This window comes from Spirillospora sp. NPDC127506, assembly GCF_040302145.1.
In the GTDB taxonomy this organism is placed as follows: Bacteria; Actinomycetota; Actinomycetes; order Streptosporangiales; family Streptosporangiaceae; genus Spirillospora.
The window spans coordinates 57,672-102,957 of the sequence record NZ_JBEORG010000033.1 but is presented as its reverse complement, the minus strand read 5'-3'; the positions used below and the strand labels follow the sequence as shown (position 1 = coordinate 102,957).

General features: G+C 75.1%; 38 protein-coding genes (1 of these 38 running past the window's edge). 18 read left to right on the top strand and 20 right to left on the bottom strand.

All coding sequences use genetic code 11. The features are described 5' to 3' along the window. Nucleotides 1-2,307, top strand: a 2,307-nt coding sequence (locus ABTW95_RS26995; RefSeq protein ID WP_500227752.1) for an SbcC/MukB-like Walker B domain-containing protein, incomplete at its 5' end; no start/stop codon positions are given. 30 nt (nt 2,308-2,337) lie between these two features. On the opposite strand, the gene ABTW95_RS26990 is transcribed toward ABTW95_RS26995, so the two are convergent. After that, on the bottom strand, nt 2,338-2,703 hold the full coding sequence (locus tag ABTW95_RS26990) for a PH domain-containing protein (protein ID WP_396448929.1): 366 nt from the start codon (nt 2,701-2,703) through the stop codon (nt 2,338-2,340). A gap of 411 nt (nt 2,704-3,114) precedes the next feature. On the opposite strand from ABTW95_RS26990, the gene ABTW95_RS26985 reads away from it, so the two are divergent. From ABTW95_RS26985 to ABTW95_RS26975, 3 genes are read left to right on the top strand one after another with little or no spacing between them, the layout of a single operon-like run. Beyond that, nucleotides 3,115-4,188, top strand: a complete 1,074-nt coding sequence (locus tag ABTW95_RS26985) for a multicopper oxidase family protein (protein WP_396448930.1) — start codon at nt 3,115-3,117, stop codon at nt 4,186-4,188. A 56-nt stretch (nt 4,189-4,244) separates the two neighbouring features. Next, on the top strand, nt 4,245-5,717 hold the full coding sequence (locus ABTW95_RS26980; RefSeq protein WP_500227751.1) for a multicopper oxidase domain-containing protein: 1,473 nt from the start codon (nt 4,245-4,247) through the stop codon (nt 5,715-5,717). A 20-nt stretch (nt 5,718-5,737) separates the two neighbouring features. Further along, nucleotides 5,738-6,250 (top strand): hypothetical protein, encoded by a 513-nt coding sequence (locus ABTW95_RS26975; protein ID WP_500227750.1) that lies wholly within the window; start codon nt 5,738-5,740, stop codon nt 6,248-6,250. A gap of 72 nt (nt 6,251-6,322) precedes the next feature. On the opposite strand, the gene ABTW95_RS26970 is transcribed toward ABTW95_RS26975, so the two are convergent. The 7 genes from ABTW95_RS26970 to ABTW95_RS26940 form a co-directional block, all read right to left on the bottom strand. Continuing rightward, nucleotides 6,323-7,087, bottom strand: coding sequence for a helix-turn-helix transcriptional regulator (locus ABTW95_RS26970; protein ID WP_396448933.1), 765 nt, complete (start codon nt 7,085-7,087; stop codon nt 6,323-6,325). Between the two features lie 70 nt (nt 7,088-7,157). Further along, complete coding sequence (locus tag ABTW95_RS26965; protein ID WP_089326083.1) at nt 7,158-7,478, bottom strand: GroES family chaperonin; 321 nt, start codon at nt 7,476-7,478, stop codon at nt 7,158-7,160. A 10-nt stretch (nt 7,479-7,488) separates the two neighbouring features. After that, nucleotides 7,489-8,397, bottom strand: coding sequence for an NAD-dependent epimerase/dehydratase family protein (locus ABTW95_RS26960; protein ID WP_500227749.1), 909 nt, complete (start codon nt 8,395-8,397; stop codon nt 7,489-7,491). Nucleotides 8,398-8,439: 42 nt separating this feature from the next. Beyond that, nucleotides 8,440-9,216: a serine protease gene (locus ABTW95_RS26955; RefSeq protein WP_396448935.1), complete on the bottom strand. Its 777-nt coding sequence runs from the start codon at nt 9,214-9,216 to the stop codon at nt 8,440-8,442. Then, nucleotides 9,186-10,196: a DMT family transporter gene (locus ABTW95_RS26950; protein ID WP_396448936.1), complete on the bottom strand. Its 1,011-nt coding sequence runs from the start codon at nt 10,194-10,196 to the stop codon at nt 9,186-9,188. Before ABTW95_RS26950 ends, ABTW95_RS26955 begins: the two co-directional genes overlap by 31 nt. A 119-nt stretch (nt 10,197-10,315) precedes the next feature. Continuing rightward, nucleotides 10,316-11,083, bottom strand: coding sequence for an SDR family NAD(P)-dependent oxidoreductase (locus ABTW95_RS26945; protein ID WP_396448937.1), 768 nt, complete (start codon nt 11,081-11,083; stop codon nt 10,316-10,318). A 10-nt stretch (nt 11,084-11,093) separates the two neighbouring features. Beyond that, a complete protein-coding gene (locus ABTW95_RS26940) occupies nt 11,094-12,545 on the bottom strand; it encodes a flavin-containing monooxygenase (protein ID WP_396448938.1) in 1,452 nt (483 codons plus the stop codon). 184 nt (nt 12,546-12,729) lie between these two features. Here ABTW95_RS26940 and ABTW95_RS26935 point away from each other — a divergent pair, with 184 nt between their 5' ends. Continuing rightward, complete coding sequence (locus ABTW95_RS26935; RefSeq protein ID WP_396448939.1) at nt 12,730-14,370, top strand: DUF4132 domain-containing protein; 1,641 nt, start codon at nt 12,730-12,732, stop codon at nt 14,368-14,370. Between the two features lie 114 nt (nt 14,371-14,484). Further along, entirely contained in the window at nt 14,485-15,114 is a 630-nt protein-coding gene (locus tag ABTW95_RS26930) for a PadR family transcriptional regulator (protein ID WP_500227748.1), read from the top strand. Nucleotides 15,115-15,118: 4 nt separating this feature from the next. Here ABTW95_RS26930 and ABTW95_RS26925 read toward each other — a convergent pair whose 3' ends face one another. After that, nucleotides 15,119-16,141 (bottom strand): diacylglycerol/lipid kinase family protein, encoded by a 1,023-nt coding sequence (locus tag ABTW95_RS26925; RefSeq protein ID WP_500227747.1) that lies wholly within the window; start codon nt 16,139-16,141, stop codon nt 15,119-15,121. Nucleotides 16,142-16,277: 136 nt separating this feature from the next. On the opposite strand from ABTW95_RS26925, the gene ABTW95_RS26920 reads away from it, so the two are divergent. The 4 genes from ABTW95_RS26920 to ABTW95_RS26905 all read left to right on the top strand — a co-directional run bounded on the left by ABTW95_RS26920 (nt 16,278) and on the right by ABTW95_RS26905 (nt 21,757). Next, nucleotides 16,278-17,186, top strand: a complete 909-nt coding sequence (locus ABTW95_RS26920; RefSeq protein WP_396448942.1) for an alpha/beta hydrolase — start codon at nt 16,278-16,280, stop codon at nt 17,184-17,186. A gap of 20 nt (nt 17,187-17,206) precedes the next feature. Beyond that, a complete protein-coding gene (locus ABTW95_RS26915; RefSeq protein WP_396448943.1) occupies nt 17,207-18,091 on the top strand; it encodes an amidohydrolase family protein in 885 nt (294 codons plus the stop codon). Nucleotides 18,092-18,243: 152 nt separating this feature from the next. Then, on the top strand, nt 18,244-19,767 hold the full coding sequence (locus tag ABTW95_RS26910; protein ID WP_500227746.1) for a cellulase family glycosylhydrolase: 1,524 nt from the start codon (nt 18,244-18,246) through the stop codon (nt 19,765-19,767). A gap of 1 nt (nt 19,768) precedes the next feature. Beyond that, entirely contained in the window at nt 19,769-21,757 is a 1,989-nt protein-coding gene (locus ABTW95_RS26905) for a glycoside hydrolase family 44 protein (protein WP_500227745.1), read from the top strand. A gap of 68 nt (nt 21,758-21,825) precedes the next feature. On the opposite strand, the gene ABTW95_RS26900 is transcribed toward ABTW95_RS26905, so the two are convergent. The 3 genes from ABTW95_RS26900 to ABTW95_RS26890 are packed head-to-tail and all read right to left on the bottom strand — an operon-like array spanning nt 21,826 to nt 24,335. Further along, entirely contained in the window at nt 21,826-22,854 is a 1,029-nt protein-coding gene (locus ABTW95_RS26900; RefSeq protein WP_500227744.1) for a cation diffusion facilitator family transporter, read from the bottom strand. Beyond that, a complete protein-coding gene (locus ABTW95_RS26895; RefSeq protein WP_396448947.1) occupies nt 22,851-23,240 on the bottom strand; it encodes an ArsR/SmtB family transcription factor in 390 nt (129 codons plus the stop codon). Before ABTW95_RS26895 ends, ABTW95_RS26900 begins: the two co-directional genes overlap by 4 nt. 27 nt (nt 23,241-23,267) lie before the next feature. Beyond that, nucleotides 23,268-24,335: a DUF6777 domain-containing protein gene (locus ABTW95_RS26890; protein ID WP_500227743.1), complete on the bottom strand. Its 1,068-nt coding sequence runs from the start codon at nt 24,333-24,335 to the stop codon at nt 23,268-23,270. Nucleotides 24,336-24,437: 102 nt separating this feature from the next. On the opposite strand from ABTW95_RS26890, the gene ABTW95_RS26885 reads away from it, so the two are divergent. Continuing rightward, complete coding sequence (locus ABTW95_RS26885; RefSeq protein WP_500227742.1) at nt 24,438-26,060, top strand: serine/threonine-protein kinase; 1,623 nt, start codon at nt 24,438-24,440, stop codon at nt 26,058-26,060. Here ABTW95_RS26885 and ABTW95_RS26880 read toward each other — a convergent pair. From ABTW95_RS26880 to ABTW95_RS26855, 6 genes are all read right to left on the bottom strand, one after another. Then, a complete protein-coding gene (locus tag ABTW95_RS26880) occupies nt 26,049-27,224 on the bottom strand; it encodes a VWA domain-containing protein (RefSeq protein WP_500227741.1) in 1,176 nt (391 codons plus the stop codon). The two genes, ABTW95_RS26885 and ABTW95_RS26880, sit on opposite strands and share 12 nt — an antisense overlap. 91 nt (nt 27,225-27,315) lie before the next feature. Next, nucleotides 27,316-29,574 (bottom strand): DUF5682 family protein, encoded by a 2,259-nt coding sequence (locus ABTW95_RS26875; RefSeq protein WP_500227740.1) that lies wholly within the window; start codon nt 29,572-29,574, stop codon nt 27,316-27,318. Continuing rightward, nucleotides 29,535-30,620 (bottom strand): ATP-binding protein, encoded by a 1,086-nt coding sequence (locus ABTW95_RS26870; protein WP_396448952.1) that lies wholly within the window; start codon nt 30,618-30,620, stop codon nt 29,535-29,537. Before ABTW95_RS26870 ends, ABTW95_RS26875 begins: the two co-directional genes overlap by 40 nt. Then, nucleotides 30,617-32,173: a DUF5691 domain-containing protein gene (locus ABTW95_RS26865; protein WP_500227739.1), complete on the bottom strand. Its 1,557-nt coding sequence runs from the start codon at nt 32,171-32,173 to the stop codon at nt 30,617-30,619. The genes ABTW95_RS26870 and ABTW95_RS26865 overlap by 4 nt, the downstream gene beginning before the upstream one ends. After that, nucleotides 32,170-33,468, bottom strand: a complete 1,299-nt coding sequence (locus ABTW95_RS26860; protein ID WP_396454259.1) for an SWIM zinc finger family protein — start codon at nt 33,466-33,468, stop codon at nt 32,170-32,172. The genes ABTW95_RS26865 and ABTW95_RS26860 overlap by 4 nt, the downstream gene beginning before the upstream one ends. 127 nt (nt 33,469-33,595) lie before the next feature. Next, complete coding sequence (locus ABTW95_RS26855) at nt 33,596-34,321, bottom strand: M50 family metallopeptidase (protein ID WP_396448963.1); 726 nt, start codon at nt 34,319-34,321, stop codon at nt 33,596-33,598. Nucleotides 34,322-34,511: 190 nt separating this feature from the next. Here ABTW95_RS26855 and ABTW95_RS26850 point away from each other — a divergent pair, with 190 nt between their 5' ends. Genes ABTW95_RS26850 through ABTW95_RS26840 form a run of 3 tightly spaced genes read left to right on the top strand, consistent with a single transcriptional unit; the run spans nt 34,512 to nt 38,811 of the window. Then, entirely contained in the window at nt 34,512-35,495 is a 984-nt protein-coding gene (locus ABTW95_RS26850; protein WP_500227738.1) for an AAA family ATPase, read from the top strand. Between the two features lie 14 nt (nt 35,496-35,509). Further along, nucleotides 35,510-36,631 (top strand): DUF58 domain-containing protein, encoded by a 1,122-nt coding sequence (locus tag ABTW95_RS26845; protein ID WP_396448956.1) that lies wholly within the window; start codon nt 35,510-35,512, stop codon nt 36,629-36,631. Then, complete coding sequence (locus ABTW95_RS26840; protein WP_500227737.1) at nt 36,628-38,811, top strand: transglutaminase TgpA family protein; 2,184 nt, start codon at nt 36,628-36,630, stop codon at nt 38,809-38,811. The genes ABTW95_RS26845 and ABTW95_RS26840 overlap by 4 nt, the downstream gene beginning before the upstream one ends. Nucleotides 38,812-38,845: 34 nt before the next feature. Here ABTW95_RS26840 and ABTW95_RS26835 read toward each other — a convergent pair whose 3' ends face one another. Beyond that, nucleotides 38,846-39,484 (bottom strand): hypothetical protein, encoded by a 639-nt coding sequence (locus ABTW95_RS26835; protein WP_396448958.1) that lies wholly within the window; start codon nt 39,482-39,484, stop codon nt 38,846-38,848. A gap of 18 nt (nt 39,485-39,502) precedes the next feature. On the opposite strand from ABTW95_RS26835, the gene ABTW95_RS26830 reads away from it, so the two are divergent. From ABTW95_RS26830 to ABTW95_RS26820, 3 genes are all read left to right on the top strand, one after another. Beyond that, nucleotides 39,503-39,694: a hypothetical protein gene (locus tag ABTW95_RS26830; protein WP_396448959.1), complete on the top strand. Its 192-nt coding sequence runs from the start codon at nt 39,503-39,505 to the stop codon at nt 39,692-39,694. Next, the gene (locus ABTW95_RS26825) at nt 39,691-40,626 is read left to right on the top strand and encodes a threonine ammonia-lyase (protein WP_396448960.1); all 936 of its coding nucleotides are present in this window, start codon (nt 39,691-39,693) and stop codon (nt 40,624-40,626) included. Before ABTW95_RS26830 ends, ABTW95_RS26825 begins: the two co-directional genes overlap by 4 nt. A gap of 119 nt (nt 40,627-40,745) precedes the next feature. Then, the gene (locus ABTW95_RS26820; protein WP_500227736.1) at nt 40,746-42,791 is read left to right on the top strand and encodes a fibronectin type III domain-containing protein; all 2,046 of its coding nucleotides are present in this window, start codon (nt 40,746-40,748) and stop codon (nt 42,789-42,791) included. Between the two features lie 6 nt (nt 42,792-42,797). On the opposite strand, the gene ABTW95_RS26815 is transcribed toward ABTW95_RS26820, so the two are convergent. Further along, nucleotides 42,798-44,348: a protein kinase domain-containing protein gene (locus ABTW95_RS26815; protein ID WP_500227735.1), complete on the bottom strand. Its 1,551-nt coding sequence runs from the start codon at nt 44,346-44,348 to the stop codon at nt 42,798-42,800. 380 nt (nt 44,349-44,728) lie between these two features. Between ABTW95_RS26815 and ABTW95_RS26810 the strand changes: the two genes are divergently transcribed. After that, nucleotides 44,729-45,286, top strand: partial view of a hypothetical protein gene (locus ABTW95_RS26810; protein ID WP_500227734.1) — the 5' portion only. Its footprint extends 927 nt past the window's final position; the window shows 558 of its 1,485 coding nt (coding positions 1-558); its start codon is at nt 44,729-44,731; its stop codon lies off the right edge, out of view.

Sequence of the window (45,286 nt, the reverse complement as noted above, 5' to 3'; positions counted from 1 at the left end):
GAACCGGCCGCCGAGCCGCTCGCCGAGGTCGATGTGCTGCCCGCGTGGGCGGCCGAGCTGGCGGCCGGGCACGCCGATGTCCGCGCCGCCGTCGAGCGCCTGCGGGACGAGGCCGCGGCGGCGCTCCGCGCGGCCCGCGCGGCGCTGGAGGACGGCGAGGACCTCGCCCGGCGGCGGCGGGCGCACGCCGAGGCCCTCGCCCGGCGCGACGCGCTGGCCGAGCACGCCGAGGAGAGGTCCCGTACGGCGTCGCGGCTGGACGCCGCCGCCCGCGCCGACCGGGTCGTCCCCTGGGTGAAGGACGTGCGCGACCGGCACGGCCGGGCGGTGCAGGCCCGCCGCTGGGCCGAGGAGACCAGGTCCCGGGTCGCCGCGCTGCTGCCGCCGAAGGCGCCGGAGGACGTCCTCGCCAAGGCCGAGCGCGACCGCCGCGACGAGGCCGCCGCGCTGGAGGGCGTGCGCGGGAAGGCCGCCCGGCTCCGCGAGATCGAGCGTGACCGGCGGTCCCTGGCCGAGGAGCTGCGCGGCCTGGAGCAGCAGGAGGCGCGGGCGGCCGCGGCGCTGGAGGAGCTGCCCGGCATCGTGGCGGCCCGCCGCGCCGAGCTGGAGGAGGCCAGGCTCGCGGCGGCGGGCCGCGCCGGCGCGGAGGCCGCCGTCCGGGACGCCGAGCGCAGGCTCGACGCCGCGCACCGCCGCGACCGGGTCGAGGGCCTGCTCGCCGCCGCCGAGGAGGCGCAGCGCGCCGCGGTCGACGCCGCGCAGCGGGCCCGCGACCGCGTCCAGGAGCTCCGGCAGGCACGCCTGGACGGCATGGCCGCCGCGCTCGCCGCCGAGCTGCGCGACGGCGAGCCCTGCCGGGTCTGCGGCTCCACGGAGCACCCCGCGCCCGTCGCGTCCCTCGCCGTCGTCCCGACCGAGGGCGAGATCGAGCGCGCCCAGGCCGCCTACGACGAGGCGCAGGACCTGCGCGAGAGGCGGACCGGCGAGGTCGAGTCGCGGCGCTCCGAACTCGACCAGCTGATCGAGGCGGCCGGCGACGCGCCCGCCGCCGCGCTCGCCGCCGAGTTGGCCGAGGCGCGGGAGGAGTTCGAGGCCGCCATGGCGCGGGCCGCGGAGGCGGAGCGGCTGGAGGCCGTGCTCCACCGCCACGAGCGGGAACTCGACCTGGCCCGCGACGAGCACGACCGGGTCTCCCGGCGGCTCGCCGAGACCCGCGCCCGCGACGAGAACCTGGCCGCCGAGCGGGCCCGCCTCGCCGCGGAGCTGGACGAGGCGCGCGGTGACGACCCGACCCTGGAGGAGCGCATCGCCCGCCTCACCCGCGAGGCCGGCGCGCTGGGCGAGGCGGCCGAGGCGGCGCGCGACCGCGGCCGCGCCGAGGAGGAGCTGGCCGCCGCCCGCGCGAAGGCGCGGCAGGAGGCCGAGGAGCAGGGGTTCGGGACGCCCGACGAGGTCCTCGAAGCCGCGCTGCCCGACGAGGAGCAGGGCGCCCTCCGGGACAGGCTCCGCCAGTGGGACGTCGAGGAGGCCCAGGTCCGCGCCCTGCTCAAGGACCCCGAGCTCATCGCGGCCGCCGCCGAGCCCGCGCCCGACCTGCCCGCCCTCCGCGCGGCCGTCCGCGCGGCGGAGGACGCGCACACCGAGGCCGTGAGCGCCGCCGACCGCGCCCGGTACCGCTGCGAACGCCTCGCCGAGCTGCGCGGCCGGCTCGCCGGCGCCGTCGCCGCATGGCGGCCCGCCGCCGAACGCCACGAGGTCGCCGAGCGGCTCGCCGGGCTCGCGTCCGGCAAGCACCCCGCGAACCGGCACGCCATGTCGCTGTCGGCGTACGTGCTCGCCGCGCGCCTCGAACAGGTCGTCGCCGCCGCGAACGAGCGGCTGTCGCGCATGTCCGGGGGCCGCTACGCCCTCGCCCACACCACCGACCGGACGGCCGGCGACCGCGCGAAGGGCGCGGGCGGCCTCGGCCTCCGCGTCGCCGACGCCTGGACGGGCCTGACGCGCGACCCGGCCACCCTGTCCGGCGGCGAGTCGTTCATCACCTCGCTGGCCCTCGCGCTCGGCCTCGCCGACGTCGTCACCGCCGAGGCCGGCGGCACCGAGATCGGCACGCTGTTCGTCGACGAGGGCTTCGGCACCCTCGACGAGGAGACGCTCGACGAGGTCATGGACGTCCTGGACGGCCTGCGCGACGGCGGCCGGGCGGTCGGCATCGTCAGCCACGTCGCCGAGCTGCGCGCCCGCATCCCCGCGCAGCTCCGCGTCACCAAGGACCGCACCGGCTCCACCGTGAAGGTCGTCGTCTGACCTGCGCCTCCTCCGGCGGCCGGCCGCGCGTCAGGAGATGTGCTGCAAGATCACGTTGTGGACGTGGTGGCTCTTGTCGCTGCCGCGGAACTCGACCTCGTAGGTCTGGTGGCCGACGTGGATCGCGATCGACCCGGTGGAGAAGTACGACCCGGCCCACGACTTGTTGCTGACCACGCTCACCGAGGTGATCTTCGAGTACGGCACGCTGGTGATCGCGTACTTCTTGCCGGCGAAGCTCCGGTCCTGGATGATCACCCGCCGGTCGGTGAGGCCGATGAACCCGGTGCCCGTCCCGACCGCGTCGTAGACGGCGATGATCTGCTCGCCGGGGAGCAGCCCGCTCTCGATCTGCTTGAGCTGGCTCGACCTGTCGTGTTCGATCCCGTCGCCCATCGGTCCCTCCGGTGCTCGGTGTGCCGGTTCGACGGGCGCGCGGCCCGTCCCGTTCCGCAGGGCAGTGTCTCAGCCCGCCGCGCGGGGATCGCGCCGCTTCGGGGAAGCCGGTCCCTCCGCCGCCCACGGTGCCGCGCGTCACCGACCGCGAGTCCCCGGCCGGGACGCCTCGCCGACCGAAAAGACCAAAAAAAACTAGTGTATTTGGTTGAACCGGGGCCGTGCAGGCGGGGTGCGCGATGGCGGCACAGTCGCGCCCTCCCTCGCAAGTGAACCCCATCTGAACTGCATGAATAAGGCTTCCATCAAATCTGTGCGGCGCTTCACACCCCCCGCCTATAGACCGGGACCGGTGCGAACAATTAAACCTAATGCGCTCGTAAAAATTAGGACCCGGAAGGGGTCGACACGATGGATGGAGCCAGATCGAGGGCGCTGGTCGCCGCGATCGCGTTCGCGCTCGCGCTGACCGTGTCGCTGTGGACGATTCCACGCGGCAGCGGCGCGACCGAGGCGTCGCACGCGGCGGAGTCCGCGCCCGCGGCGGAGGCGGCGGCGCCGTCCGCCGCGGAGGACCACGGAACCTCGCACGACGCGTCCGCCGGCGGTGCGGGCGACTGGAAGGCCATGGACGAGGCCATGGCGAAGCGGGACAAGAGCTTCCCCGCGGCCACCAAGGGCCAGGGCGGGCAGGACCTCGTCCCGAAGGTGCTGGCGGACGGCACCAAGGAGTTCCACATGACGGCCGCGCCCCTGAAGTGGGAGGTGGAACCGGGCAAGGTCGTGGACGCCTGGGGCTTCAACGGCATGGTGCCCGGCCCGACGATCCGCGCGGACGTCGGGGACAAGGTCCGCATCGTGGTCAAGAACGACCTGCCCGAGCCGACCAGCGTCCACTGGCATGGAATCCAGTTGCCCAACAAGATGGACGGCGTCCCCAACGTCACCCAGGACTCGATCAAGCCGGGCAAGTCGTTCGCCTACGAGTTCCCGGTGACCCGGATCGCCGACACCTGGTACCACTCGCACTACAACGGCACCAAGCAGGTGAGCAGCGGGCTGTGGGGCGCGATCCAGTTCGGTGACATCCCCACCCCCCACAAGGAGAAGGTGGCGCAGAAGCAGATCATCCAGATCCAGGACGCCGGCGTGATCGGGATGACGCTCAACGGCAAGTCGTTCCCCGCGACCAAGCCGCTGAAGGCCAAGGTGGGCGACTGGGTGCAGGTCACCTACGTCAACGCCGGGACGATGGCGCATCCGATGCACCTGCACGGCGTGGACCAGGTGATCATCGCCAAGGACGGGTTCCCGCTGGAGCAGACCTACAAGGCCGACACCGTCAACGTCGCGCCGGGCGAGCGCTACACCGTCCTGATCCACGCCGACCAGCCCGGCAAGTGGATCTGGCACTGCCACATCTTCCCGCACGCCGAAGGCTCCCAGGGCATGTTCGGCCTGGTCATGGAGATGCAGATCACCTGAGCGCGGTACCCCCGAACCGCTCGGATCCCCCCCTTTCTCACATCTGGAGTGAGTCAATGTCCACAACCCCCGCGCCGGACGATCCGGCGTCGGGCGGGCCGTCGGCGCCCGCCCGCAGACACTGGACCGCGGCGCTGAACGGGTACCTGCCCGCCATCAGCGCGGCGCTCGCGCTCGGCCTCATCGTCGGGCTGCTCATGGTCGGCTTCGCGCCCGGCGACCAGCACGGCACGCTGGCCGCGTCGGAGGAGGCCGGCTCCTCCTCGTCCTCCTCCGGCGGCGGTGACGCGGCCCTGCCCGGGAAGGGCAAGAAGGTCACCCTCGAATTCGAAGAGGGCGACATGTACATCAAGCCGAACAAGGTCACCGTCCCGGCGGGCGCCGACGTCACGGTGAAGGTCGTCAACAAGGGCAGCATGAACCACACGTTCAGCCTGCTCGGCAAGACGAACAAGGAGCTCGAACCAGGCCAGTCCGAGACGCAGCACTGGGGCGTGCTCACCGAGTCCACCCAGGCGTGGTGCGTCGTCCCCGGCCACAAGGAAGCCGGCATGCTGGTCGACGTCACCGTGACCGGCGGCAAGACCACGTCGGCCGCGGCGGGCGACACCGGCGCGGCGGCGAGCGGCACCGCCGCCGGCGACTCCGCGAACGCCAAGATCGACCCGGCCGCCAAGCCCGCCGCCGGCTGGAAGCCGCACGACCCGACGGCACCCGCCAACGACGGCAAGGACGTCCACGAGGTCACCTTCACCGTCACCGAGAAGGAGATCGAGGTGGCCCCCGGCGTGAAGCAGACCCGGTGGACCTACAACGGCTCCGCGCCCGGCCCGACACTGCGCGGCAGCGTCGGCGACACCTTCCGGATCAAGCTCGTCAACAAGGGCTCGATGGGCCACTCGATCGACTTCCACGCCTCCAAGGTCGCGCCGAACGTCGAGATGAGGACGATCAAGCCCGGTGAGACGCTCGTCTACGAGTTCAAGGCGCAGTTCGCCGGCATCTTCACCTACCACTGCGGCTCCGACCCGATGATCTACCACATCGGCAACGGCATGCACGGCGCCGTGATCGTCGACCCGCCGAAGCTGGACAAGGTCGACAAGGAGCTGGTGCTCGTGCAGTCCGAGCTGTACCTCGGTCCCCAGGGCAAGCCCGGCGACATGGCCAAGATGATGGCCGGCGAGTACGACGCGGTCGTCTTCAACGGCTACCACAACCAGTACGTGCACGCCCCGATCAAGGTGAAGCCCGGCGACCGGGTCCGCGTGTGGGTGGACGACGGCGGCCCCAACGAGAACATCGCCTTCCACGTCGTCGGGACGATCTTCGACACGGTCTGGAAGGACGGCGCCTACCTGGTGCGCAAGGGCAACGCCGACAAGGGCGGCGCCCAGGTCCTCGACCTGCAGCCCACCCAGGGCGGCTTCGTCGAGTTCACCCTTCCCGACGCCGGCACCTACGCGTTCCTCGGCCACAAGATGAGGAACATGGCCGCGGGCGGCGTGGGCGTCTTCCAGGTCGGCTGACCCACCCTCAGGAGGTGACCATGACAACCATCGAGACCAGCGGCACGGCGACCGCCCCGGCGGCCTCGTCCGCGCTCACGGCCGGACGCGTCGCGGCGATCGGGTCGGTCCTCGCCGCGCTCGTCCACTACGCCGTCGTGCCCGAGCACCTGAGCGAATGGTGGGCCTACGGCGTCTTCTTCAGCGCCATCGGCATGTTCCAGCTCGTCTGGGCGGTGCTCGCCTGCACCGGGAGCGAGCGGCCGCTGCTGCTGTCCGGGCTCGCCGTCAACCTCGGCGTCCTCGCGCTGTGGGCGGTGAGCCGTACGGCCGGCCTGCCCTTCGGCCCGGAGGCGGGCGAGGCGGAGGCGGCCGGCGTCCTCGACGTGCTCAGCGGCCTCGCCGAACTGGCACTGGTCGGCGGAATCCTGCTCGCCCTTCGCGGCCCGCGTTCCAAGGCGCGGCAGACCGCGGCGAAGGACTCCGCGGTGAAGGATCCCGTGGCAGAGGGTTCCGCGGACGCCGCGGAGGAACCGGCGGAGCGGAGCGGCTGACGCCTCCCGGCCCGGCCCGTCGGCCCGCGGACGCCCGAAAGGGGTCCGCGGGCCTTCCGCGCGTCCGGGCCGTCAGCCCTCGGCTTCGCCGTCCGCCGGGGCGGTGCCGGCGTCCGCCCGGTCCGCCTCGCCATCGCTCCTCGGGGCGCGGCGCAGGTAAGCCAGGCAGAGGTGCGGCTCCACCAGCGGATCGAGCCGGTCCGCCGCCATCGGCACGTCCAGCTCCTCGAGCGCGCCCTGGATCAGGCCGAGATGCAGCCGGCACACCACGTCCGCGTGCTGTTCGGCGACCGTGCCGAAGGGGCAGTTCCGCACCCGGATGCGGACCTCGTCCGGATCCGTGTGACCGGTGTCGTGCTCGAACTCGGGGCTGAACCCGATGCCGGCCATCAGCCGGTTGAGGCGCTTCAGGGCCTCCGCCGGGTCGAGGCGCTGGAACGGGGCCGGCGCGTCGGCGAGATGGCGGCCCCAGGCGCGGCCCGCCTCCAGCGCGGCCCGCTCCGGATCGGGGAGCAGGCCCGAGACCAGGCTCGCCAGCATCTCGGCGAGCAACCGGTAGCTGTGCCTGCCGTCCGCGGCCTCCGCCCGGTACATCACGCGGGGGCGGCCGGGCCGGTCGCGGTCCTCGGCGACCCGCTCCACCAGGCCGGCCTCGGACAGCCCGTCGAGGTGGAAGCGGGTGGTGTTGGGATGCAGCCCGGCCCGCTCGGCGATCTCGCGCACGCCGAGCGGGGCGGCGCCCGCCTCGCGGACCACCCGCAGGACCCGTGCGCGGCTGCCGCCGAGCCCCGCCTCGGCCGCCGCGGGTTCCGCGTCGACCCATTCGCGGTCGTCCATGCTCCCGAGTTTATGCATATCGACTAGTGAAAACCACGGGCGGGAGCGGGACGCGATCCGGCGGCGCGGTCTAGAGGTAGAGGCCGGTGCCGTGCTCGGGGCGCTCGCTGGCGATGGCGTGCAGGTCGCGCTCGCGCATGACGAGGTAGTTCTCGCCCTGGATCTCGACTTCGTACTGGTCACCCGGGTGGAACAGGACCCGGTCGCCGGGCTTGACGATCCGCACGTGGTGGCCGACCCCGCAGACCTCGCCCCAGACCAGGCGGTTCCCCTGCTCCACGGTCGCGGGGATCACGATGCCGCCGGTGCTGCGGCGCTCGCCGCTGTCCTTCTCGACCTTGATCATGACGCGGTCGTGGAGCATCTGGACTTCGAACTTCGGCTCGGACACGCCGGCGAGTTTATCCGCCCGCGCGGAGCAGGGCGTCCCACGAGCCGGCGATGATCTCCGGCAGCGCGGAGCGCTCCGGCCGCCAGCCGAGCTCGGCCCGGATCGCGGCGGCGTCGCAGACCAGCACCGGCGCCTCCGGCCGGGCCGGGCGGCGGCGCGCGGGCACCGGCCGGCCGGTCACCTGCTCCACGGCGGCGACGACCTCGCGCACGGCCGCCCCGGCGCCGCTGCCGACGTTGTAGACGCGGTCCTCGCCGGGGCGGACGGCCTCCAGCGCCCGGACGTAGGCGGCGGCGAGGTCGTCGACGTGCAGGTACTCGCGGACGGCGAGCCCCTCGCCGTTGAGCTCGATGTGCGGGGCGCGCCCGGCGGCCACGGCGAGGGCCTTCGGGATCAGCCGGGTCTCGTCGGGGTCGGTGCGGCCGTCCACCGATCCCGCGACGTTGAACGTGCGCAGGACGACCGCGCCGGCCGCGCCCGTCCGCGCGTGCCAGCGGACGGCGTGCTCGGCGGCCAGCTTCGACGCCCCGTACGGGCTGGCCGGCGCGGGGGCCTCGCTCTCGGGGATCGGCTGCCGCTCCGGCGCCCCGTACACCGCCGCCGTGGAGCCGAGCACGATCCGGTCCGCCGCGACGGCCTCCAGCAGGTTCACCGTGCCCTGGACGTTGGCCGCGAAGTAGGGCAGCGGCCGCTCGAACGACTCCCGCACGCGGGTGAGCGCCGCCAGGTGGCACACCCCGTCGTACGGGCCGCGCGGGAGCCCGTCCGGGTCGAGCAGGTCGCCGCGCACGGGCCGCACGCCGTCCGGCAGCGCGGCGTCGCGCCGCACCAGCCCGTCCACCTCGTGGCCGGCCGCGACCAGCCGCCGCCCGACCGCGTATCCGATGTATCCCGCCGCCCCCGTCACCAGTACCCGCATGGGGCCAGCATCCAGGCGGGGCCGGGGCGGGGCAATGGCCGGTCAGGGCAGGGAGCCGAGCCTCGCGTACACGCCCGGGTAGCCGGGTTCGGCGCAGCCGCGGCCCCAGGAGGTCAGCGCGGCGACCCGGCCGCGGACGACCAGCGGTCCGCCGCTGTCGAACTGGCACGTGTCGGCCCGGTCCGATCCGGCGCACAGCATGTCGGACGGGTCGAACGAGCCGCCGTAGGCCCGCCGGCACGCCGCGTCGCTCCGCAGCGGGACGTCTGCGGCCCGCAGACGTGTGTTGAGCAGGTCGTTCTCCGACGTGAAGCCCCAGCCGAGGATCCGGCCCGTCCGGGCGGAGCCGGGCGAGCCGAGCGCGGCCACGGGCCGGTGCACGGGCCGCGCCAGCGTGAGGACCGCGATGTCGTGGTGCAGGACGGTCTCGCCCTTGAACGACGTCTCCCGGTAGTCCGGATGGATGCGCAGCGATGCCACGGGGACCGTCTCACCGCCATCGCCGGTCAGGTCGTCCCGGCCGAAAGTGGCCGTGAGCAGCCCCGGCACCGACCGGAACAGCGACACGCAGTGCCCCGCCGTGAGCACCCGGTCCGGCTTGATCAGCGCGCCGCCGCAGAACTGCCCCGACGGCCGGACGAAGAAGATCGGCGATCCGACCGCGGCGAGCCACGGGTACGCCGCGGACGAGGCCGGGGCGCCGCCCACGACGGCGGCTGCGGGGGCGGGCGCCAGCGGCAGCGCCGCCGCGGCACCGGCCAGCGCGAGGGCGGCGCCGAGCGCGGCCGTCAGGAGGGACCGGCGGGAGTGGAGGGCCATCTGGGCAATGTACGAGCATCGAAGGCCGGGTGCACGGTGTTCCGGGCGGCCGGTTCCGGCGCCCGCGCCTCCTCCCCGTACGGCGCCTGCTCCTCGTACCGGGGGAACAGCACGAGCGCGAGCAGCGCCAGCGTGAAGCCGCCCGCCCGCAGCAGGAACGGTCCGGTCTCGCGCGGCCAGTCCTCGCCGAACAGGACGCTGCCGGCGAGGAGCAGGTACGTGCGGCCGATGACGGTGAGCACGACCGCGACGATCGCGATCCGGCAGCGCTGCAGCGCGACCTGCAGCTGGCCGAGCGCGATCGCGGCGAGGCCGATCGTCAGGTACGGGTAGGCGGACTGCATGACCGCCTGGAGGCTCCCGGTCTCCTGGTACACGATCGAGATGCCGCGGATGCCGGCCTCGGCCAGCCCGGCGCACGCCCCGGCGCCGATCCCGTAGGCGACGCCGGCCGGCTTGCGGGCGTGCCGGCCGCTCGCGCGGCGGTCCCCGACCAGCCATACCAGCGCGGCGACGAGCACCGCCGGGGCGCAGACGGCGATCATCGTCCAGGGCCGGGCGAGCGTGCCCGCCGGCGTGGCGCCGGCGTGCAGGCCGCCCTCATCGGAGGCGGACAGCCCGATCAGCATCGCGGCGAGGACGAACAGCGCGACGCTCGCCCACTCGCGGGCGCTGAGCCGCTCGCCGAGGAAGCGCACCGCGTACCCGACGAGCAGCACCAGCGCCACCGCGAAGATCGGCTGGGCGAGGGCGAGCGGCAGCGCGGAGAACGCCACGACCTCGTAGCCGAGGCCGAGGAACAGCAGCAGCCCGCCGCCGAGCCACACCGGGTCGGTCAGCATGAGCCGGGCGACGCGGAACGGGCGGCTGCCGCGCAGCGGCTCCATCCTCCGCGCGGACGCGCGGAAGACCAGGAAGGCGATGTAGTAGACGGCGGTCGCGATCAGTGCGAGGGCGGCATAACCCAGGTCGGTACCCATCGGGAGTGGCCTCTCGGTGGACGGGGGCGGGGCATGTCGTTCGGCGCGCCATCGAATCGACCGGTGCTATCAGGGTGCCCCGCGCGGGCCGCCCTTGCAAGTGCTCGCTTACATGCGGCTCAGCCGTACCGGCGGCCGGTGGTGGACGAGAGGCGGGTGACCAGCCCGCGCGGGACGAACCGGGCGGCGCCGGCGAGCACCTTGTACTGCGCGCCCGGGATGCTGACCTCCGCCCCGCGGCGCAGGTCGCGCAGCGCGGCGTCGACGACGTCGTCCTTGTCCAGCCACATGAAGCCGGGCAGGCCGGACATGTCCATCCGCGCGCGCTCGTGGAACTCGGTGTGCACGAAACCGGGGCACAGCGCCATCACCCGGACGCCGCCGCGCGACCGCTGCCGCAGGTCGGCCGCGATGCCCCGGCTGAAGCTCACCACCCACGCCTTGGACGCCCCGTAGGTGCCGCGCGTCGCGAACGCCGCCATCGACGAGACGTTGAGCACCGCGCCCCGGCCGCGCTCCAGCATCCCCGGCAGCGCGGCGTGGGTGAGCCGCAGGACGGCCTCGCAGTGCACCTTCAGCATGGCCAGCTCGTCGGCCACCGGGACGTCCAGGAACACCCCCTTGTTGCCGAACCCGGCGTTGTTGACCAGCAGGTCGACGTCCTTGCGGACGCGTTCCTCGGCCGCCGCCAGCCCCTCCTCGGCGGACAGGTCGGCGGGCAGCGCCTCGGCGCGGACGGCGTACGCGCCGCGCAGCTCGGCGGCGGTGCGGTCCAGCCGCTCGGCGTCGCGGGCCAGCAGGACGAGGTCGAAGCCGTCGGAGGCGAGGCGGCGGGCGAACGCGGCGCCGAGGCCCGCGGTCGCGCCGGTGATGAAGGCGGTCGGCATGGCTCCGAGCCTAGGCGGCCCGCCTCGCGGTGAAGTGCCGCGGGTCGGGGCGGCGCGTCGCGCGGCGGTAGGCGAACGTGAACCCGGGCCAGTTGTTGACGACCTTGCCGTCGGCGGTCATGTACCAGCTCCGGCAGCCCGCCTCCCACACGGTGGTGCGCATCCGCTCGCGCATCTCCCGGGTGAACGCGTCCTGGACGTCCGGCTTGACGTCGATCCAGGCGAGGCCCGCGCCGCGCAGCGCCTCCACGCAGCCGAGCACGTACCGGATCTGCGACTCCAGCATGTAGATGATCGAGTTGTGCCCGAGGTTGGTGTACGGGCCGTACAGCAGGAACAGGTTCGGGAAGCCGCTGACCGTGATGCCGAGGTGCGCCTGCGCGCCGTCCCGCCACGCCTCGTTCAGCTCCCGGCCGTCCCGCCCGACGATCTTCATGGGGGAGAGGAACTCGGTGGACCGGAACCCCGTCCCGTACACGATGACGTCCACGTCATAGGCGCGGCGCGCCGTCTCGACGCCGGACGGCGTGATCCGCACGATCGGGTCGGTGATGAGGTCGACGTTCGGCCGGGCCAGCGCCGGATAGTAGTCGCTGGAGAGCAGGATCCGCTTGCAGCCCATCGGGTAGCCGGGGATGAGCGCCTCCCGCAGCACCGGGTCCCCGATGGCGTTCCGCAGCGTTTTCTTGAACCGCTTCTCCAGCATCGCCATCAGCTTGGGGTATTTGATGAACCCCAGCGCCCGCGCCTCGTACGCGAGGTAGACGTAGGCGCGGTTCAGCTCCCACAGGCCCGGCACGGCCTTCATGGCGGCCTGCTGCCAGGGCCGGTACACCCGGTCCGGCTTGTCGATCACGTACGGCGCGGACCGCTGGAACAGCCGCAGCTCCGCCGCCTCCTTGGCGATCTCCGGGACGAACTGGATCGCGCTCGCCCCCGTCCCGACCACCGCGATCCGCTTGCCGCGCAGGTCGGCGCCGTGGTCCCAGCGCGCGGAGTGGAAGCTCGTCCCGGCGAACGAGTCGCGCCCCTCGATGTCCGGCAGGACGGGCCGGTTCAGCTGCCCGCACGCCGACACCAGCACCCGCGCCTCCAGGTCGCCGTTCGTCGTGGAGATCCGCCAGAGCGCGGCGTCCTCGTCGAACCGCGCCTCGGTGACCTCGGTACCGAACCGCACCTTCTCCAGCACCCGGTACTTGCGGGCGCAGTGCCACAGGTAGTCGAGGATCTCGGCCTGCGGCGGGAACCGGCGCGACCAGTCGGTCTTGCGCTCGAACGAGAACGAGTACAGGTGGGACGGCACGTCGCACGCGGCGCCCGGATAGGTGTTGTCCCGCCAGGTGCCGCCGAGCCCCTCGGCCTTCTCCAGGACGACCACGTCGTGGACGCCGGCCTCCCGCAGCTTGATCGCCGTCCCGATCCCGCCGAACCCGCTACCGATGATCACCACGCTGTGCGCCATGGCCGTCCGAACCTCGTTCTACTCGGTGTCCACCGAGCCTAGGTGACCACGAGGTCACTGACCAGGTGCCGCAGCCGCCCGGTTTCTGCCGATCCGTACCGCTGATGCCCGTGATCTCCCCCAGAGCAAGCGCTGATCACCGGAAACGCCGGGAACCGTCGGCGGCGTCTGGAAAGATCACCCCATGTCCGACGACCTCCGGGCGCATCTGGACGCGCTCAACGCGCCACGGCCGACGCGCGCGTGGCGCCGCCGCACACTGGAACTCCTGGCCGCCCCCGCCGCGCGCGACGAGGTGCTGCGCAGGGTGCGCTGGTACGCGACGAAGGAGCCGGACCTCGCCGGCGGGCGGCCGTTCTCCGACCCTTCGCTGCGCGCCGAGCCGGGCGCGCGCGGCCGGGTGTGGGCCGCCGCGCTGCTCGGCGACCCCGGCGTGATCCCGCTGCTGGACGTCATCGCGCGCCGCGCCGCCGGGGTGACCCGCGAGTTCCGGCCGTCCGCCAAGCTCGCCGGCGCGGCGATCAACGCGCTCGGCGAGTTCGCCGACCCGCGCGCCCTCGACGTGCTGCGCGGGCTGAGCCGCGACGTCCGCTACCCGGGCCTCGGCCGGCGGATCGCGGCGGCCATCGAGGCGGCGGCGGCCCGCCGCGGCATCACCCCCGCGCAGCTGGTCGAGCGCGGGGTGCCCGCGCACGGCCTCTGCCGGGACGGCTCGCTCGCCCGCGACATCGGCGCCTACCAGGCGGTGCTCGTCATCGAGGACCCGCTGACCGTCCGGCTCACCTTCACCGGCGCGGACGGCCGGCCGCTGCGCACCGTCCCGGGCGCGCTCAAGGTCCCGTTCGCCGCCGAGATCAAGGAGCTGAAGACCCTGGTGAAGCAGGTCCGCGCGACGCTCGCCGCCGAGCGGACCCGCATCGAGGCGCTGATGGCGGTGGAGCGCACCTGGCCGTTCGCCGAGTGGCGCCGCCACTACCGCGACCACCCGGTCACGGGCGTGGTCGCCTGCGGCCTGATCTGGGAGTTCGAGGGACCGGACGGCATCTGGCACGCGGCCACCCCCGGCGAGGGGGTGCTGGTGACGGTGGACGGCCGCGCGCTGCCCGTCCCCGCCGATGACGCCCGGGTGCGGCTGTGGCATCCGGCGCGGGCGTTCCCCGGCGCGGTGCGGGCCTGGCGCGGCTTCGTGACCGCGAACCGGATGACGCAGTCGTTCAAGCAGGCGTTCCGGGAGACCTACCGGCCCGCCCCGGCCGGCGCCGGGCCGGTCCGGCGCCGCGGCGGGTTCGACGGCGAGCTGCGGCGCGTCTTCGCCGAGGGCGCCTGGCGCGTCAGCCACCACGACGGCACCCGGTTCGAGCGGAAGGTCGCCGGCCGCTGGCGGGAGGTCCACCCGGCGGACGTGCCGCCGCTCGTGTACAGCGAGGGCGCGCGGGAGGTCGACCTGTTCCTCCGCGTCACCTCGATCACCGAGGAGGCGCCGTTCGGCGAGCTCTCGGCGAGCGCCGAGATCCGCGGCGACGCGCTGCGCCGCATCCTGCCCGGCACGAAGATCGCCGGCCGGTGCTCGGTCGACGGCAGGTTCCTCGTCGTCCGGGGCGAACTGCGCACCTACAAGATCCACCTGGGGTCGGGGGGCGTGCTGATGGAGCCCGGCAACGCCCGGCTGCGCGCGGAACCGTCCCGCAGGCCGAGCCAGAAGGGCCTGTTCCTGCCGTTCGAGGACGAGCGCCTCACACAGATCCTCGGCACGGCGTTCCTCCTGGCCGCCGACCACCGCATCAGCGACGAGACCGTCCTCGCGCAGATCAAGCGGGGCGCCTGACGCCCCCGCCGCCCGCCTCGCCCCCGCCGGCGGAGACCTCGCCGCGTTGCGGAGCTAGTCCCCGCATCCGCCCGGACCGTCTACCCTGGACAGGTTTTTCGCGCACAGGGGGAGATGATGTCGACGACGCGGCTGCTGGTGCTCGGCGGGGTGCGGCGGTTCGGGCGGGCCCACGGCTACGAGGTGCGGCGCCAGCTGATGTCGTGGGGCTCGGACGAGTGGGCCCACGTGAATCCCGGGTCGATCTACCACGCGCTGAGGCAGCTCGCCAAGGAGGGCCTGCTGCGCGCCCACGAGGTGGAGGAGAGCGAGGCCGGGCCGCCGCACACCGACTACGAGATCACCGACGCGGGGCGGGAGGAGTTCCTGCGGCTGCTGCGCTGCGCCCTGTCGACCGTCGACATCCGGCATCCGGAGATGCTGACCGCCGGGCTCGGGTTCCTCACCGAGCTGCCGCGCGCAGAGGCGGTCGAGCTGCTCCGCCGGCGGCTGGACGGGCTGGCCGCGTGGCGCGCCTCGGTCGCCCCGCACCTGGACGAGCAGGACCCGTCCGACCACCTGCGGGAGCTGCTCGGCTACTGGATGCACTCCGCGGAGTCCGCGACGGCGTGGACGCGCGGGCTGATCGAGCGGCTGGAGTCGGGCGCCTACGTGATGGCAGGCGAGTCGGCAGGCGAGAAGGCCGGCGAGTCGGCAGGCGAGTCGGCAGGCGAGTCGGCAGGCGAGGCGGTCGGCGAGCGGTGACGGGTCACGTGTCGGCGAACGTGCGCGGGACGATCACCCGCAGCGCGTTGCCGCGCAGCCTGATCGACACCGGGGTGCGGCCGCGGATCTCGCCGTCCACGTCCACCTGCATCGGCGGGTCGGTCTCGATCTCGACCTGCGCGGTGGTGAGGAACGCGTCCTCGGCGAGGGACCGCCACTGGCCGGTGAGGACGTGCCGGGCCGTCGCCGAGGCCAGCCGCAGCCGGCGCTCGTCGCCCAGCCGGTAGACGGCGAGCAGCCGGTCGTCCGGGCTGGCGTCGCGGGCGATCCGCTGCCCGCTGTGGTGCGCGCCGTTCGCGATGTTCAGCTGGTGCGTCGCGACCTCGTAGGTCTTGCCGTCGATCGTGATGCGGGCGGTGAACGCCTCGTGCCGGGGCAGCAGCCCCGCCGCCGTCAGCGCGTACGCGGGGCGCCCCACGAACCGCTTCAGCGCGTGCGGGACGTGCTCGGCGACCTGCACCGACAGCCCGAGGCTCACCATGTTCGCGAAGATGTGCTCGCGGTCGGCGCCCGGCCCCTCGCCCTGCGGGTCGCCGGTCGACTCGAACCAGCCGACGTCCACGTCCGCGACCTTCCCGCCGTCCGGGCGGCCCACCGCGAGGGTGCGGACCGCGTCGGCCAGGTCGAGCGGCAGCTCCAGGCTGCGGGCGAAGTTGTTGGTGGTGCCGAGCGGCAGCACGCCGAGCGCGATGTCGCGGTGCGCCAGGTGCCCGACCGCCTCGGCGACCGTCCCGTCCCCGCCGCCGACGACCACGAGGTCGGGCTCCAGGGCGAGGACGTCGGCGAACAGCTCCCGCAGCCGGGTCGGGTCGGTGACCGGGAACACGTGCAGGAACTCCAGGCCGGACTCGCGGAGCAGCCGGCGGGCCGTGCCGAAGAGCCGGCGGCCCCGCCGGGACCTGGAGTTGATCACCAGCACCGCGCGCCCGCCGTCCGCGATGGCCGACTCCAGCTCCGCCTTGCTCCGCATCTCGACGCTCCGCATCCCGACGGGTCGCCCTCCCATCCGCGTCACCCTACAAGGAACGTAGACCGGCACGACCGGTCCGACACTTTATAAACCCATTGCAAAGCGTTGAAACATGGCGCCGAGTGGGGATCCTTACAAAGAACTCGCTGCTGATTGACCCGGGGCGGAAAACATGCGGCTGCGCGACATGGCGGGAGCGGGCGTGGTGGGCGAGCGCCGTCCGCGCCCCCGGGTGCTCGACCTCGCCGTCCGCTCCACGGTCCTGGACGACGTCGCCCGCGTCCGCCTGCTGCTGCCCCGCGGCTGGTCGCGGGACGCCTCCCGCACCTGGCCGGTGCTCTGGCTGCTGCACGGGTCCGGCGCCGGCCGGGACGGCCACACCGCCTGGACCGACCACACCGACGTCGAGGAACTGACCGAGGACGCCGAAGTCATCGTCGTGATGCCGGACGGCGGCCCGTGCGGCAATTACACCGACTGGTGGAATCGCGGCGCGGGCGGCGCGCCGAAGTGGGAGACGTTCCATCTCGCCGAACTGCGGCAGATCCTGGAACGCGGATACCGCGCGGGCGCGGACCGCGCCGTCGCCGGGAACGCGATGGGCGGCCTCGGCGCGCTCGCCTACGCGGCCCGGCACCGCGGGCTGTTCCGGGCGGCGGCGTCGTTCAGCGGGCCGGTGCACACCCTGCACCGCGACCCGGCCGGGCTCGACGTCGCCGACCTCGTCGAGCTGAGCGTCGCGGTCGGCGCACCGTCCCTCGACTGGACGGACGTGTGGGGCGACCCCGACGAGCAGCGCATCGTGTGGCGGCAGCACAACCCCTACGACCTGGCCGGCCGGCTCGCCGGCGTCCGCGTGCACGTCACCGCCGGCGACGGCGCCCCCGGGCCGTACGACGCGGGGTCCGGCCGGGACGCGCTGGAGGCCCTCGCCTGCACCGTGTCCCGGGAGTTCGCCGACAAGCTGGGCAGACTCGGCATCCCGGTCACGACGCACTTCTACCGGGGCACCCACACCTGGCCGTACTGGCGGCGCGAGCTGCGCGCGGCGCTGCCCGACCTGCTCGCCGAGATCATCTGACGAGCGGCTAGGGTCGGGGAGTGGCCGAACCTCGTTCTGATGCAGCCGTCCCCTCGTTCTGGCAGGCGCTCGGGCTCCCGGGCATCATCGACGTCCACGTCCACTTCATGCCGCCGCGGCTGATGAGCGCGGTCTGGGGCTACTTCGACGAGGCCGGCCCGCTGATCGGCACCGAGTGGCCCATCCGGTACCGGGACTCGGAGGAGGAGCGGCTGGCGTTCCTGCGCGGCCTCGGCGTCCGGGCGTTCACGTCGCTGTCCTACCCGCACCGCCCCGGCATGGCCGAGTCGCTGAACGAGTGGACCGCGCAGTTCGCCGCCCGCGTCCCCGAATGCGTGCAGACCGCCACGTTCTTCCCCGAGCCGGGCGTGGAGGACTACGTGGCCCGCGCCCTGGACTCCGGGGCGCGCGTCTTCAAGGTCCACCTCCAGGTCGGCGGCTTCGACCCGCGCGCCAAGGAGCTGGACGCCGTGTGGGGGATGCTCGCCGAGGCCGGGGTGCCCGCGCTCGTCCACGCCGGTTCGGGGCCGGTCGCGAACGGCTACACCGGGCCCGGCCCGTACGGGGAGGTCCTCGCCCGCCATCCGCGGCTGACCACGATCGTCGCGCACCTGGGCGCCCCCGAGTTCGAGGGCTTCTTCGCGCTCGCCGACGCCCACGAGCGCGTCCACCTGGACACCACGATGGTGTTCACCCGGTTCGCCAGCCTGGCCGCGTTCCCGGACGCGCTGCTGCCCCGGCTCCGCGAGCTGGGGCTGGAGGGGCGGATCCTGCTCGGCACCGACTTCCCGAACATCCCCTACGAGTACGCGCACCAGCTGGAGTCGCTGGCCGCCCTCGACCTGGGCGACGACTGGCTGCGGGCGGTCTGCTGGCGGGGCGCCGCCGAGCTGTTCGGGCTGTGATGAGGGGCCGGCCGCCCGTTTCATGGATTTTCACGCCCGGCGGCTGGTCATAACGGGACTCGATCCCCGATCTTGACACCCCCTGCGGCACTCGCGACCTTGGGAGCGCTCCCACACCGTCGAAGGGACCGGGAAAGAGGAGATCGAATCCCATGGCCGGATCCTACGGAACCAAGCGCACTCTCCTGATCATGCTGGCCGCGCTGCTGGCGCTCGTGTTCGTCCCCGCCGCGCCGCCCCGCGCGCTCGCGGCGGCCGGCACCGGGTACTGGCACACCGACGGCCGCCGGCTGCTCGACTCGAACGGGCAGCCGGTGCGGATGACGGGCATCAACTGGTTCGGCGCCGAGACGTCCAACTTCTCCCCGCACGGGCTCTGGACGCGCAACTACAAGGACATGCTCGACCAGATGAAGAGCCTGGACTACAACACGCTCAGGCTCCCCTACACCAACCAGCTGTTCGACTCCGGCAGCGCGCCGAACAGCATCGACTACGCGAAGAACCCCGACCTGCAGGGCCTCAGCGGGCTGCAGATCCTCGACAAGATCATCGACTACGCGGGGCGGATCGGGCTGAAGGTCGTCCTCGACCGGCACCGCCCCGACGCGGGCGGGCAGTCCGCGCTCTGGTACACCGACGCCTACCCCGAGTCGCGCTGGATCTCCGACTGGGAGATGCTCGCCCGGCACTACGCGGGCGACACCACGGTCATCGGCGCGGACCTGCACAACGAGCCGCACTCCCCGGCCTGCTGGGGCTGCGGCGACCAGGCGACGGACTGGCGGCTCGCCGCCGAGCGGGCCGGAAACGCGATCCTCGCCGTCAACTCCAACTGGCTGATCATCGTCGAGGGGGTCAACGACCACCAGGGCGACAACTACTGGTGGGGCGGCAACCTGCAGGGCGCCGCGCAGTACCCGGTGCGGCTGAACGTCCCGAACCGGCTGGTGTACTCGGCGCACGACTACGCCACGTCGGTGTACCCGCAGCCGTGGTTCGACGACCCGGGCTTCCCCGACAACCTCGCCGCGATCTGGGACAAGAACTGGGGCTACCTCTACAAGAACAACGTGGCCCCCGTCCTGCTCGGCGAGTTCGGGACGACGCTGACCGACACGCGCGACCAGGCGTGGCTGCGCACGCTGATGGCCTACCTGGGCACGGGGACCAGCGGGATCTCCTTCACCTTCTGGTCGTGGAACCCCAACTCCGGTGACACGGGCGGCATCCTGAACGGCGACTGGACGACCGTCAACACCGCGAAGCAGTCCTACCTCGACCCCTACCTGCTCGGCGCCTTCGACTCGGACGACCCGGGCGACGGCGATCCGGGCGACGGCGACCCCGGCACCCCGGACGTCTCCTGCACGGTCGACTACACGGTGCAGAACAGCTGGCAGGGCGGCTTCACCGCGCAGATCACCATCACCAACAGCGGCTCGGAGGCGCTGAACGGCTGGACGCTCGGCTTCTCCTTCCCCGGCGACCAGAAGGTCGGCCAGGGCTGGAGCGCGACCTGGTCGCAGTCCGGCGCCGACGTGACCGCGAAGAGCCTGGACTGGAACGGCGCCATCGCGCCCGGCGCGTCGCAGACGATCGGGTTCCAGGGCACCGGCTCCTCGTCCGGCGCGCCCGCCGGGTTCGAGCTCAACGACCAGCCCTGCGAGGCGTGACATGTCCCGCAAGGCACTGCTCGCCGCCGCCCTCGCGGCGGCGCTGCTCCCCTGGGCGGCGCCGGCCGCGCGGGCGGCGGACGGTCCGGCGCTGACCGTCGACCCGTCCGCGTCCCGGCACGCGATCAGCCCGTACATCTACGGCATGAACTTCGCGGACGAGGACCTCGCCGCGGAGCTGGGGCTGCCCGTCCGGCGGTGGGGCGGCAACGCGACCACCCGCTACAACTACCTCTACGACGAGACCAACCGGGGCTCGGACTGGTACTTCGAGAACGTGCCGGGCCCGGCCCCCGACCCGGACGCGCTGCCCGACGGGTCCGAGACCGACCAGTTCACCGAGCAGGACCGGCGGACCGGCACCGACACGATCCTGACCGTCCCGCTGATCGGCTGGACGCCGAAGGGCCGCGACTACAGCTGCGGCTTCAGCATCGAGAAGTACGGGCCGCAGGAGAGGGCCGACACCGAGTGGCGGCCGGACTGCGGCAACGGCGTCAAGACGGACGGCACGAGGGTCACCGGCAACGACCCGTCCGACACCAGCGTCCCGGCCGGGCCCGAGTACGTCACCGACTGGCTGGCGCACCTGACCGGCAAGTACGGCACGGCGAAGAACGGCGGCGTCCGGTTCTACAACCTCGACAACGAGCCCGACCTCTGGCACGAGACGCACCGGGACGTCCACCCGGACGGCGCGGGCTACGACGAGATGCGCGACCAGACGTACGCGATCGCGTCCGCCGTGAAGGCCGCCGACCCGGGCGCGAAGACGCTCGGCCCGGTCGGCTGGGGCTTCCAGTCGCTGACGATGTCGGGCCTGGACAAGCAGACGTGCGACCGCGACGGCGGCGACTGCTGGTCCGACCCGCCGGACCGGGCCGCGCACGGCGGCACGCCCTTCGCCGCCTGGTACCTGCAGCAGATGAAGGCGTACGAGAAGGAGCACGGCACCCGCATCCTCGACTACTTCGACGAGCACCTCTACCCGCAGCAGAGCGGGGTGGCGTTCGGCGAGGCCGGCGACGCGGCCACGCAGGAGCTCAGGCTGCGCTCCACCCGGCAGCTCTGGGATCCCGCCTACACGGATGAGAGCTGGATCAACCAGCCGATCCAGTACATCCCGCGCATGCGCGAGCTGGTGGACCAGAACTATCCGGGCACGAAGCTCGCCATCACCGAGTACAACTGGGGCGCGCTCGACCACATGAACGGCGCGCTCGCGCAGGCCGACGTCCTCGGGATCTTCGGACGCGAGGGCCTGGACCTCGCCACGCTGTGGTCGCCGCCGGGCTCCGCCGACCCGGGCGCGTACGCCTTCCGCATGTACCTGGACTACGACGGCGCCGGGTCCGCGTTCGGCGACACCTCGGTCAGCGCGTCGAGCGCCGACCAGGGCCAGCTCGCCGTGTACGCGGCGGAGCGGTCGTCCGACGGGGCGCTCACCCTGATGATCGTCAACAAGTCGCTGACCGACGACCTGACCAGCACGGTCTCGATCGCCGGGCGGTCGGGGCAGGCGACCGGGCACGTGTACCGGTACAGCGGCGCCGACCTGTCGTCGATCGTCCGGGCGCCGGACGTGCAGGTCGGCGCGGACGGGTTCACCTCGACGTTCCCCGCGTCCTCGATCACGCTGGTCGAGATCCCGGCGGACGGCGGGCCGGCCGCGTCCGCGTGCGAGGTCGGATACCACGTGGTGAGCCAGTGGGGGAGCGGGTTCACCGCCCAGGTCACGGTCGCCAACACCGGGACCTCGCCTGTCTCCGGCTGGACGCTGGGCTTCTCCTTCGCCGCCGGCCAGCGCGTCACCCAGGGCTGGAGCGCGACCTGGGCGCAGGAGGGCGCGGACGTCACCGCGCGCAACCTGTCCTGGAACGCCGGCATCCCGCCGGGCGGCTCGGTCACGATCGGCTTCAACGGGTCGAGCGGCGGGACGAACCCGGCCCCGGCCGCCTTCACCCTGAACGGAGCCCCCTGCAAGACGTGACGCCCGCATGAGGAGCGGCGGGCCGCCCCGGCCGTCCAGCCGGGGCGGCCCGCCGCGCGCCGGACGGGTCAGTGGTCGCAGGGGGAGTTGCCCGCGTGATCGTGGGGTTCGCCGGCCTCCGACATGTGGCGCGGGCCGTGCGCGTCGTCGCAGTGGCCGTTCCCGCTGCCCGGCGGGCCGGCCACGTGGTCGACCTCCAGCGTCGTGTGCGTGATCCCGTACGCGGCGCGCAGCACCTCCTGGAGATCGCGGCGGACGGCGTGGCAGTCGCCCTGCGTGTCGACGAGCACGTGCGCCGACAGCGCCGGGTAGCCGGAGCCGACCTCCCACACGTGCAGGTCGTGGACCTCCTCCACGCAGGGGCGGCGGACCAGCCGGGCGCCGAGCTCGGACGGGTCGATGCCCGCCGGCGCCGCCTCCATGAGCACCCGGCCCGCGTCCCGCAGCAGCCCGTACCCGGCCTTCAGCATCAGCGCCGCCACCACCAGCGAGGCGACCGCGTCGGCGCGGACCAGGTCCGCCGTCCACACCAGGAGGCCGGCGATCGCGGTCGCGATGAACGCGAACAGGTCGTTCAGGATGTGCTGGAACGCGCCCTCGACGTTCAGGCTGCGCCGGTCGGCCCGGCTGATCAGGTAGGTCGCCGCGACGTTGACGGCGATGCCGGCGAGGGCCGTCCAGAACACGAACTGTCCCGCGACGGGCGGCGGGTCGATCAGCCGCCGGACGCCCTCGTAGACGAAGTACGCCGCGAGCAGGATCAGGGTCAGCCCGTTCAGCTGCGCGGACAGGATCTCGGCGCGGCGCAGCCCGAACGTGTACCCGCCCTTCGGCGGGCGCGCGGCGATCCGCATCGCGACCAGCGCGAGCGCGATCGCGAACGCGTCCGTCATCATGTGCGCCGCGTCGGAGATCAGCGCCAGCGACCCGGACAGCAGCCCGATGACCACCTCGCCGGCCATGAAGGCGACGATCAGCGCCAGCGCGCCGGCGAGCAGCCGCCGGTCGGCCCCCGCCGAGATCCCGTGCCCGTGCCCGTGTCCGTGACCTTGGTCGTGCCCGTGTCCGTGCCCGTGCCCGCGGCCGTCCGGGGTCACGGGACGTCCCCGCCGTGGCCGACGTGGGTGAGGGCGAGGTCGAGCAGCATGCGGACGTGCGAGTCGTCCAGCCGGTAGTAGGCCATCCGGCCGGCCCGGCGGACCCGGACGACGCGGTTCGCGCGCAGCAGCCGCAGCGCGTGCGAGACCGCCGACTCCGAGTGCCCGCAGGCCGCGGCGATGTCGCACACGCACATCTCACCGCCTTCGAGCAGCGCGGTGATCACCCGCAGCCGCCCGGGGTCGGCGAGCAGCCCGAACACCTGGGCCAGTTCCCCGATCGTCTCCGCGCCCGGCATCGCGGCGGAGACGATGGCGACCTTCTCGGGGTCGACGACCCGGACGGCGCACGCCTCGGCGGGGAGGACGTCTGACTGACTGCTCATATGAGCAAATGTAGCGCACGTCCCGGATCAGGAGACGACCGGGTCCGGCTCCTCGGACGGCGGCAGCGAGATCGGGCTCTGCGGCTCCTCCCCGGGCGGCGTCATCCCGCCGGTCGCCGTACCCGAGTAGCCGTCCGTCACGCCCGGTGACTCACCCGAGGTCCCCGGGCCGGGCGACTCGGCGCTCGGCGACTGCGGGGCGCCGGGCGACTCCGCGCCGGGAGACTCCGGGCCCGGCGACTCGGGACCGGGCGAGTCGGGGCCGGGCGACTCGACCGGCGGGGAGTCCAGGCCGGAGTCGGACGGCGCCGGAGAGTCGCTCGCGGTGGCCTCCGTCTCCGTGGGCGGCAGCCCGGTCGGCGGCCCGTCCTGCTCGCCCCCGGTCGCGCGGGGCCGCTCGAACCCCATCGTCGCCTCCGGGTCGACGAGGACGAAGGCCGTGATCGTCCCCTTCCGGGAATCCCGCGGCCGGATCCTCGTCACATTCCGCTTCTCGAATCCCGGCCAGGACCGGCCAGTATAGATCGCGTTCCCGGTGGAGATCTTTTGCTCCGGCCGGGTCAGCGGATTACCGCAATTGCACTTCACCACCGGCACGCCGTAACCATTGACCAGAACGCCCATTCCGGCCTGCAGGACGGCGGGCGCGCTCGTCGCCCTCCCGTCGCGGTAGCCGTGGTTGGTCACCAGCGTGTCGGTGCGCAGCAGCACCGGCGTCAGCCGCGACACATAGCGCGGTATGTCGCTCACCGGGATGCCCTGGACCTCCGCCCACGCCCGCCCCTTGTCCGGGTTGGCCTGCAGGAACGCGATCAGCTTCCGCTGGTCGCAGGTCGACGCCTGCCGCGTCCCGCCGTACAGGCCGGGGGAGTCGCCGTCCTTCGTCCCGCCCGCCTGCGGCCGCTCCTTCACGTTCATCTCATCGGTGCCCGCCACCAGCGTGTACGGGTCCGGACCGGGCGACCCCACGGTCAGCCGCGTGATCGTCGCGCCGGCGTCCCCGCAGCCGGCCAGCGTGCCCGCCGTCAGCGCCAGCACCGCGACCGCCCCCGCGACCGCCCTGTGCCGGGCAATTGGCGAATGGATCTCAAGCATGCCTCTACTCCCGCTCCGGGCCAGCCGAACCTATACTCTTTGATGCCGGCCGGAGCGGATTTGTGCGCGGCGGAATGCCGAGTTTTTTCACGGGGGTGCGAAATGGCGGGCCCGGTTCCCCTCGACCCCTCCGACCCGACCCGGCTCGGCGGCTGGGAGCTCCTCGGCCGCCTCGGCACCGGCGGCCAGGGCGCGGTGTACCTGGGCCGCCCCGCCGACCCCGGCGCCGGCCCGTCCCGCGTGGCCGTCAAGCTCCTGCACGCCCAGCTGCTGGGCGACGCGAACGCCCGCGAGCGCTTCGTCCGCGAGCTGGCCCTCCTCCAGCGCGTCGCCGGGTTCTGCACGGCCCAGATGCTCGCCGCCGACATGGCCGGCGACCGCCCCTACATCGTCAGCGAGTACGTCCCGGGCCCGTCCCTCCGCGCCCTCGTCCAGGAGGAGGGCCCCCGCACCGGCGCCGACCTGGACCGCCTGGCGATCAGCTCGGTGACGGCCCTGTCCGCGATCCACCGCGCGAACGTCGTGCACCGCGACTTCAAGCCGCAGAACGTCCTCATGGGCCCGGACGGCCCGCGCGTGATCGACTTCGGCATCGCCCGCGCCTTCGACGCCGGCACCACCCTGACCAGCCAGGTCGTCGGCACCCCCGCCTACATGGCGCCCGAGCAGTTCTCCGGCCGGGCCGGACCCGCCGCCGACCTGTTCGCCTGGGCCGGCACCCTGCTGTTCGCCGCCACCGCCCGCGATCCCTTCGCCGGCGGGCCGCTCCCGGCCGTCATGTACAAGATCATGCACGAGACGCCGGACCTGCGCGTCCTCCCCGGCCCCCTCGCCGAGGTCGCCGCCGCCTGCCTGGCCAAGGACCCGTCCGACCGCCCGACCTCCGAAGAGGTCCTCCTCTGGCTCCTCGGCCGGGGCAGCCCGACCAGGCCGGTCCCCGGCACGGCCCCCGCCCCGGGCACGCCACCGGAAGATGGCCCGAGCCCGGACGCCCCGGCCCCCGGCACCGCCCCCTACACCGGTGCCGGGGGCGGCCCCGGCACGGCGTCCGACCCGCGCGTCCCGCCGGAGCCCGCCTGGAACACGGGCGGCCCCGGCATGCCGGACACGGCCACGGCGTCCGGCCCCGGGGCGGTGTTCGGCCCCTCCGGCGCGTCCGGCCTCGACCCGGCCCCGGACACGGCGCCCTACACGGGCGTTCTGGGCGCGGCGCGGGGGCCGGGCGCGGCGAACGGGCCGCCGGGCACGGACTGGAGCGGGCCTCCGGCCGGACGGGGCACCGAGTCCTGGGGCGATGCCGGTCCCGCCCCGCGACCCGGCGCCGGGACAGGGGGGCCGACGGGTGCGGGGCGGTTGCGGCGCGGGCCCGCCGTGGTCACCGGCCTGGTCCTCGCGGGGCTGCTCGCCGCCCTGGACGTCGCCGCGCTCGCGATCCTGATCGCGCGGCCGTCGCTGACGGAGGGGAACCGCGGGGGCCTGCTGCCCGTGGTGGCGTCCTCCTTCGCCGTCGTCGCCGTGGTCACCCTGGTGGCGGTGATCCTCGCGTGGCGCGGCTCGCGCGCCGCCGCGTGGACGGTGATGGCCGCGCGCGTGGTCCGCGTCGCCATGTGGGGCGCGTGGGGCGCGCTCGTGCACGTCCAGGCGTCCGCGCTGGCCGGGCACGCCGTGCTGACCGCCGTCGTCGTGGTCCTGCTCGCCATGGGCCTGTCGCGGTCATCCCGGTGACCGCCGCTCCGACCACTCCTTGAGGTCGCGGCGCTCGATCGCGGCGGCCATCAGGTCCGGGAACGCGTCCGGGGTGCACGCGAACGCGGGGACGCCCATCGCGGCCAGCGCCGCCGCGTTGTCGTGGTCGTAGGCGGGCGCGCCCTCGTCCGACAGGGCGAGCAGCACCACCACCTGCACGCCCGCCGCCGTCAGCGCCCCGACCCGGCGCAGCATCTCGTCCCGGACGCCGCCCTCGTACAGGTCGCTGATCAGCACCATGATCGTGTCGTTGGGGCGGGTGACGAGGCCCTGGCAGTACGCGATGGCGCGGTTGATGTCGGTGCCGCCGCCGAGCTGCGTGCCGAACAGCACCTCCACCGGGTCGTGCAGCTGGTCCGTCAGGTCCGCGACACCGGTGTCGAACACGACCAGCGACGTGCGCAGCGACCGCATCGAGGCGAGCACCGCCCCGAACACGCTCGCGTACACCACCGACGCCGCCATCGAGCCGCTCTGGTCGATGGCGAGGACCACGTCGCGCTTGACGGCCTGCTGCCGCCGCCCGTACCCGATCAGGCGCTCCGGGACGAGGGTGCCGTGCTCGGGCAGGTAGTGCCGCAGGTTCGCGCGGATCGTCCGCTCCCAGTCGACGTCGGCGAGCCGCCTCGGCCGCGGCACCCGCGCCGACCGGTCCAGCGCCCCGCCGACCGCCGACCGCGTCCGCTGCGCGAGCCGCCGCTCCAGATCGCGGACGACCCTGCGCACCACCGCCCGCGCCGACTCCCGCGCCCGGTCGGGCATCACGCGGTTCAGCGACAGCAGCGTCCCCACGAGGTGAACGTCGGGTTCGACGGCGTCCAGCATCTCCGGCTCCAGCAGCAGCCGGGTGAGGTCGAGCCGCTCGATCGCGTCCTTCTGCATCACCTGCACGACGCTGGACGGGAAGTACTCGCGGATGTCGCCGAGCCACCGCGCCACCGAGGGCGCGGAGTCCCCGAGCCCGGCGCTGCGCCGCCCCGGCCGCGACCGGCCCCCGCCGGCCCCGCCGCCGTAGAGCTTCTCCAGCGCCCCGTCGATCCGGACGTCGTCGCCGGTGAGCGACACCCCCGTCCCGTCGGCGCTCTCGCCCCCGAGCACGAGCCGCCACCGCCGCAGCCGGTCGTCCACGCCGTCACCGCTCACACCGGCCCCTTTCCCATGCCTCGTCCGTCCCGCGGACCCTCATCAGGGCGCGCACCCGGCGCACCCCGCCGCTTCGCTTCCGCCGCCCGCGTCATGTGCGCCAGCCGAGGATCTGGAGGGCCGCGGCGGCGGCCGGGGCGGCGCGTTCGTCGTCGATCTCCTCTTCGGGCGGAGGCGGGGAGGCCGTGCCGGGGGCCGTGCGGCGGCGGAGGCGGTCGCCGATGGCGCGGCGCTCGGCGGCCGGGTAGGCGCCGAAGGTGCGGCGGAGGAGGGGGAGGACGCCGGTGAACGAGCCGGCGGGCAGGCCCGCGATCCAGGCGTCGACGAGGCGGAGGAGCGGCTCGTCGTGCAGCAGGAGCAGCGCGCCGCCGGACAGGAAGCCCTCGATCCAGGCGGCGGCGCGGTCGGGGGGCGTGCCGGCCGAGACGGCGCGCGCCATCCGGGCGGGGACGTCGTGGAGCCGGCCCGCGTCGAGGAGCAGGCGGGTGAGGCGGCCCTCGATGAGGCCGTGCAGGGCGTCCGGGCGGGCGAGGACGCCCTCCAGGGTGCGCCGCCAGCGTTCGAGGCGGCCCTCGTCGCCCAGCAGGGACAGCGCGCCGTGGACGGCGTCGACGTGCGCGAGGAACTCGCGGGCGGCGTCGTCGTCGAGCCCGGTGATCGCGGGCGGGAGGCCGACGCAGACGCGGACGACCAGGCCGTCGACGACGGTGCGCAGCGGGCCGGTGGACGTGCCGCGGACGTCGCCGTAGCGGAGGGCGCGCACCAGCGCCGGCATCGCCGCCATCAGGTGCGCGACGTCGGTGTCGACGGCGGCGCGGTCGGCGAGGGCCCGCATGACGGCGGGCAGCGCGTCGCCGAGGTCGGCGAGGAGGCAGCGCTCGGCCACCGAGGTGAGGTCGGAGAGCGCGGCGGCGTCCTCGGCCACCGCGCGGGCGCGGGCCGTGGCCGCGCCGCGGACGGTGGTGCCCCACGCGCCGGCCTCGATCAGCTCGACGTCGAACTCGGGCCGCCAGGCCAGCGTCCAGGTCTCGCGGAACGTGCCCTTGGAGCGGCCGGTGCCGGCCGGCGCGCCCCACTCGACGTCCAGCAGGCGGAGCCGGTGCAGGAGGCGGCTGCGCTCCAGGTCGGTGGGCTTGCGCAGGTCGAGGTCGAGTTCCCTGCCGAGTGCGGACGGCTTGAGCCGCAGCCGCCTCTGCTCGGCCTGGAGGTCGCGCTGGAGCGGGACCATCGGCGTCCGCTCCGGGACGGCGCCGAGCCGCTCCCCGACGACCAGGCGCTTCTGGATCAGCTCGACGGGCAGGTCGGCGCCCTCGCACAGCACCGCCCGGGTCGCCTCGGTGACCTCGTCGAGCCCGGCGAGGGGGCGGCCGCGCAGCGCGGCGAGGGCCTCGGCGAGCCGGACGGCCTCGATCACGTGCGCGGACGAGGCGTGCAGGTCCTCGTCGCGCAGGACGCGGGCAGCGGCGGTCAGCCACCGCTCGACCGGGCGGTCGCGGGCCGTGAACAGGTGGTGGTACCAGCCGGGGGAGCGGACCCCCGCGCCGTAGCCGGAGCGCCCGGCGAGGCGGCCGTGCGTCCACGGCACCCAGGTCATGGCGACCTTGGTCTTGGGCAGCCCGCGCAGCGTCCGGTCGTCGTGGGCGGCGGGGACCTCGGCCCGCAGGGCGGGCACGTGCCACGCGCCGCAGACCACCGCGACCCGCTCGTGGCCCTCCTTGAGGGTGCGGCGCAGCGTCCGGCGCATGTGGGCCTCGCGCTGCTCCTCGCGGGGCGCGGCGGGCTCCTCCGCGAGCCGCGCCCGCAGCTCCGCCATCGCGTCCGCGATCGCGGGGAACGGGGACGGCCCGGCGCCGCGGTGCTCGACCACGTCGTCCCACCAGCGCTCGGCGTCGTCGTAGCCGGCGGCCTCCGCCAGCCGGCCCAGCGGGTCGGCCCGGACGCCCTCCGCGGCCGGCTCGCCGTCCGGCGGCTCGCCGTCCGGCAGGGGGACGAGCTGGTGCGCCGCCGGCAGGTCGCAGAACCGGACCGGGACGCCGGCGCCCAGCCCGTACCGGATCGCCTGCCACTCCGGGCTGAACTCGGCGAACGGCCAGAACGCGGCCCTGCGGTCGCCGTCCCGCGGGGCGGGGGAGTAGGCGAGCAGCGCGACCGGCGGCACCATCCCGGGGTCGCCGGCCAGCTCCACGATCGGGTCGGCCTCGGGCGGGCCCTCGATCAGCACCGCGTCCGGCTTGAACTCCTCCAGGGCGCCGCGCAGCGCCCGCGCCGAGCCGGGCCCGTGGTGGCGGATCCCGTAGACCTCGACGCGGCTCAAGAGACCTCCCGGCAGGCCCGGTAGAAGTCCCGCCATTCGGGGCGGTCGCGGACGACGGCCTCCAGGTACTCCTGCCACACGACGCGGTCGGAGACCGGGTCCTGCACGACGGCGCCGACGATGCCGCCCGCGACGTCGGAGGCGCGCAGCACCCCGTCGCCGAAGTGCGCGGCGAGCGCGAGGCCGCTGGTGACCACCGAGATGGCCTCGGCGGTGCTGAGCGTGCCGCTGGGCGACTTCAGCTTGGTGCGCCCGTCGGCGGTGACGCCGGAGCGCAGCTCGCGGAACACGGTGACGACGCGGCGGATCTCCTCCAGCCCGGCCGGGGACTCCGGCAGCTCCAGCCCGGCGCCGATCTGGTCGACGCGGCGGGCGACGATGCCGACCTCGTCCTCGACGGTCTCCGGCAGCGGCAGCACCACCGTGTTGAACCGGCGGCGCAGCGCGCTGGACAGCTCGTTCACGCCCCGGTCGCGGTCGTTCGCCGTGGCGATGACCGTGAAGCCCTTGCGCGCCTGCACCTCGGTGTTCAGCTCCGGGACGGGCAGCGTCTTCTCCGACAGGACGGTGATGAGGGTGTCCTGGACGTCGGACGGCATCCGGGTCAGCTCCTCGACGCGGGCGACCTGGCCGCGCCGCATCGCCCGCATGAGCGGGCTCTCCACCAGCGCCTGCTCGGACGGCCCCTCGGCGAGCAGCCGCGCGTAGTTCCACCCGTAGCGGATCGCCTCCTCCGCGGTGCCCGCCGTCCCCTGCACGAGCAGCGTGGAGTCGCCGCTGACGGCGGCGGCGAGGTGCTCCGACACCCACGTCTTCGCCGTCCCCGGGACGCCGAGCAGCAGCAGCGCCCGGTCGGTCGCGAGGGTCGCCACCGCCACCTCCATGAGCCGGCGCGGCCCCACGTACTTCGGGCTGATCGCCGTCCCGTCCGGCAGCTCGCCGCCGAGCAGGTACGTGGTGACGGCCCACGGCGACAGCCGCCAGCCGGGCGGCCGGGGCCGGTCGTCGTGCTCGGCCAGCCGCGCCAGCTCGCCCGCGTACTCCTGTTCGGCGTGCGGGCGCAGTACCGCGTTCTCGGTCAAGGGGTCAGCTCCTTCAGCATCTCGTCGCGGAAACGCAGGGTGGCGATCAGTTCGGCGACGCCGAGCGGCGCGGCGTCGCCCCGCTCGGCCAGCGGGGCGAGGCGGGCCGCGGCGGCCGGTTCGAGCCGCTGGTCGGCGAGCCGGCACAGCCGGGTGACCAGGTGCTCGTCGCGCCGCCCGGGACGCGCGGCGGACGCGGTCAGCGCCGCGACCACCGCCTCGGCGAGCGGCCCCGCCCACGGCCCGGGAACCCGTTCGAGGAGGCGCAGCAGGTCGGGCCGCCCCTCCACCCAGCGGATCAGGTCGGCCGCCGCCGCGTCGCGCTCGCCGTCGGGCAGGACGGACAGCAGGTCGGCGAGCGCCTCCGGCTCGTCCACCATGACGCCGCCCTTGAGCAGCGCCCGCGCCCACGCGCCGTCGCGCTGGGCGAGCGCGGCCCTGGCCCACCCGATGTGGACGTCCCGCCCCTCGGACTCGGAGACCGCTCCCTTGCGGGAGGACGGCTCCCCGGCCGCTCCGACGGGGAGGCAGACGATCTCCATCGGGGGCAGCTCGAACAGCTCCGTCCAGGTGGACAGCGGGGTGCGGGCGAGGATCTCGCGCAGCCACGCCGCCCGCGTCCCCACCGGCCCGCCCGCGCCGCGCGGCGCGAACGACCCGCTGGGGTGGAAGGGGATGCCGTCGCGCGCCATCTCCTCGTCGTGGGCGTGCGGCGGGTCCACCGCGATCCGCGTCCGCCGCCGCCCCCGCACGGTGCGGGTCTCCGCCGCCAGGCAGCCGCGGGCGCGCGCCGCCATCCGCGCCCCGTAGGCGGACCCGGGCAGGCGGGCGAGCAGGTCGGCCGCGAGCTGCCGGACGTCCTTGCCGCGATCCTCCAGGGCCGCTTCGAGGAACTCCTCGTCCGCCGGCGACAGCCCGTGCTCGAACGCGGCGAGGAAGGCCGCGCGGTCGGGCGCGGACTCCTTGGCCCACGTCTCGCGCAGCAGTTCCCGCGCGCGCTCGGGCTCGGTGCTCCGCAGCCTGGTCAGGTAGGCCACGCGGCGGTTGCGAGTGCCCGTCTCCCACATCTCGGGGCCGCCGCCCGGATCGTCCCCGGATCCGACGAGGTACGCCCAGTCGGTGTTCTGCAGGGCCAGCCACACGCCGCGCCGCCCGGCCGCCCGCGCGATCGGCGGCCGCAGCGCCCGGTCGCCCCGGCCGCGCTCCAGCAGGTCGGGCAGCGCCTGCGCGGGCACCCGGTAGCCCCGCTCCGCCGCCGCGCCGAGCCATTCGGGCAGCACCCGGGTCTGCTCCCCGGCCAGGATCCGCCGCAGCCGCGCGGCCGCCGCCCGGGGCACGACGGGGCGGTCCTCCACCGGGGCCGGCGCGACCGGCTCGGGCGCCGCACCGGACGGCACGAGCCCCGCCCTCCGCCGGACGGCCAGCAGCGCCGCCTGGTCGAGCAGCCGCCCCGCCCGGTCGCCGGCCTCGGCGGGCGCCTCCGGCAGGACGGGCGGATCGCGCCGCTCGGTGCCGAGCAGCGCGGCGGTGACGTGCTCGTTCCACGCGCTCACAGGACCACCGTCCCCTCGGTCTCGTGCCAGGCGGCCAGCGGGCGCAGGCCGCGCGGGCTCCACTCCCCGGACAGCGTGACCGGCCCGCCGCCCGACAGCGCGAGCAGCCGCCACGGGTCGCCCGTCCGGAGCGGCAGCGCGTCCCCGGCCCCGTCGATCACGTAGAGGCCGCCTCCCTCCGCACGCGCCGGCCGGGCGTTCTCCAGCGCCGCGGGCCAGCGGTCGAGCCAGGGGTCCTTCGCCAGCGCCGCCGCGTGCTCGTCCAGGAACTCCCGCACGGCCGTCCCGCCCGGCACGGCCGGTTCGGCGGCCCCGTACCGGCCGGCGACCAGCGCCCGCAGCGGCTGCGCGCCCGGATAGAACGCCAGCTCGGCGTCGACCTGCGTACCCGTCACGAGCGACGCGTCCAGCGATGCGCCCGGCGCCGCGAAGGACAGCACCAGCGCCGGCCGCCCCGTCCGCCGCCCCCGCAGCCACACCCGCCTGGTGGTCAGCAGATCCTGCGCGGTGTCGCGCGACCCGAGCACGCACCACAGGTCGCGGACGCGCTCCCCGCCGGACAGCACGTCCTCCTGCGGGACGGTGAACCCGACCCGCGAGCGGACCGTGTCGCGCAGCCCCTCCGGCAGCTCGTCCCGCCGCTGGTGCGCCCGGACGAGCAGCCGCAGCAGCGCGTACTCCTCCAGCAGCCGCCCCGGCCAGCCGGGGCGCCGCGGGATCGCGGCGAGCCCCCGCACCTGCCCCGCGAGCGCCCCCGCCTGGGCGTCGACGAGCCGCCGCGCCGCGTCGTCCCACAGCCGGTAGGGCGCCTTCTCCGCCTGCGCCAGCCCGTGCGCGACCTGGTCGCGGAGCCACTGGTCGAGCTCGGCGAGCCCGTCGTCGACCCGCTGCTCCCGCCGCTCGGCGGTCTTCGGATCGCGCCCCCGGCCGGCCGCCGCCGCCCGCCTCCGGGCCGCCCTCCCCGCCCGCTCGCGCCGCTCCTCAACCCACTCCGCGACCCATCCCGGCCGCGGCCCGCCCTCCACCACCGCGTCGGCCCACATCAGCAGCAGGCCGAGCGCGTGCTTGCACGGGAACTTCCGGCTCGGGCACGTGCACCGGTACGCGGGCTCGGTCAGGTCGACGCCCGTCCGGTACACGGACTTGCCGCTGCCCCGGCACTCGCCCCAGACGGCCTCGTCGTCGCACCCCGTGCCGCCCCATTTGCCGGGTTTGGCGACCCCGCCGGCGGCCTTCGCGGACGCCGCGTCCGGCGCGAGGCCGAGCACCTGCTCCCGGGCCCATCGTTCGCTCACACAGCCGAAACTATCCGTCCCCTACGACATTCTCCGCGTGACGATCCTGCGCGTTCTCCACGTGAGCGACGGTCGAGAACCCCGGAACGAGGCGTTTCGCGAGCCCGCGGCCCGGCAGGCCGGTCGGTCAGAAGCCGGGCGGTGCGGGGAGGTCGGGGACCGAGACGTCGGGGACGAGGAGGGCGCCGCCGGCGAGGAGGGCGAGCAGGGCGGTGGAGGCGAACAGGCCCACCCAGGCGAGGCCGGGGACGCCCGTGAGGTGGGCGAGCTGGTCGGCGTCGGAGGTCGGCGCCATGTGCCGGGCGCGCATCCGCTGCAGCTCGATCACCGGGCGGGTCGCGGCCAGCAGCAGGAACCAGGCGGCCAGGTAGGCGAACCCGGCCTGGACGACGGCGCTGCCCAGCCAGGACACCGCGAAGACGACCGCCCCCGTCGCGACCACCGTGAGCGCGCCGTAGGCGTTGCGGATCATCACGAGCATCGCCGCGAGGAGGGCGAGCGAGAACCACAGCATCAGCGTGATCCGGCCCCACGCGAGGAGCAGCGCGAAGAACAGGCCGAGCAGCGGCGGCGTGACGTACCCGGCCAGCGCCGTGAGGATCATGCCCGGGCCGTGCGGCTTGCCGCGCGAGACGGTCACCCCGGAGGTGTCGGAGTGCAGCTTGATGCCGTCCAGCTTGCGGCCGGTCAGCAGCGCGACGAGCGCGTGCCCGCCCTCGTGCGCGATCGTGACGGTGTTGCGCGCGATCCGCCAGGTCGGGCCGTGGAGCACCGCGGCGAGCGCGATGACGCCGACGAGGCCGACCAGCCACAGCGGCGGGTCGGGCTGCGATCCCGTCAGCCGGTTCCACATGTCGCCGATGCTGATGTCTTCCACGTCCACCCCGGAGTCCGTCGTCGCGATGCCCAACATTAGGACGCCGCGGATAACGTCCGCGTTCGGTTCGTCCTAGATCGGGGTGAGGTTCGGAGATCTCGACGCCTCTGCGGCGTATTGCCGCTAGGGTGCCTTCCCGTCGGCAGGGGACGGGGGTCCGGGGCGGATGACGGAGAACGCGGGCATCGACGCGGACGCGCTCGCCGGGCGGTTCGCGCAGCTGTTCGCCGCGCTGGCGGGCAACGTCGAGCGGATCGTGCGCGGCAAGCGCGACAAGATCGAGCTCGCGCTGGTCTGCCTGCTCGCCGAGGGGCACCTGCTCGTCGAGGACGTCCCCGGCGTGGGGAAGACCACCCTGGCCCGGGCGATCGCGGCGTCCGTGGAGGCGAAGTGGGCGCGCATCCAGTTCACCCCCGACCTGCTGCCCAGCGACATCACCGGCGTCTCGATCTTCAACCAGGGGACGAACGCCTTCGAGTTCCACCCCGGTCCGATCTTCGCGAACATCGCGGTCGCCGACGAGATCAACCGCGGCTCCCCGAAGACGCAGTCGGCGCTGCTGGAGGTCATGGAGGAGCGCCGGGTGACGGTGGAGGGCGTCCCGCACCCGGTGCCGCGCCCGTTCATGGTCATCGCGACGCAGAACCCGGTGGACATGGACGGCACGTACCCGCTGCCGGAGGCGCAGCTCGACCGGTTCCTGATGCGGATCTCGATGGGCTACCCCGACCACCGGGCCGAGGTGGCGCTGCTCGCGGGCGCGCCGTCGGGCCCGGCGCTCGACCGGCTGCCGCCGGTGCTGGGCGGCGAGGACCTCGCCCGCGCGATCGACTTCGCGCAGCGGCTGCACGTCGCGCCGCCGCTGCACGACTACCTGGTGCGGGTCGTCGCGGCCACCCGCGAGCACCCCGAGCTGCGGCTCGGCGCGAGCCCCCGGGCGGGGATCGCGCTGCTGCGCGCGGCGCGGGTGCGGGCGGCCGCGGCCGGGCGCTCCTACCTGGTCCCCGAGGACGTGAAGGCGCTCGCCGTCCCGGTCGTCGCGCACCGGCTGCTCGTGACGCCGGAGGCCGAGCTGCGCGGCCGCACCGGCGCGGACGTGGTCGGCGAGGTGCTGCAGAACGTGCCGACCCCGCAGGCCGCGGGCGTCTGAGAAGCGGGTGTGACGTGCTGACGCCGCTCGGGTGGGGGACGGCGGCCGCCTCGGCGGCGCTGTACGCGGCGGGCTGGTGGCTCGGCTACCCCGAGCCCGCGGCGCTGGCGGTCGCCGGGCTCGCCGCGGTGGCGGGCGCGCTGCTGTGGACGCTGCCCGGACCGCGCCTGGACGTCGGCCGGGAGATCGCCCCCGCGAAGGTGGCGCGCGGGGAGCCCGCCGTCGGCGTCCTGCACGTCGCGAACAGGGGGCGCGCGGTCCGGGGGCTCAGCGCGCGGGACGCCGCCGGCCCCGCGGACGTGGCGGTCGGCATCCCGCGGCTGCGCCGGGGCGGCAGGCGCACCGTGACGTACACGCTGCCGACGGCGCGGCGCGGCGAGATCGCCGTGGGCCCGCTGCGGCTGGAGCGGGCCGACCCGCTGCGGCTGGCCCGCCGGGTCCGCGAGTACGGCGAGCCGCGGGTGCTGCTCGTCCGGCCGCGGACGGTGCGGCTGCCGGTGCTGCCGTCCGGCCGCGCCCACCACCTGGAGGGGCCGACGAGCGACCGGTCCCCGGCGGGCTCGGCGACGTTCCACGCGCTCCGCGAGTACGTCGTCGGCGACGAGCTGCGGCACATCCACTGGAAGTCGTCGGCCCGCACCGGGACGCTGATGGTCCGCCGGCTCGTGGACGCGAGCCTGCCGACGACGACGGTCGTGCTGGAGGCGCGGGCGGCGGCCTGGCCGGAGCCCGACGACTTCGAGCTGGCCGTGGACGCGGCGGCGTCCGCGGCCGCCGGGGCGGCCTCGGCGGGCTTCCCCGTCCGCGTCCTCACCGGCGCCGGGCCGCTGGCCGCCACGCGCGGCGGCCCGGACGACGCCGAGGCCCTGCTCGACGCCCTCACCGCGGTCGGGACGGACGACGGGCGGCGGTCGGCCGTGGACGCGGTGCGGAGCGTGCGCCCCGGCGGCTCCCTCGTCGTCGTCACGAACGGCGACGCCGAGATGGGGCGGATCGCGTCCGTCCGGCCCCGGTTCGACCGGGTCGTGGTGCTGCGCGTCCGGCCGGACGGGCCCGCCTCCGCGCCGCCCGGCGTCCTGGCCGTCGACGTCGATGACCTGGACGGCCTGGCGGAATCGTGGCGGCGGGCCTGGTGAGCCGCTATATCGCGCTGGCCGTGACGGCCGCCCTGGCCGCCGTCGCCGGCCTTTCGTTCCAGCGGGTCTTCGGCCTCGGGCCGGTCGTCCCGGTCGCCGCCGTCGCGGCGGTGGTCCCCACGCTGCTGGCCGGGCTGCTGTCGGGCCCGCGCAAGAAGGGGCCGTGGCCGCTGTGGATCTCGCTCGTGCTCACCGTGCCCGCGTGGGCCGCGACCGTGTCGGTCACCGTCCTGCGCCCGGCACTGAGCGGCGGGACGCTGCCGCAGGCGCTGCGCGAGGGCGTGCTCAGCTCGTGGAAGGCGGTCCTGACCACGCTGCTGCCCGCGCCCGCCGAGCCCGAATACCTCGTCCTGGTCAGCGTGACGGTGTGGCTCGCGGCGTTCGCGTCCGCCGAACTCGCGCTCCGCACCTGGCTGCGCGCCGCGCCGGCCGTCCCGGCGCTCGGCGTGTGGGCGGTGGCGCTGCTGCTCGGCGTGGACGGCCCCGGATCGAACATGCCGCTCGCCGCCGCCACCGCCGTGCTGATCGCCGTCCTCGTGCTGATCCGCGCGGACGGCCCCGGCGCGGGCGTCGCCTGGCGCCCGCTCGCCGCGGGGATCCCGGCGGCCGCCGTCCTCGGCGCGCTGGCGTTCGCCGCCGGCCCGCTCGTCCCGGTCGGCGCCGCGCCCTACGACCCGCGCGAGCGGGTGCAGGCCCCGCCGCCGCAGCGGCGCGACGGCGTCAGCCCGCTCGACCGCGTCGGCGGCTGGCTGCTGAGCCCCGGCCGGGTCCTGTTCACCGTCGGCGCGGCGAGCACGCCGGCCGAGCGGCTCGCCGTCCTGGACCGGTTCGACGGCGTGACCTGGTCGTCCACGGCCCGGTTCGTCCCCACCGGGAGCCGCGTGCCCGCGGGGCCGGCGCCGGACGAGCGGCACGAGGTCGCCCAGCGCATCACGATCCGCGAGCTGACCGGCGTGTGGGTCCCGGCGCCCGACCGGCCCCGGCGGGTGGACGGGCTCCCCGTCGTCGTCGACCCGGGCAGCGGCGCCCTCGCCGCCGCGCGGCCGCTGCGCCCCGGCCAGACCTACCGGGTCGAGTCCGCGGTGCCCGAGTGGACGGCCGACGACCTGGCGGACGCGGGCGTCGCCACCGACGCCGAGGCGGAGGCCGCGCGGCGGCTCCCCTGGGGGCCGGGCGCGAAGCAGCCGCCCGTCCAGATCGCCGAGTTCCGCAAGTTCGCGCAGGCCGCCACCCGGGGCGCGGCGACGCCCCTCCAGAAGGCCGCGATGCTGGCCGACTACCTCAAGGTCTACGCCAAGTACGACGTGACCGCGCCGCCCGGGCACAGCTACCGGCAGATCGACTACTTCCTCGGCCAGGGCAGGCGCGGCACGCCCGAGCACTTCGCCACCGCCTACGCCCTGCTCGCCCGGACGCTGGGGCTCCCGTCCCGCGTCGTCGTGGGGTTCGAGGGCGGCCTGCGCGCGGGCGGCACCGTCCAGATCCGCTCCGGGGACGTGATGGTGTGGCCCGAGATCAAGTTCGACCGCCTCGGCTGGATCCGCTTCAACCCGCTCCCCGACAGCGCCCGCCCGTCCAAGGACGACGGCGGCGTCGCCGCCGGGCAGACCCAGCAGAAGCTGGAGCAGGCGCAGAAGAGCGCGGCCTCCCGGCAGCGCGCCCCCGAGCAGACCGAGACGGCGCAGCGGGAGCAGCGGAAGGCGGCCCCCGCCGCCGGCTCCCCGACCCCGTGGTGGGTGTTCGCCGCACTCGCCGCGGCCGCCCTCCTCATCGGCTACCTGTGCGCCGTCCTCACCGCCCCGGCCCTGCGCAGGCGGCGGCGCCGGACGGGCACGCCCGCCGCCCGCATCACCGGCGCCTGGCACCAGGCGCTCGACCACCTCGCGGACGCCGGCCTGTCCGCGTCCCGGACCCTGACCGCCCACGAGGTCGCGCACTTCGGCGCGTCCACCGTCGGCGACGCCGCCCGCGACCACCTGGCGCCGCTCGCCGACCTGGTCAACCACGCCCGCTTCGCCGCGTCCCAGCCCGACCCGCGCGCCGCCGACCGGGCCTGGGACCACACCGACGCGCTCGGACGCCTCGTCACCGCCAAGGCCGGGCGCCTGCGCCGCCTGCGCCGCCGCCTGCACCCGCGGTCCCTGAAAGACCGCCGCCGCGCCGAGCCGCCGCCGCGCTGACCGCGCCCCGCGATCCCGGGAACCCGCGGGGGCGTCAGGACGCGGGCACGGTCACGGCGATCTCGCCGCCGAGCACGGCGCCCGTCTCCAGGTCCAGGTCGTCCCCGCTCCAGAAGCGGCCCGGGTCGAACCAGTTCGGGCGGCGGCCCTTCGGGAGCAGGCCCATCGCCTGGTAGGTCACCGCGACGATCTCCGCGCAGAACGCCGTCTCCAGGTCGGCGTCCCGTCCGGCGGGGCGCCGCACCGGCACCCGGCCCCGCACCCAGCGCGCCGCCAGCTTCGACGTCGACGGGAACGGGGTGCCGTCCAGCCGGGCCACCGCGCGCAGCGCCGCGTCCTCCATCGCCCGGGACGCCGGCGGGTCGAGCTGCCGCAGCCACGCCCGCTGCCCGTACCGGTCGCCCCAGACCAGGACGGCGTCCCGCAGGTCGTGCAGCTGGGCGCCCCGGTGGTGGCCGCCCGTCCACATGTCGCGCAGCGAGCGGCCCAGCTCGGCGTGCCACATCAGCGGCGGCAGGTCGTCGACGACCAGCGCCATGCCGACGTGGTTGACGGGGCTGTTCGTCGTCATTTGGATCGCGCGGTCCGCGACCGTCCGGCCGCGGAACAGCCACACGTCCCCGGTGCGGGTCAGCTCGGCGGCCCGGTCGAGGGAGATGCTCGTACCCGGCATGATCGCTACGGTAGTCGCATGCGATGGAGAAAGGGCGCGTGGAAGGGCCCCGGCCTGTGGAAGGCGCTGGGCGTCGCCGGGCTCGTCGGCGTCGCCGCGACCGGCGCGGTGATCGTGCGCGCCGAGCGGCGCCGCCGGTCCTACACGCCCGAGGAGATCCGCGGCCGCCTCCACGAGCGGCTCGACGAGGCGCACCGGGAGCGGCCGTGACGGCGCGGGCGGTCCGCGCGCCCGGCCCCGGCGACCTGGAGCGCGCCTGGCGGGTCGTCTCCGCCGAGCTCCCGCCCACCCCGCTCGTCCCGTCCGGCCTGGCGCCCGGCGCGCTGCTGAAGCTGGAGACGTGCCAGCCGACCGGCGCGTTCAAGGTGCGCGGCGCGCTCGCGGCCGTCGCGGCGCTCCCGGAAGGCGTGCCCGCGGTCACCGCGAGTGCCGGCAACCACGGCCTCGGGATGGGCTACGCCGCCGCGAAGTCCGGCGCCGACGTGACCGTGGTCGTGTCCACGCGCGCGTCGCGGGTGAAGGTCGACAAGATCGGCGCGTACCCGGTGCGGCTCGTGCAGCACGGGCTGACCTACGACGAGGCCGAGGCGCACGCGATGACCCTCCCCGGCCACTACGTCTCGCCCTACAACGACCCCGCCGTGATCGCCGGGCAGGGCACCATCGGACGCGAGCTCGACCGGCAGGCCGAGGGGCCGCTCACGGTGGTCGCGCCGGTCGGCGGCGGCGGGCTGCTCGCCGGGCTCTGCCTCTGGGCGCGCGAGCGCGGGGACGTGCGGATCGTCGGCGTCGAGTCGGCCGTGTCGCGCGGCGTGTCCGCCTCGCTGGCGGCCGGGCGGGTCGTCGGGGTCGAGGTCGGCGAGACGTTCGCCGACGGCCTGCCCGGCAACCTCGAACCCGGCAGCGTGACCCCGGAGGTGATCGGGGAGACCGCCGAGCTGACCTCGGTGACCGATGACCAGATCCGGACGGCGCTCCGCGGGCTCTTCCACGAGCACGGCCTCGTCGCCGAGGGCGCCGGCGCCGCGGGCCTCGCCGCCGTCCTCGCCGGTCAGGTCGAGGTCACCGGCCGCCCGGTGGTCGTCGTGTCGGGCCGCAACATCACCGTCCCCGCCTACACCGCGGCGCTCCGCGAAAATTGATCTTTCCGGGAAAACCCGGGCGGGTGCGCGGCGGGAGACAGTACGGTTTCCGGTGCGAACGGGGCAGGTGAACACGCGTGCGTCTGGCGTTTCTGGGGTCTTTGTTCCGGCGTGACCGGTTGACCGGGCAGGTCGCCGCCGGGCTCGTCGGCGTGCTCGCCATCGCCGCCGCCGTCTACGGGGTGGGCGTCGCGAGCGCCACCTACCGGCTCGCCGACGTCGGAGCCTGGCTGACCGCCACCGGCCGGGGGCTCGTCGTGCACGTCAACGGCCCGGCGGGCAAGGTCGACGGCAAGACGGCCGTGGTCCCGCAGATGCGCGGCCACAACATCAAGATCGTCCAGGACGGCGGTACCGTGCTGATCGTCGACCTGGACACCGGCGTCGTCAGCCGGCTCGACCCGTCCCAGCTCGACATCGGGACGAGCCGCCCGCTCGGCAAGGGCATCCAGGTCCTCGCCGCGGGCGGGAAGGCGTACACGGTCGACTCGGTCAAGGGCGTCGTGCAGGAGATCGACCCGGTCGCGCTGACCCCCGTCGGCGCGTCCGCGACGCTGCCGCCGGTCCTCGGGCAGGCCGGCATCGACGCGCGCGGCGCGCTGTGGGTGCCGGTGGCGCGGAACGGCGAGGTCGCCGCGTTCTCCGGCGGCCGGCTGCGGCCGCCGGTCCGCGTCGGCGAGGCGGGCGACAGCCTCGCGCTCACCATGGCGGCCGGGAACCCGGTCGTCACCGACTCCACCGCCGCGACCGCGACCGTCGTCAAGGCGTCCGGCGAGAAGATCACGGTGAGCCTGCCGACGACCGTGCGGCGGGCCGGGCGCGGCGGCGTGCTCGCGCCCGCCGCGACCGAGGGCGAGACCGTCCCGCTGCTGGTGCCCGGCGCCGGGTCGCTCGTCACCGTCGACACCGGCACCGGCCGCTACTCCAGCACGCGGCTCGCGATGCCGAGGCACCGCTACCGGCCGCCGCAGATGCTCGGCGCGAAGGTCTACATCCCGGACGAGACCGCCGGCGCGCTGATCGTGTACGACTCGGCGAACAACCGGTTCGAGAAGCCCGTCCCGGTCGCGGGGCGGCCCGCCAAGCTGGACGTCTTCGTCCGCGACGGCATGCTCTGGGCGAACGACCCGTCCGGCCCGCGCGCCGTCGTCATCGACCGGGAGGGCGCCGGGAAGGGCGTCGACAAGTACAAGGACCGGGTGCCCGGCGGGCCGGACCGCCGGCCCATCCCGCTGCCCGGAGGCGGGGAGGCCCCGCCGCCCCGCGCGCCGCGGCAGCCGTCCCAGCCGCCCGCGCCGCCCGGCCCGGGGGAGCCGCCGAGCGCGCCGTCCAACATCTCCGTCACGCCCGGCGCGGGCACGATGCGGGTCGACTTCCAGCCCTCGCAGGGCGACGGCGTCATCGGCTACGTGCTGAAGGACGTCCCGTCCGGCATGACCGTGAGCCCGTCCGCGATCCGGCAGGGCGCGGGGCCCTTCACGTTCACGGTCGGCGGCGGCGACTGCGGGCGCGAGTACCGGTTCCGCGTCGCCGTCCGCTACCGGGACGCCCGCGGCCGGACCCGCGAGCAGGTGTCGGCGGCGAGCGACCCCGTCCGGCCGTGCGTGGCGCCGGGCGCGCCGACCGGCCTCACCGCCCAGGCCACGTCGTCCGGCGCCAAGGTGTCGTGGACGCCGCCGCCCGGCGCGGGCTCGGTCACCTACCGGCTCGCCTACGACGGCCCGGTCAGCGGCTCGGCCACCGGGGCGCAGACGTCCGTGACGCTCGGCGACGTGTACACCAACGGCTCCTACAGCTTCGCCGTCACGGCGGCCAACGGCGCCGGCACCGGCGCGGCGGCGGTGCTCGACGCGACGCTGACCGGCCCCGCGGCCAAGTACCCGGTGGAGCGCAACGGCAACTCCGACGCCTACATCCGGGCCGCGCCCGACGGCAAGAACGGCGCGCTCGTCGCCACCATGCACGACAACAACGGCGAGATGATCACCGTCCACTGCCAGGAGAAGGGCGTCTACTACACGCACCCGCGGGACTCCAGCCTCGCCGGCGACATGTACGCCAAGGTCACCTGGCAGGGCAAGACCGGCTACCTGCTCGGCTACCTGGTCAACACGCCCGGCGACTGGAAGAGCTTCGCCGGGCCGCCCGTATGGAAGTGCAAGTAGCGCCGGTCAGCCGCGCTTCGGCTTGGCGGGCTTGGCCTTGCCCGTGCGCAGGCAGGCGGGCGCCGACCAGGCGACGTCCGGCGCCGCGCCCTGGTTGAGGCGCAGCACCGCGCCGACCTTGAAGCAGTAGGCGGTCTTCGGCCGCAGGCCCGGCACAGTCGCCGAGCGCGACCCTGCCGGGACCGTCACGATCGGCTCGTTCCCCGCGGGCCGGCGCTGCACGAGCAGCGGCAGCTCCCGCGCGGCGGGCGGCAGCGTCCAGGCGAGCGCGGCCGTCCGGCCGGCCTGCCGGACGGCGACCTTGCGCGGCCGCGCCGCCGCGAGCTGCGCGGCCGTCACCGGCTGCCGCTGCTGCGTCCCGGCCTGCGGGACGGCCTGGGACGGCGGCGGACCGGCGGCGTGCTCCCCGCCCTCCCCGCCGGGGCCCGCCAGCGCGAGGGCCCCGACGCCGAGCGCCAGCCCGCCGGCGAGCGCGACGCCCGCCGCGACGACCAGCCCGCGGCGCGGCCCGTCGTGCGGCCGGCCGGGGAGCGGCGCGGGCGGGCCGGTGTGGGGCGCCGTCGGGTTCGTGTGCGGCGTGGTCGGGCCCGTGCCGCCGTGGGAGCCGCTCGCACGCGGGTCGCCCGTGTGCGGGTCGCTCGTCGTCGGCGCCCACTCCGGGACGAGCGGCGGCCCCGGCAGACCGGGCGCCGGCCCCGGGCGGACCGCGGCGGCGCTGTGGGGCACGTCCGTGACCGGGAGCCCCAGCTCGGCCTGCACCTGCTGCAGCGCCCGCGCGAACTCCACGGCGGTCGCGTAGCGCTGCTCGGGCGTCTTCGCCATCGCGCGGCCGATGACGTCCGAGACCCGCGGCGGGACGTCCGGCCGCTGGATCGGCGGCGGCGGCTCGTGCAGGATCCGCAGCATCAGCAGCGCGATGCCCTCGCCGGGCGGGCCCTTGAACGCCGGCTGCCCGGCCAGCAGCTGGTACAGCGTCGAGCCCAGCGAGTAGACGTCGGCGCCCACGCCGGGCGGCCGGCCCTCCAGCACCTCGGGCGCCGCGTGGTGCGGGGTGAACGCCTGGGTGTGCGTGGCGTCGAAGGAGTCGACCAGGCGGGCGACGCCGAAGTCGGCGAGCGCCGGCTCCCCGTACTTGGACAGCAGCACGTTCTGCGGCTTGACGTCCCGGTGCAGGACGTCGGTCTCGTGGGTGGCGGCGAGCGCGCCCGCCATCTTCACTCCGATGCGCAGCACGTCCGCGACCGGCAGCGGCCCCTCCTTGGCGAGCCGGTCGGTCAGCGCGCCGTGCTCGAAGTACTCCATCGCGATGTAGGGGCGGCCGGCGCGCGTGGTCCCGGTGTCGAGCACCGTCACGATGTTGGGGTGCCCGGACAGCCGCCCGGTGATCTTGCACTCGCGCTGGAACCGGCGCATCGCCGCGGCGTCCACCGCGCCGACCGACAGGACCTTGAGCGCGACCATCCGGTCGAGGCGCTCCTGGTGCGCGCGGTACACGACGCTGAAGCCGCCCTCGCCGACCTGCTCCAGCACCCGGTAGCCGGGGACGTCCTCGGTCATGGGTGGGGGGATCCCTCTCCGTCGCTCGTCTGTCCGGGTCGCGGCGGGGGCGCGCAGGTCCGGCCGCACGGGTCCGACGGGGTGCGGCGCAGGACGGTTCCCCGGGAGGTCAACAGCGTAGTACGGGGACGAATCCGGCGCGGCTCCTCCCGCGAACACGCGCCGCGGCACGGATCCGTCCGGAAATGCCGGGACATTTCTTTCGGGCTGGTTAATCGTTGTGCCAATTCCGTGCCGCGGCCCGCTCGCGGCGCTCTAACCTCGGGGTTCGCGACGATGGAACGGCCCAGAGGGAGTGGCCCGCCGTGACGGAAGATGTCATGACGAAACCGGAGACGGAAACGCCGCCGGCAAAATCGGCTTATGGGGACCTTGTCCGCATGGCGTATTTCGTTCTGCCGGGCAGGGGCAAGCGCGTCTACCGGCTGGCGATCGCCCGCCGGATCGTGGACGGCGCCGCGCGCGGCGCCCGCGACCGCTCCGCCGCCGGGCGCGCCCGCTGGCGCACCCGTGTGCTGCGCCGGGCGCTGCGCCCCTCCCGCCGCCTGCAGATCGGCCTCGGCCCCTGGCTGCGCGCGCTGCCCGGGCGGCTGCCCGACCCGGCGCTCACCGCCGCGCTGTCCCGGCTCGCGCCGCACGTCCGCGCCGCCTACGTGCTCCGGCACATCGAGGGGCTGCCCCGGTACCAGATCCGCGACCAGCTGATCGAGCTGGGCGTGCGCGACCCCTGGTCGGCGATCCGCGCCGCCGAGGCCGTCCGCGTGCCGGTGCCGCGCGGCGCCGACCGGTTCGAGCCGCAGGCGCTGCGCCCCGTGCGCACCCGGTCGGTGCTGCCGCTCGCGACCGCGGCCGTCCTCACCGCCGGGCTCGTGGGCGCGCACGACGCGACCGAGCGCGGCGACGCCGGCGAGGCGCCGCCGCCCGCGCCGCGGCCGGTG

Excerpts from the sequence above, each read along its gene's own strand:
- ABTW95_RS26990 (WP_396448929.1), bottom strand. The coding sequence starts at position 2,703 with ATGGGCGACGGGATCGAACACGACAGGTCGAGCCAGCTCAAGCAGATC.
- ABTW95_RS26985 (WP_396448930.1), top strand. The coding sequence starts at position 3,115 with ATGGATGGAGCCAGATCGAGGGCGCTGGTCGCCGCGATCGCGTTCGCG.
- ABTW95_RS26980 (WP_500227751.1), top strand. The coding sequence starts at position 4,245 with ATGTCCACAACCCCCGCGCCGGACGATCCGGCGTCGGGCGGGCCGTCG.
- ABTW95_RS26975 (WP_500227750.1), top strand. The coding sequence starts at position 5,738 with ATGACAACCATCGAGACCAGCGGCACGGCGACCGCCCCGGCGGCCTCG.
- ABTW95_RS26970 (WP_396448933.1), bottom strand. The coding sequence starts at position 7,087 with ATGGACGACCGCGAATGGGTCGACGCGGAACCCGCGGCGGCCGAGGCG.
- ABTW95_RS26960 (WP_500227749.1), bottom strand. The coding sequence starts at position 8,397 with ATGCGGGTACTGGTGACGGGGGCGGCGGGATACATCGGATACGCGGTC.
- ABTW95_RS26955 (WP_396448935.1), bottom strand. The coding sequence starts at position 9,216 with ATGGCCCTCCACTCCCGCCGGTCCCTCCTGACGGCCGCGCTCGGCGCC.
- ABTW95_RS26950 (WP_396448936.1), bottom strand. The coding sequence starts at position 10,196 with ATGGGTACCGACCTGGGTTATGCCGCCCTCGCACTGATCGCGACCGCC.
- ABTW95_RS26945 (WP_396448937.1), bottom strand. The coding sequence starts at position 11,083 with ATGCCGACCGCCTTCATCACCGGCGCGACCGCGGGCCTCGGCGCCGCG.
- ABTW95_RS26940 (WP_396448938.1), bottom strand. The coding sequence starts at position 12,545 with ATGGCGCACAGCGTGGTGATCATCGGTAGCGGGTTCGGCGGGATCGGG.
- ABTW95_RS26935 (WP_396448939.1), top strand. The coding sequence starts at position 12,730 with ATGTCCGACGACCTCCGGGCGCATCTGGACGCGCTCAACGCGCCACGG.
- ABTW95_RS26930 (WP_500227748.1), top strand. The coding sequence starts at position 14,485 with ATGATGTCGACGACGCGGCTGCTGGTGCTCGGCGGGGTGCGGCGGTTC.
- ABTW95_RS26925 (WP_500227747.1), bottom strand. The coding sequence starts at position 16,141 with ATGGGAGGGCGACCCGTCGGGATGCGGAGCGTCGAGATGCGGAGCAAG.
- ABTW95_RS26920 (WP_396448942.1), top strand. The coding sequence starts at position 16,278 with ATGCGGCTGCGCGACATGGCGGGAGCGGGCGTGGTGGGCGAGCGCCGT.
- ABTW95_RS26910 (WP_500227746.1), top strand. The coding sequence starts at position 18,244 with ATGGCCGGATCCTACGGAACCAAGCGCACTCTCCTGATCATGCTGGCC.
- ABTW95_RS26905 (WP_500227745.1), top strand. The coding sequence starts at position 19,769 with ATGTCCCGCAAGGCACTGCTCGCCGCCGCCCTCGCGGCGGCGCTGCTC.
- ABTW95_RS26895 (WP_396448947.1), bottom strand. The coding sequence starts at position 23,240 with ATGAGCAGTCAGTCAGACGTCCTCCCCGCCGAGGCGTGCGCCGTCCGG.
- ABTW95_RS26890 (WP_500227743.1), bottom strand. The coding sequence starts at position 24,335 with ATGCTTGAGATCCATTCGCCAATTGCCCGGCACAGGGCGGTCGCGGGG.
- ABTW95_RS26885 (WP_500227742.1), top strand. The coding sequence starts at position 24,438 with ATGGCGGGCCCGGTTCCCCTCGACCCCTCCGACCCGACCCGGCTCGGC.
- ABTW95_RS26875 (WP_500227740.1), bottom strand. The coding sequence starts at position 29,574 with ATGGCGGGACTTCTACCGGGCCTGCCGGGAGGTCTCTTGAGCCGCGTC.
- ABTW95_RS26855 (WP_396448963.1), bottom strand. The coding sequence starts at position 34,321 with ATGTGGAACCGGCTGACGGGATCGCAGCCCGACCCGCCGCTGTGGCTG.
- ABTW95_RS26850 (WP_500227738.1), top strand. The coding sequence starts at position 34,512 with ATGACGGAGAACGCGGGCATCGACGCGGACGCGCTCGCCGGGCGGTTC.
- ABTW95_RS26835 (WP_396448958.1), bottom strand. The coding sequence starts at position 39,484 with ATGCCGGGTACGAGCATCTCCCTCGACCGGGCCGCCGAGCTGACCCGC.
- ABTW95_RS26830 (WP_396448959.1), top strand. The coding sequence starts at position 39,503 with ATGCGATGGAGAAAGGGCGCGTGGAAGGGCCCCGGCCTGTGGAAGGCG.
- ABTW95_RS26815 (WP_500227735.1), bottom strand. The coding sequence starts at position 44,348 with ATGACCGAGGACGTCCCCGGCTACCGGGTGCTGGAGCAGGTCGGCGAG.